Origin of the sequence: Burkholderia crassaminum (genome assembly GCF_964265005.1) — a bacterium.
Taxonomy (GTDB): Bacteria; Pseudomonadota; Gammaproteobacteria; order Burkholderiales; family Burkholderiaceae; genus Burkholderia.
The window spans coordinates 456,679-514,349 of sequence record NZ_OZ183801.1 but is presented as its reverse complement, the minus strand read 5'-3'; the positions used below and the strand labels follow the sequence as shown (position 1 = coordinate 514,349).

Here is a 57,671-nt window from a genome sequence, read left to right as displayed (position 1 = left end):
CGTCGATTTCAATGCAGAGATAGCGAATCGTGTTTTCCGGCTTCATATATCCGGGCAGCAATTGCATCGCCCGAGGATTCTTCGTTCACCTGTAAATTGGCGAAGCTTTTAGGTGGCGCATCGTGTGCGTGCCGTATGCGGTATCGTCGAGGCCAATCGGCCACGTGGCTTCCGTGATGGACGTCCTGCATCTGCACCCGCGTAAGACTGCGTGCTCGAAGCTTGTTATCCATTGCAAGATTGAACATCGCGAGCTCACTAGCGTTCGACGCCATCCGACGCCGCGTCGGGATCGTCCGGTTTTCCACTCGATTGTCAACAAGCTTGTTGGGCTCGCTTGAAGACTGGTTGCCGGGGCGAGGAGCATTTTTCGTACCGTCAGCGATATCGTCTGATCAACTGAGCAGTTATTGAGCATGCCGCCCCAGTCATCCTTTGCATGCAAGGGGCCATTTCGACCTTTACATCATCGCTGACATTCCATCGAATCCGCCTGCCCCGCTCCTGGAAGCAGGTGGCCGACATGGGCGTGCTCAGCGCCAACGGCGACAAGATCTACCCGTACATAAACTTCGACCGGATCGCGGACTTCAAGGAAGTGGCCGATACGCTACAGATGTAAGCGTGCTGCGAGGCCACGGCGTACGATGATGCGCGCCGTAGAACCATGTAATGGCGCCACGGGCTCGATGCTCGCGGCGCCATTTTTTTATGTGGCGTCAGTGCGGGGCCCCTTCCGAAAGATGTATCCTGAATCTGGCGCGGTTTCGCAACGGCGCGTCGGCACCGGTCGCGCTTATGTTCTGTCAAAACCACTACAGGAGTGGCGATGAGCAACGTAACGTGGATTGTGGTGGCTGGAGAGGGTCGCGCACGCATCTTCGCATCGGGCAATGGGTCGTCCGCGCCGCAGCAGATCGACGATATTTCCAACGCAAATCAAAGCGCGGTATTGCTCACGGACAAGCAGGCCGAGGCGTTTTCCGAGAGCGAACGCAAAGAGAAAGAGCGGGACAAGTTTGCGCTCCAAGTCGCGAAGTACCTGGAAGACGGGCGACTGCATCAACAATTCGGCAATATGAGGATCATTGCGGAACCGAAGTTTCTGGGGATGTTGCTCAGCTATCTGGATGAGCAGACCAAGAAACTCGTGTCCAGCCACGAGAGCAAAGACTATTCGAGTTTGAGCACGAAGGAGGTCGAGGAGATTCTTGCGCGGGGGGGCTGTCAGTAGTTTCGTGTTCAAGGCATATGATGCTCCGAAGGAGACTATATGCCTCGCAAACCGAAAGCCAAACCGATAGACCTGCCGGCGATTCCCGCCGAGTTGCTTGAGCAATTCGGCAGCGGTCCCATGACGGCTGCAGCAATCAACGCCGCAACGCTGGCCCTCAAGAAGGCGCTGATCGAGCGAGCGCTGGGCGGCGAGATGAGTCGCCATCTCGGCTACCCGCCTGGCGCGGCCAAGCCAGGTACCGTAACCAACCAGCGCAATGGCACGGGCCCCAAGACAGTCCTGACCGAGCACGGCCCGATCCGTCATCAATCTAACGGTGTCCACGTGTCCTGAGTTACAGGGGCAACTCCAGTGGCCACGCGAGCAACCATCAGTTACCCGAAGATTTGGCGCTTCGTGCCTTGAGCCTGATCCGTGAGCGCTACGTCGATTTCGGGTCAACGCTGGCTTGCGGGAAGCTTTGGGAGTGCCATGGTATTCCGTTGGCCAATGAGACGGTCAGGAAGCTGATGACGGACGCTGGGCTCTGGATTCCGGGCCGGCGACGGCCGACCTCAGGCGGCGTGTGTCCGGATGGCGGCATAGGCCAAGCGACTACCCACTTCAGTTGCCTTCATTCGTCCGCTTGCCGAACAAGTTGACATTACCAGCCCAATCACTGAGAGACGCATAGCGGAATGGCTCCGACGCCGTTCGTGGCTGGCATCTGACCCACTACGACCTCCCCCGGACCCGGACCGCCGCAAGGATGAGGGGGCCCGTGATTAATCTGATTGGACATTCCCGGGGGGCGAGTACCAAGCTTAGCAATATCTCCCGACCTTTCGATAACGTCCTGCCGCGCCTTATCGTATGTCTTATGCGCCGCTGTATCGATTTCATCCAGTTTCTTCAGCATTTGCGCCGTTTGTTCAGGCGTAGCTTTGGCCTCGGGCGGCCGCTGACCATCTTTCCAAGGGTACATCCATGCCCAGTCGATCAGTTGGTTGTCGAGCAAAGGCCCCATCTTTACGAATCCTTTTTCCAGCGTCAACTCCCCGACTGGACCGCAGGAGAACTTGGCAAACTGCGGCACCAACGGATGATTCCCGCGCTCGACAATTCTTGAAGTCCGTCCATCGCGGTAGATAGTGACATTCGCAAGCTCGGAATACTGATCCGTGGTGCAGTTGACAAGAAGCTGCCTCACTACCGAATAGGGTTCTTTGGGCGCTTCATAAACGATCATTAGATCGACGTGCCTGACCGGATTCGAGGAGAGCGCATCGATGACTCTTTGTGCGAAATAAAGGGTGCGGGTTGGCTTGTCGCCTTGAGCCCAGATCAGATACCGTGCTGTCGGCTCTGGGCGCTGGTCAAGAGTTTGCGAATCGACCGCACTACAACCAGTAATCACTGTGCAGGCCACAGCCGAAAGCAGCAACGACAAACGACTGGCCCATGAGGGACGACGCACGAGCGTCGACAGGCGCGCCTGTTGGTCGAACCGGATCTTGACCTGCTGGCCGGTCATGTCCTCGGGGCGAAGGTCATGGCGATGGGACAGCAGGTCGCGGTGGATCTCGGGCATCCGGTTCACGTGCTCGTCGACGACGGCGGCGCTGACCAGCAGCACGTCCGAGCCGAGCGGCTTATCGAGCGTCACGTAGCGGTTGAGCCGGGGCAGGCGAGCAGAGTTGGCGGCGCCGTTGATCGCCTCGGCGACCGCGCCGGGCATCTTGTCCATCAGCGAGAAGCCGGTTTGCGCGAGCTGCATCGCGCGCTGGACGGTGTCGACGTGCCAGGCCAAACCAGCCAACGAGCCAAACTGTCCGGCGACACCGGAGGCGAGCGAGCCGCCGAGGCCGCCCAATGCACCGCTAATCGGCGTCAAGGCGCCCAGCGGGCTGCCGCCGAGCCGTGGCGGACGACCGCCATTCGGAGCGAAACTCATTTTTTTGTTCATTCCTTCTCAGGTTCTGCCCGACAGGCCAGCCGGCCCGAGGCCCCGCTACTGTAGGAGAAAGGCCGACAAAACAAAAGACACTATCTGGCCCCTGATTCCATCGATGAACCGATAGGCTATGACCAGCGGCGGAAGGATTTGTTGACGTCTGGTCTGTCCGCTCGCCCTCGCGGTGAACCGCAAAAATCGGCCCGCATCATTACCGCCCGCCGCGCCAACTGGCCCGGCAGGTCTTTCTTTTCCTCTCGGTTTCCCTTGTCGTTGCGCGGTCAGCCGCGCCAACCGGTAATCGTGATAGGCGATGCGATTGCGTCTTGATACAGATTCTTTCTCGAGCCTCTGCCGCGATAGGGGGCGATACCAACAGGCATTCTCACCGGCGCAATCCCCGGCGTGTATCCGCGTGCCTTCTCGCTCACCGTCATCCCTCCGATGATGCGACCGTCGGGATTCGGTGCCTCAATCAAGACGCCAAAAGAGCATTCTTCGACGGTCCAACCGGTGGGGAGATCGACGGGTAGGTTCAGATCGCTCACGACGATTTTCCTAACTTACGTCCGAAAATCCGGCGACGGCGGAGCCGTATCCGGTGCGGGTGCATGACTCAGCCCGAGCACGTCGAGATACGTGTCGAGCGAGCGTTGCGCAGATTCGGCAACCAGCCGCGTGATGTCGCCGTAATCGCCACGAACGCAGGCTTTGTCGAGCGAGTCATAGTAGGCAAGCCGATCCTCTTTACGGATGATTGCTGGCGGATAGCCAGCCTTCATCAACTCGAAGTTGAGCAGCAGCCGCCCCGTCCGCCCGTTGCCATCGATGAACGGATGGATCTTCACGAATCGCGTGTGCAGTTCCGCCGCACGCTCGATCGGATGCATGTCTTCAGCCGCCTCATACCAGTCGATCAGCGCGGCCATTTCAGCAGGCAGATGCATGAAGTCCGGCGGGGTCGTACTCGCACCCGCGTTCACCACGTTTTCGCGGCGATACCGGCCTGCTTCTTCAGCGTCGATGCCTTTCAACGCGAGACTGTGGATGTTGCGGATCTGCCATTCCGACAATGCTTCCGTTTTCGCCACGATGTCTTCGACATAGACAATCGCGTCACGATGGCTTGTCGCCTCGACGTGCTCGCGAAGGGACTTTCCGCCGACCGTAATGCCTTCGAGTACCACCTTGGTTTCTCGCAGCGTCAGCGTGTTGCCCTCGATCGCGTTCGAGTGATACGTCCAGTCAAGCAACAACTTTTCGCGCAGCGAGGCAACCGTGTGCTGCGGCAGCGGACGCGCGGCGTCGAGTGTCGCCTTGTCGGCATCGATCGTGTTCAGCATCGCGGAGGTTTGATTCGGCATTTGCTTCTCAAGGCGAGGTTCACTATTCGCCAGCACATATCCCAATGGAGATGGTCAAGCGGGTTTCCGCATTTTCTGCCATTGCAGGATTTCCAGCACATATGATCGGCCCATATCGGGCATGGTGCGCGAGTCTGGCGAGTCTGCTGGCAGAAGCCACTTGTCCAGCGTCCGCACGGCAATGCTCAAGCACGCGGCAAACTCCGCTCGCGTCATACCCAGTCGATCCATCGCTACGCGCAGCAGCTACTGCCGGGGAAGTGCTGCGAGATCTTCTTTCGTTGTCGTGCGATGAGCGGCACGGTAGGCATAAGTCCCTGCCACTTGCTTCGGTCGAGCGCCGTTACTTTGCCGCGCTTCCAGCGCCATTCGATGTACCGGTCCAGGGCAGCGACGGTTTTCGGATGACTCAGAGAGACGCAACAGGCCTTCGAGCCTTTGACGATCGCGCCTCGAACGCTCACTGCCTCGCAGCGCCCACGGCCATCGCGCGACAAGGCCAATTTTCGGCCGATCCTCGCGCGGCGTTAGAATAGCGCCCCTTGTCATGGGAGACGAAAATGTCCTGGTTCGTTTACGAAGTACCCGAATACCACGAAGATGCTGCGCGCATCGAGCCCTTCAGCGACCTGCGTAGCCGTGTGCTGAAAGATGCTGGCCTTGCCATGGCCGAAGAACTGGAAAGCGTTCGCGAGAACGCCGCGGCGACGGCGGACACGCCCGAGCGCCCCCTGCGTACTCCGGAAAATCCGCATGTCTTTCCGATTCCTTACGCCGAGTCCATGATCCTGGTCGGGTTCATCTTCGATCTGAAACGCGAATTCCGGCAAGTGGTCGTGTCACCCGTGGAAATGCCCTGGCTGAACGAAGCGTAAAAGGTGGCCGGAATGGAAGCCGGCGGGAGCGTCGTGCCTGTTCTGGAGCCGTGTCCGAATATCCAGCGTACGCTTTCGGATACACATGCCGCGAGCTGGAACCGCGCGTCGAACTGAATCGCGCCGCGCAGTTGTTAAAGCAGGGGTAGCTGCCGTGGATCGCGAGTGCGTACCGAGACGCATTCGACATCTATCCGGACACGTTGCCATCCAGGCGACCACGGGGACGTGCGCCCCATCAACGATCAAGTCAAGTCGAAGGCAGACGCTTCAAACCCCTCCCGCACAAGATGCGTCAGAGGCCGCCACGCCGGCGTCCAACCCACGCTGCCAATTGACGATTGGTCAGGCCCGGCACGCACTCATGGACGAAACAGATACAGGCGTCGGGCACCGGCGCGGCAGGGAACGTCGGCGGTAACGCGAAGGCCGACAGTCGCAAGGTGCCGGTCATCCACGGCTCGCTACAACAACGACAACTGAGCCGGTATGCTTGCGCGGCCTGCCTGATCGCTTTCCTTTACCGCTGAGCTCTGCTGGTCCGTGGACTGAGTATTCCCGTCATCCGGTCGATACTTCCGCACCCAATCGACGCCAAGCACATCAGATGAGAACACAACGCCGGGCGCAATCCGAACAAGCTGGCTCATCTGCGGATTCTCCTAAGCAGTCTGAACGTCGAAGTGCGCGGCTGCATAGCGCGCACTGCAGTTCCACACTTCGACGCCGTCACGGGTGAAGGTTGCCCATCCGTCTTTGACGATCACCTCTGCACCGGGAAATACGTCACCGTATCCGTTTGCCGTAGCAGCGAAAACCGTCCGCTCGCGACACGTCACCCAGTATTTCCCATCGGCTAGCGTTAGTGGCTTTGTGCTCAACCGTCAACTCGACTCACTGTTTGATCAAAAAACGATCGCGGCTCTTTGCTCCCGCAATCCATTGAAGGCCCTGCCACGTCCGCTTCATGTTACGCCAGTCTTCGGGGCGCGTTACTTCGGCGCGACCGGCGCGCTCGTGTTCGTCGCAACCGCATCGCGCCGCCTGAAAAGTTGCTCGGCCGTGATGCCATATTTGGTGAACTGATCCGGATCGACGATAGCGGCAACCGTGCCATCCGGGCACGCAGCCACCTTGCCTCTGAACGTCCAGTCGAGATCAATTATTCCATTCACGCAATCGCCGAACACGCTACGCGATTTCAACAGGACCTAACCCCTACCCCACCGATCGCTTCAACCGCATCGACAACGAGAAACTGTCCGCCGGGTGCACCGTCACGGAGAATTCGAACGCGTCACCGGCGGCGTCCAGGTAGCGGCGCGAAATCTTCAGCACCGCCGCGCCGGGCGCGAGCCTGAGTCCCTTTCCGATGCGCTCGTCCGCGAGCGTCGACGCGCGCACCTCCTGCTCGATCTCGGCGATCTGCCGGCCATAGTGCGCTTCGATCAGCGCACTGACCAGGTCAGTCGTCTTGCGCACCCGCTCGCCGATGTCCGCGTACGCCGGGTCGATATAAATGTCCGTCCAGGCCATCGGGGCGTCAGCCCGGCCTTCCTCGAGACGGATGCTGGAGATCCGCAGCAAGGGCGTCCCCTCCGGGCAGCCGATCTCGCGCGCCAGTTCTCCTTTCACCTTGACCGTTCCCACCGATTGCACGTGGCGGGAATGCTCGACGCCGAACTGGACGAGATCGTCCACCGAGGCAAGCGTCGGCCGGAACCGAGCCTGGGGCCGCGACGCCTCCACGCGCGTGCCCACATTCTTGCGGCGCGACACGAGCCCCTGGTCCTGCAATTCCTGCAGCACGGCGCGGATCGTGTAGCGGCTCGCGTTGAACTGCTCGCACAACTCGAATTCAGTGGGGAGCAGCGTGCCGACCGGGAAGCGCCCGCTGGCGATCCCGTCAAGAAGTTGTCCGGCAATCTCCGCCGCGTTGGTTTTGCTCATCTGGTTGGCCAACATCAGTTTTCATTCGAATTGGGTAAACCCGGATTTGCTAATTATGTTCGAACATATCTAATGCGATTTGTTCGAACATATTAACCAGCCCGGCTTCCCACCACAAGGTCGCACCATGCTCCACAACGCCATCCCCGCCGCCAGCACCGTCGTCGATTCCGCGCTCTTCCGGGATGCCTTCGGCACGAAGAAGATGCGCCAGATCTTCTCCGACGGTGCGCTCGTGCAGCGCTACATCGACGTCGAGATTGCGCTGGCGAAGGCCGAGGCGCGCGTCGGCGTGATCCCGAACGAAGCCGCCGATGTCATCGCGAGCGAGTCGCGCATCGACCGGATCGACTTCGACCACTTGCGCGAGGAAACCGACATCGTCGGCTACCCGATCCTGCCGCTGGTGCACCAGCTCGTGGCGATGTGCGGCGAAGCAGGCCGCTACGTGCACTGGGGCGCGACCACGCAGGACATCATGGACACCGCCGTCGCGCTCCAGGTGCGCGACGCACTCGACAGCATCGACGCCGACATTCGCGAACTGCGCGGCATTCTCGCAGATTTGTCGACGAAGTACCGCGATACCGCAATGGCCGGCCGCACTCACCTGCAACAGGCGCTGCCGGTGACCTTCGGCTACAAGACCGCTATCTGGCTGGCGATGTTCGACCGGCACCAGCAGCGTCTCGCCGAACTGCGCCCTCGCGTGGCCGTGGTGGAATTCGCCGGCGCGGCCGGCACGCTGGCATCGGTGGGCGAGAAAGGCTTTGCGATCCAGCAGGCGCTGGCCGAGGAGCTGGGCCTGGGCGTGCCGGCCACCACCTGGCACGTGGCGCGCGACGGCTTTGCCGAGGCGGTCAACCTGCTTGCGCTGGTCACCGGCTCGCTCGGCAAGATCGCACTCGACATCATGATCATGGCCTCGACCGAGTTCGCGGAAGTCTACGAGCCCTTCGTCAAGGGGCGCGGCGCCAGCAGCACGATGCCGCAGAAGCGCAACCCGATTTCCAGCGAACTGATGCTGGCAGCCGCCAAGGCCGTGCGCCAGCACGCCGGGCTGATGGTCGATGCGATGGTGCAGGACTTCGAGCGCGCCACCGGCCCGTGGCACGCCGAGTGGATCGCGATTCCGGAGAGTTTCATCCTGACCTCGGGCGCGCTGCACCAGGCGAAATTCGCGCTGGGCGGGCTGATCGTCGACACCGCCCGGATGCGTCACAACCTCGGTATCTCCAACGGCCTGATCGTGGCGGAAGCCGTGATGATGGGCCTGGCGCCGCATATGGGCCGCCAGCAGGCGCACGACGTGGTGTACGACGCCTGCCGCACCGTCAACGAAGCCGGCGGCACGCTGGCCGACGCGCTCTGCGCAGTGCCGGTCGTCATGAAGCATCTCGACCGGGCAGCCATCGAGCACCTGTGCGACCCGGTCAACTATCTCGGGCTCGCCCCGCAGATGGTGGATCGCGCCATCGAACTCTCGAACAAGGTGGCCTGACCACAGGCCCCGGTGGAGGTAGACATCATGCAAGACCCGACCATCCAGACTCCCGCCGCGCCGCCAACCGCTCCACGGCTTCCCTGGTATCGCAAGCTCGGCATGCAGGTGCTCGTCTCGCTGCTCCTCGGCATCGGCGTCGGCTTCGTGTTTCCGGCCTACGCCGCGAAGCTGAAGCTGCTCGGAGACATGTTCCTGTCGCTCATCAAGGTCGGCGTGGCGCCGCTCGTGTTCCTGACCATCGTGCACGGCATCGCGTCGGCAGGCGACGTGAAGAGCGCCGGACGTGTGGGCTGGCGGTCGATCGTCTACTTCGAGATCATCTCGACCATCGCGCTGGTGGTCGGCATGCTCGCGGGCAATCTGCTGGAGATCGGCAAGGGGATGGCCCACGTCACGGGCAGCGCCGTCACGCCGGCGACGAAGGCCGTCGCGCCGCAGGGCTTCCTCGAATTCATGATGCACATCGTGCCCGACAACTTCGTCGGCGCATTTGCGAAGGGAGAACTGCTGCAGGTCGTGCTGCTGGCGGTCATGGTCGGCATCGGGATCCTGGCCATTCCGGAGGCGCGCCGCGCGACGATCAACAACGGCCTCGACACCCTCTCCGACGTGCTGTTCTCCTTCATCAATCTCGTGATGAAGCTGGCGCCGATCGGCACCTTCGGCGCGGTGGCGTATTCGGTGGGCATCAACGGCGCGGCCGTCCTGGTCGCACTGGCGCAATTCGTGTTGAGCTTCTACGCGGTGGTGGCGCTGTTCATCGCCGTCGTGCTCGGCATCGTGGCCAAGGTAGCCGGCTTCAGCCTGTGGCGCTTCCTGCGGTACATCAAGGACGAGATCCTGATCGTGCTCGGCACGGCCTCGTCGGAAAGCGCACTGCCGCGCCTGCTGATCAAGCTCCAGCGGCTGGGCTGCGCCAAGCAGACGGTCGGCCTGGTGCTGCCTACCGGCTACGCGTTCAATCTCGACGGCACGTCGATCTTCATGGCGATGGGCGTGATGTTCATCTCCCATGCGTACGGGGTGCCGCTGACGCTGGACCACCAGCTCGGCATCCTGGTGCTGATGCTGCTGACGTCGAAGGGCGCGGCCACGGTATCCGGCGGCTCGTTCGTGGTGTTTGCGGCGACGGTGACGTCGACCGGGGTGCTGCCGGTGGAAGGGCTGGCCGTGATCTTCGGCGTCTACCGCTTCCTGTCGATGGCCATCTCGACCTGCAACACGATCGGTAACAGCGTGGCGACAGTGGTCGTCGCGAAGTGGTCGGGCACGTTCGATGCCGAGCTGGCGAAGCGCCACCTGTATCCCGAGCGCTATCCCGACATGGCCGCGGCGGACGCCGCGCTCGACGACGGCGCCCTGCCGGGCGGCGCGGCCCATGCGGCCGATTCACATGCGTCCGGCACCCCGCTGCAACGCAGCACGGCTGCCTGAACTGAACGACCTTCGCTGAATTAATCATGATAACGTATCGTATCGAGAATGACTCGTCCGGCCCGGCGGACATCCCCGCCGACCGCTATTGGGGGGCCCAGACGCAGCGTGCGCTGGCCGTGTTCGCGGTCGGGGAGGAACGCTTCCCCGATTGCCTCGTCCATGCTTTCGGCCTGCACAAGATGGCCGCCGCCCGCGCCAACATGCGCTGCGGCGTGCTCGACGCGTCGCTCGGCGAAGCCATCGTGGCCGCCGCGGAAGAGCTGCGCAGCGGCCGATTCGACGATCACTTCCCGCTTTCCATCTGGCAGACCGGCTCGGGTACCCAGACCAACATGAACGCCAACGAGGTGATCGCGAACCGGGCCAACGAGCGGCTGGGGCAGCCGTTGGGCACCCGGTCCCCCGTCCACCCGAACGACCATGTGAACGCGTCGCAGTCGTCCAACGACAGTTTTCCGTCGGTCATGCACATGACCGCTGCCATCGAACTGGAAGACCGGCTGGCCCCGGCGCTTCGCCTGCTGCGCGACAGCCTGCACGAACGCGCCGTCGCGTTCGCCGACGTGCTGAAGATCGGCCGCACCCACCTGATGGACGCGGTCCCCACCACGCTCGGTCGTACCTTCGACGGCTTCACCGCGCAGATCGACAATGCGCTGGCGCGCGTGCGCGACACGATGCCCCGCCTGCTCGTCCTGCCGCAGGGCGGTACCGCGGCGGGGACCGGCCTGAACGCGCCGCCCGGCTTCGACCGTGCGTTCTGCGAGGAAGCGAGCCGCCTGAGCGGCCTGGCATTCCGTCCGAATCCTTGCAAGGTCGAAGGCATGGCCGCACACGACGCGTTGCTCGAACTCTCGGGTGTGCTCAACGTGATCGCCGCGTCGTTCACCAAGATCGCGAACGACCTGCGCTGGATGGGCTCCGGCCCGAACTCCGGCATTGGAGAATTGCTGCTGCCGGACGACGGGTTGACGTCCTCGATCATGCCGGGCAAACGCAATCCGACCATCGCCGAGGTCATGGTGCAAACGGCGATGCAGGTGGCCGGCAACCACGTGACGGTGACGATGGCAGCCTCCTCCGGCAGCTTTGAACTGAATGTGGCCAAACCGGTGCTGATCTACAACGTCCTGCAGTCGATCCGGCTGCTGGCGGACGGCGCGAACATGGTGGCCACCCGCCTCATTCCAGGTCTCCAGCCGGCGGGAGAACGGCTGGCGCGTGACCTGCAAAACCCTTTGCTTGCCGTCACCGCCCTCAACCCGGTGCTGGGATACGACAAGGCCGCCTCCATCACCCGCCATGCCGCTTGCCGCAGGATCGCGCCGCGCGAAGCGGCGATCGAACTCGGCCTGCTGGATGGGGAGACGTTCGACAGGCTGGTGGATCTCCGGCGCATGGCGGGGGCATGACGCGGCGTTGAAGCCGGGCAGGCCGTCGGGGGATACCGTCGGCCAACAGGTCGGATCCGAAGGCTGGACGCCGGACTTTGGCGGGGCAGATCCGGATCACGCGACCGATGAAAGGCGCGTTCTCCGATGCAACGTCGGGCGCGCATTGACTTGCCGTGCCGATCGGTTCGAGGTTTTCGATCGCATCGCGCCCCCCGCCCCCGCGCTAGCCGCATCGAGCTCGCCAATCTCGATGCGCGCCGCGACGAGTGGCGTGAATCCGGCCGCGAAAGTGTTCGCGGATCACGTGCGTGCCGGACTGGACGGCGTTTGCGTACCCGGCATGGTGTCGGTGAAACCGCCGCTCCGACGACGCCGTCTGGAGATGCCGCACGTCAATTTCAAAGCACGGAATGGATGCGCGTTAACCCTTGCTGTTGACCTGCGACGCCCGGAATAATCCAGGCCACGTTTCTCATCCGATTCATTCCGGAGTCCAGGTGTTTCATCAAGTACGTACCGGAACCAAGCTCCAGGTGCGCGCCCTTCGTCGCACCCGTTTCGCTCGCCGGCAAATGCCAGCGACGCGTAGGCGCGACGGAGCGGCACCATGAAAATCACGCCCGCCCGCGCCCGGCGGAGACAAGCGCACAAACCGCGCTATGCGCCGGCAATGTTGCAATATTGTCCTCTGAAATACAGCAATGGCTGCGTAGCAGCCACTTCTTGCAGGTCTAACGCTTTCACTTCACCAATCACGATCAGGTGATCACCCGCGACGTGTTCGGCGTAAATTTCGCAATCGAGCCAGTGAAGGCTGCCGGCAATGATCGGGTTACCCAGCGGCGACGCCTGCCATTCGACGCCGTGCCACTTGTCCGTGCCTCGTCGAGCGAATTGGTTGGAGATCCCGACTTGCGCGTCCGACAGGATATTGACGACGAAACGACCTGCCTGGCGGATTTTCGGATAGCTTGCCGAACTGGACATGACGCTGAACGACACCAGCGGCGGGCTCACCGACACGCTATAGAAAGACTGGCAAGTGAAGCCGATCGGTTCGCCATCGACGTGTGATGCAATCACCGTGATACCGGATGCGTAATGCCCGAGCGATTCGCGAAAGCTCAAAGGCTCGATGACCGTGCTGGAAAATGACATGGTAGATACCGAATACTGGGCGGCTCCGAGATATCAAGGCGGCGTATTCCGACAGATTCGGGGGGCCATTTCAAGGCACTCCCCGACATCCGCACCGCCCTCGACTCCCCGAGCGCGACTTCCGATTTCAGCTTGGAACTAGTTCGAGAGTTCTTGTCGGACGATTTCCGCGCCCGCGCTCAAAGCACTCAGCTTGCCTCTTGCGATTGCGCGCGACAACGGAGCCATGCCGCAGTTGGTGCACGGATAAAGCTTGTCGGCATCCACGAACTGAAGGGCTTTCCGCAACGTGCTGGCGACTTCCTCGGGGGTTTCAATGGTATCGCTTGCCACATCGATGGCCCCCACCATCACCTTCTTGCCTCGAATGAGCTCGATCAGCTCCATGGGAACGTGAGAGTTGTGGCATTCCAGCGAAACCATTCCGATACTGGATTTTTGCAGCTTGGGGAAGGCTTCCTCGTATTGCCGCCACTCCGACCCCAGCGTCTTCTTCCAGTCCGTATTGGCCTTGATGCCATATCCATAGCAAATATGCACGGCGGTTTCACACTTGAGACCTTCAATCGCCCTTTCCAGGGTCGCGACGCCCCAGTCATTCACCTCATCGAAGAAAACATTGAATGCGGGCTCGTCGAATTGAATGATATCGACGCCGGCAGCCTCCAGTTCCCTGGCTTCCTCGTTCAGGATCTTCGCGAACTCCCAGGCCAGTTTTTCACGACTCTTGTAATGATCGTCGTAAAGCGTATCGATCATGGTCATCGGGCCCGGCAAAGCCCATTTGATGGGCTGCCTGGTTTGTTGGCGCAAAAACCTGGCATCGTCAACAAAAACCGGCTTTTGTCGGGCAACCGCATCAACGACCGTCGGCACGCTTGCATCATAGCGATCGCGGATTCGAACGGTCTTGCGATTCTGAAAATCAACGCCGCTGAGGTGTTCGATAAACGTGGTCACGAAATGCTGGCGCGTCTGCTCGCCGTCACTGACGATATCGATGCCTGCATGTTGCTGCTCTTGCAACGACAAACGCAGGGCATCCTGTTTGCCCTCGATCAATCCCTCGTCCTGCAATTTCCACGGCGACCAAAGTGTCTCGGGTTGTGCAAGCCAGGAAGGTTTAGGCAAGCTGCCAGCGGTTGAAGTGGGTAACAATTTTTTCACGGTAGACGGCCTTGCGTTTTGTTAGTCAAAGAGCGTAGTCAGCGGACCACTGTTCAAGAATGGCCTGGTATGGCTTGATAAATTGGTCCTCGACAAACCTTCCCTGCTCGACAGCCAGCCGGCTACGTTCTTCCCGATCGTAAACAATTCGAGTCAATGAAAAATCCTGGTGCTTCAAACTGGGTTGATAGGATTTTCCCGCCGGGGAATTCGCATTGTAAATCTCCGGCCGGTAAATCTTCTGGAAGGTATCCATCGTGCTGATGGTGCCGATAAGTTCAAGATCGGTGTAATCAGCAAGCAAATCTCCGGAAAAATAAAAAGCCAAAGGTGCAGCACTGTTCGGAGGCATGAAGTAGCGAACCTTCAAACCCATCTTTTTGAAATATTCGTCCGTCAGAGAATATTCGTCCTGCCGGTACTCGACGCCCAATACCGGGTGCTGATTGGCAGTCCGGTGATAAATCTTGCCGCTCGAAACACTCAGGCATACGACGGGCGGTTTGGCGAAATTATCTCTGTAAGCGCTGGAGTTTACGAAGCACTTGAACAGTTTTCCATGCAGGTCGCCAAAATCATCTGGCGTACTGAATCCGGGTCGATCCTTGTTGTGCTCCAGCAATACCACGCTGAAATCGTAATCTCGCACATAAGAAGAGAAATTATTTCCCGCAATACCTTCAATGTGCTCGTCTGTTTTTCTATCGAAAATATTCGTTTTCAATATCTCGATCAAAGGGAGCGCGCCGCCGCCACCCTCCCCTTCGATATTCATTTCAACGGAAATGATTTCAAGCTTGACCGCGTAACGATCGCCCTCAGGATTGTCCCAATGCGCCAACGAATTGAAACGATTGTCAATCATCCTGAACGTGTTGCGTAAATTCTCCTGGCGGCTCTTTCCTCTGGCCAGGTTGGCGAAGTTGGTCGTGATGCGTGTACTTTCGGAAGGGTGGTAATCTTCATCGAAACAGATGCTCTTAATGGCAAAGGTAAATTCTTTATTCATTGCGATCTCGCACCCAGGTTTCTGAAATAAACTTCGTTTACTCTTTTCTTTCCAATGCTTCCCGCTTTTCTTCTCTGGCTTTTACTCGGCGGCCTCATTGGCACCGGCATTCAGTCAGGACGAGCCTGACGTCGAGTCACGGTCGACCAGGCATGAATCGATTTCATGCAACCATTAATCATGTTCATGGCGCGACCTACGTGAATCTGCGTGGTGACCATGTGCTTCGTGTTAATCAGAAGGAAAGTGACTGGCAGCGATGATATAGTTCCTATTGCATGAATAAAAATGGATTTATTTCATGCAAACATTAAAATTGTTCATGGAGTGAGCGATGCTGGATCGCAGTCATCTGATGGTTGTGCGGGAAGTCGAGCGGCAGGGTTCGCTCACGGCCGCCGCCGATACGCTCAATCTCACGCAGTCGGCGCTCAGCCATGCGGTGAAGAAGCTCGAGCAGCAGCTCGGTACGCCGGTGTGGACGCGCGAGGGACGTTCCATGCGGCTCACGCAGGCAGGACAGTACCTGCTGAGCCTCGCGAACCGGTTGCTGCCGCAGTTCGAACTCGCCGAAGAGCGCATGAGGCAGTACGCGCAGGGCGAGCGCGGCACGTTGCGGATCGGCATGGAATGCGCGCCGTGCTATCAATGGCTGCTGAAGGTCGTGTCGCCGTATCTCGCGCGCTGGCCGGATGTCGACGTCGACGTGAAGCAGCGCTTCCAGTTCGGTGGCATCGGCGCGTTGATCGGCTATGAAATCGACGTGCTCGTGACGCCCGACCCGCTCAAGAAGCCCGAACTGCATTTTCAGCCGGTGTTCGATTACGAGCAGGTGCTGGTGGTCGGCGATAACCACACGCTGGCCGGAGAAGCGTATGTCACGCCGGAGCAGTTGCAGGATGAGGTGCTGATCACGTATCCCGTCGAAACGGACAGGCTCGATATATACACGCAGTTCCTCACGCCCGCGAACATGGTGCCGAAGCGCCACAAGGTGATAGAGACGACGGACATCATGCTGCAGATGGTGGCGAGCGGCCGTGGCGTGGCGGCGTTACCTCGCTGGCTCGCGGAAGAATACGCGGGCTGGATGCCGCTGACGCCCGTGCAACTTGGAGAGAAAGGCATTGCAAAGCAGATTTTCCTCGGCACGCGCAAGGCTGATGACGACATCGATTATCTTGCAGCGTTTGTGAAGGCAGCGCAGGAGTGGAAATGGGCGGAAGCGAAGATGCGAGACTAATGTTGCATTGGGACATGAACAAAACTAATTGTTCGATGAAAAGATACCATTTCATCTTGCACGGCTCAGCCACTATCATTCTCGCCGGAGCGCTTTAGCCGGTTGTCCATTTTTCCACGTGTGACCCCATACCCCGCGCCACACCACCACGCAATGCTTGCGCCTGTCAATCAGCCGTGAGCGTCAGATGCTTTTTTCTTACAGGACTCCAGTCCGATGTTCGAACGTCGTCGCTGCTCACTTGCCGAACATGAGAAAGCAATCAACTCGGCGATTTTCCCTGGCATCCAGGGTGGCCTGCTGATGCATGCGATCGCGGGCAAGGCCGTCGCATTCATCGAGGTTGCATCGCTGGCGTTCAACGCGCATCAGCAGCAGATCGTGCGATACGCGGCAGTGATGGAGTGAAGTAAAACGATGATGACCCACTCCAGCGAACGCAATTCCCTGCCCTTACCGGGCGGCCATCGGAAGGTTTTGCTGCATTCGTGTTGCGCGCCGTGTTCAGGGGAAGTCATGGAAGCCATGGTCGCTTCGGCGATCGATTTCACGATTTTCTTCTATAACCCGAACATTCATCCGCGCAAGGAGTACGACCTGCGCAAGGATGAAAACATCCGTTTTGCCGAGAAATTCGGCATCCCGTTCGTGGATGCCGACTACGATCGCGACAACTGGTTTGCGCGCGCCCGCGGCATGGAGAACGAACCCGAGCGCGGCGTTCGCTGCACGATGTGCTTCGATATGCGCTTTGAGCGCACGGCACTGTACGCGTACGAGCACGGCTTTCCGGTGATGACCAGTTCGCTTGGCATTTCGCGCTGGAAGAACATGCAGCAGATCAACGACTGCGGCAAACGCGCTGCTTCTCACTATCCGGAACTGTTGTATTGGGATTACAACTGGCGCAAGGGCGGTGGTTCGGCTCGCATGATCGAAATCAGCAAGCGCGAGAATTTTTATCAGCAGGAATATTGCGGGTGCGTCTATTCGTTGCGCGACACCAACGAGCATCGCATCGCTACAGGACGCGAGCGGATCAGGCTGGGCGAGTTGTACTATGCGCAATCTTCAGCGGAGGAGAAAAGCGCACAGCCCGTGGCGCTGTCCGATCCGGACGCTTCATCGCCGGGATGACACCATCCCACGTTATTGCGCGACCCAATTCACGGCGAGATCGAACCCCACTTGCGTTGAGAGCGAGATTGCGGACGGGCTGGAACGGGCCTTTGCCGAGCATGGTGGTCGTCACCACGGTCTCCATGGCACGCGCACAAATCGTTATGCCGCCCGCAACCCGGGTTGGTGTTTCATGCGCTGCGAGCGATCCATTCACCATTCCCTCGCAATTTCCACGAGAAGATTTTATTTACTCACTTACTTTTCAATCGTGGGCCATCCACTCACCGCACACGGCAATTTTCGCCCCAATAAAATCGAGTTCACTCAAACCCATCTCCTTTCCATCATCTTGCTCATTCACCTCAATCGTTTCTCAAACAAAAATTGATTGATTTGGCGAAACCGCATTCGCATACTGCGCAAGCTCCGTTCGCAGTGCGTTGTCGTTGTCCTGGATCGATCCTGACGCGCTGTGCCAGTAGCAAGCGGGATCGATATCGCGCGGTTTCCACTCTCTCGATGGAGAAACGTCATGGGCGTTACCGTCATCCCCCGGCTGCTCGGCCTGAAGAACGAGAAGAAGATTGCCACCACCGTTGGTGAAGCCCGGTTGAGCGGGATCAACTACCGGCATCCCGATTCCGCGCTGGTGTCCTATCCGGTCGCCGCTGCCGGGCCGTTGGGTACGCTGCCCGCCGGGAACTACAAGATCGCCATCGTCGGCGGCGGAGCGGGCGGCATCGCCGCGCTCTACGAACTGGGCCGACTCGCTGCGACGTTGCCGGCAGGAAGCGGCATCAACGTGCAGGTCTACGAGGCGGATCCCGATTCGTTCCTGCATGACCGTCCGGGAATCAAGGCGATCAAGGTACGCGGCCTCAAGGCGGGAAGAGTGTCGGCGGCGCTCGTCCATAACGGCGACCCCGCCAGCGGTGACACCATTTACGAAGTGGGCGCGATGCGCTTTCCGGAAATCGCCGGATTGACCTGGCATTACGCGTCCGCCGCTTTCGGGGACGCGGCGCCGATCAAGGTCTTTCCGAATCCCGGCAAGGTGCCGACCGAATTCGTGTTCGGCAATCGGGTCGATCGCTATGTCGGGGGCGATCCGAAAGACTGGGAAGATCCGAACTCGCCGACGTTGAAGGTGCTGGGCGTCGTTGCCGGCGGGCTGGCGGGTAACCCGCAAGGCCCGGATGTCGCCATGTATCCGATCGCAAATGTGGATCCGGCCAAGGTCGCGGTGATCCTGAATTCGGCTACGCCGCCGGGCGATGCCCTCGAGCGTATCCAGAACAAATACTGGCCCGAATTCATCGCGAATTACGATGGCCTGACGCTCGGTGCAGCCGTCCGCGAGATCGTCACGGCCGCGTTCGAGAAAGGAACGCTGCCGCCGGTTGACGGTGCGCTCGACGTGGATGAATCGATCAGCTACTACGTCGAACTGTTCGGCCGCTTCGGTTTCGGCACCGGCGGCTTCAAGCCGCTGTACAACATCTCGCTGGTCGAGATGATGCGGCTGATTCTCTGGGACTATTCGAACGAATACACGCTGCCGGTCGCGGAGAACTTCGAGTTCATCCGGAATCTTTTCCAAAAGGCTCAAGAGACCGGCGCCGGCAAGCTCACCGTTCAGGTTCGTCAGGAACGCGTCGCGAACGCCTGTCATGCCGGTGCCGCGTTATCGCGCGCACAACTGCTGTCATACGACAGCCGGAACGCCGTCCATACCGAAGCGTACGATTTCGTGATTCTCGCCGTCCCGCACGAACAGTTGACGCCGATCGTCAGCCGCAGCGGCTTTGAACTTGCCGCCACCCAGAATCTGGGTGACGCCGGCCTGGGCCTCGAAACGCGCACGTACAGCCAGGTCTATCCGCCGCTGCTGCTCAGCAATAGCAGCCCCGTCGCGAACGCCCGGATCGTCACGGCCATCGGCCAGCTTCACATGGCACGCTCGTCGAAGGTGTTCGCCACCGTCAGGACCGACGCGCTCAACCAGCCGTGGGTCCCGCAATGGCGCGGCGAACCGATCAAGGCCGTCGTCTCCGATAGCGGCCTCGCAGCGAGCTATGTGGTACCGAGCCCCATCGCCGAAGAGAGTCAGGCGCCCGAGTATTCGAGCCTGCTGGCCAGCTACACGTGGGAGGACGATTCGACCCGGCTTCAGCACGATTTCGGGTTGTATCCGCAAAACCCGGCAACCGAGGCCGGTACGGCGGACGGGATGTACCGGACCATGTTGAATCGCGCGTATCGGTACGTGAAATATGCGGGCTCGCCGAACGCGCAACCGTGGTGGTTCTACAGGCTGCTCGCGGAAGCACGCACGGCGGACCGCTTCGTGTTCGACTGGACGACCAACAAGACGGCCGGCGGCTTCAAGCTCGACATGACGGGCGACCATCACCAGAGCAACCTGTGCTTCCGGTATCACACGCATGCGCGCTCCGCGTCACTCGACAACCGCTTCTTCATTGCCAGCGACAGCTACAGCCATCTCGGCGGCTGGCTCGAAGGCGCGTTCATGAGTGCACTGAATGCCGTGGCGGGCCTGATCGTGCGCGCCAATCGCGGTAACGTCAACGCGCTGTCCAGCGCCGCGCGCCCGCTCGTGACCGGTTTGCGGCCCGTCGTGAAGATTTCCGCAGCGGAAGTGACCACCAGCGAGTAATTCGCCAGCGAAGAGACGCGCGCGTCGCGCGTCAGCATGCGCCCGCCGCCCGGCGGGCGCGTTTCATCGGGATCGAAACAGGGAAAGCGGCCGGACGGCGAGATCGGTGTAACCGGGTTATCGCTCGCTGACCTTCACGCGCGGCAGCCATTCCGCCTCGGCACCCTGCGTGCCTTTCAGTTGGGCGGGAATCGCGTCTTGCACCTGCGCGTCGATGCGGCGTACCGCCTCGGTGTCGAGATGCCGGCCGTCGAACGTCGACTGGCGACGGGTAATCATGTTGATGCGAAAGCGTTTGGCCGCCATGGTCGGTCTTCCTTGAAAAATCGGCACCCCGCCGACTGGCGAAGTGCAATAGATGTACGCGAGAAAGATGTCGCTTCGATGACGCAATGTGCAACGCACATTCCCACCATCGTACGGCGGCGTCGCACGCACCGCAATGACCTCGAGCAAGCATCGCAGCCCACGCCGCCGTGATCCGCTTGCCGCCCGACACGGGATCGGACAGAATCGCGACGATCGAATCGGACTGGACGTCCGCTTTGCGCGGCGCGGCGGTTCTCAATTGGGTGCGCAATGCCTCCTGCAATCGAAGCCATCCTTGGCTGGACTACCGTCGTGCTTGGCGCACTCGGTATGCTCGCCACGATAACCAGCGTGTTGACCCCGGACCGGTGGATGTTCGACGCCGGCTATGCATGCATTCCCGACGGCCGGGATCTGATCCTGTCGCCGCGCCGCGTGCGCATCAACCGCTTCGTCTGGTGGTTGCTCGGCTTCGGCTTCGGCACCTTGGGGCTGGCCTGTTTGATCGGCGCACCCGCGTTCGTCGGGCTGCTGACCGGAGACGAGCTGCATGCCTGGTACGAATGGCTCGCCCTTGCCGCTACGGTGGTACTCATCGTCGGCTTGGGCGTGCTGATGCTCTGGATCGGCTTCAAGCTGATGCGCGCGCGATGGTTCGGCGGCCCGCTGCGTGAAACCCGCTTCTGCTGGCGAGACGGGGAGCGCTGGATCGATGTCACCACGACGCGGCTGCTGCGCAGGCCGGTGCGGGATACCTACGCGTGCCGCGATCTCGAGCATCTGCTGATCGGCGCTCGCCGGAGCCTGGACGGCGCGGTCGTGGGTGGCTCGCTGACGACACTCCAGCAAGACCTGGCACAACTGATCCTCGTTTTTCACGCCCATCCACCGGTCGACCTGATGGGCCGGTTCAACGATGGCGCCGGAGCGCACCGCATGATCGACATGATCGGCACCTGGTGCGGCGTCGAAGTACAACGGGTCGAAGGCTTGCCGGACGTGACGCCGTTCAACTTCGACCGGATCTGACCTGGCCGACCAAATCCTGATCGGGCCGCCGTTATAATCGTCGCGACGCTACAGCGGCCGCGCTTGTCAGCCGCCGGTTGCGCCGGGATGATTCCCGTTTCGGGCGGAACGCGCTCGAGGATCCGTTTCTTCCCGGCTTGAAACGCCTTACGCAATTCTCCGCGCCATGCAATTCATGGTCATCCACGTGACGGGGGATGGTGGCGCGAGTGACTTCAAATACAACGGGTTCCCATCGCATCACCGGGTTCATGGGAATCCCTGACAAAAAAACAGAGAGCCTCGCCGATGCCGGATTCCACTGGTTTTGATCGCAACGCATTCAGGGCGTATCCGCTGGATGGCGCGCTGCTGCGCTTTCACCCCGCGACAGGAACGCACGTCCGGATCGAGAACGCGGCGACCCGCCACTTGCGGCGCCGCGCACCTCGAGTCGTGATGTTCGGGATTACGAACAAGTGCAATCTTTCTTGCGATTTCTGCTCGCGTGACGTTCGGCGCGATAGTGCCTGGTCTGTCCAGTCGGCCGCCGACGTGCTTCGCAACCTCGCCGCGGCAGGAACGCTGGAAGTCGCCTTTGGCGGCGGAGAGCCGTTCGCGTTCCGTGGATTCTCCGAGTTGATCGACATCCTCCATGACACCACGCCGCTTGCACTGAACGTCACGACCAATGGAACGCTGATCCGGCAAGACACGTTTGCGCGCTACGCCGGCCGCTTCGGCCAGGTCCGCGTCTCCCTCTACGACGACGTACGCTGGCACGACGCGGCCACGGTCTTGTCGAACTATGGGCAACGGTGGGGAGCAAACCTGATCGTCGATGACGCCGTGCTGCCGGGCCTTCCCGCACTGCTGGCTGAACTGGCCACGCTGGGTTGTCAGGATGTCTCGTTGCTGTCTTACATCGGCCCCGATTTGCGCAGGCACCTTTCGCCACGGGGGCGAGCGCAGCTTGCGGCTATCGTGCAGGATTCACCGATCGCATGCCGCCTGTCGGTGTGCTTTGGCGACGCTGTTCCCGTATCCAGATTGTTCGATGGCGCCGATGGAAGCGGCGACTGCGGCGCAGGTCTGGACTTTGTCTCCATCACGCCCGATCAGCGCATGCAGGGCTGCTCGTTCCAGGACGGCGGCCTGCCCGCCGCCAGTGCGGAAGAAATCCTGCATGGCTGGCGGAACGAGCGTGCGCGTCTCGAGCAACCCAGCGCGCGACGCGGTTGCGCACGGCGTGGCGCAGACGCCCGTCGAATCCGTTCCACGCCATCGGTCAGCGTGTGGCAGGCATTCTCCGGCAACAACAGCGGTGAATGCGTGATGGTCGCGAAGTTCGAGACCATCGCGGATGCGGATGCCTACCTCGCACAACTGCTGCCGTCATGGGCGCCCGATGCCGAGTATTCGTCCGGGTGGAAGCGCCTGTTCGAGGAGGAAGCGGTGGCGGGACCGGGATTGCCGGGCGGAGGCTCGCCTCGCGAGCTGGCGGCGATCGGCCGCTCGGTGATCGCGACGGGATACGACGCAGACGACCTGTTTCCGGAATTGCGTGCGCTGGCCTGGAAGAAAGGCGCATACGTGGTGCCTGGCGGAATCCACGCCCACGACGTGTTCCTGCTGGCAGCGGTGCGTGCGTCAAGCGCGGATGACGCCCGCAATCTGGCCGCCCGGCAGCCCCATCCAGCCGCCAGGACCTGGCTGCATGGCGATGTGATTCTCGTCACGCTCGAATTGCAGGGTGATGGCGCACCAGGTGAACTCATCGAGATTCAGCAGTTGCTCACCGCCTATTCGGCCGGCCGCCCGCTCGCCGCAGAGCTCGTATTCGACGACTTCGACGAGGCTGCCATGCTGTCGGTCATGAAGCGGCTCGGTGCGGAAATCGGCAGCCTGCCGAGGCTTGCCTTGCACTTCGGATGGCGTGAGGAATCCGGCCAGAAAGCGGTTCGATTCGCGCAAATGATCGGAGAGGGCCAGACGAGCGTCGCCGGCGCATGTGTACTGGTGTCGGGACTCCAGCGGCGAAAGCGGCTCGCCGTGCTGGCCTATCGGCAGGGGGCGCATGTCAGCGCCATCGACGGCTCGGAAGTGCGTGTCAGCGCCTATTTTGTCGTGCCTGATGCCATGCCTCAGAAGGGCCGGCGCGCAGAACCCGGCGAGATTGATATCGACCGGGTTCGCGAAGCGCTACAACAACGGTTTCCGAGTGGCGTACGCATCGAGGTCAGGGCGGGATATCGTCGAAGCATGGCCTTCATGAACGTCGTCACCGCGGACCCTGGATACGCGTTCACTCAACTCGAACAGCTTGCGGCATTATTCGATGCCAGGCTCACCATCGGCGTTCACGAGGTCGATCCGCTGGCGTTTGCCGTTCGACGCGTGATCGCGGACGTGCATTCCTGATCTGCCGCGCAACCCGCCGGGCGCATGCGATCGCCATCCTGACACTTGCGTATTCGGGAAGGGTTTGACGGCGTCTTGGCACCGCCGCCCCGAAATCCAGGCGACGCCCACTCGATATCGTTGACAGGATGGTGGTATGCATCGACTCGAACAGTACTATCCCGGCGACGCGAGTTGGCAGCGGTTCGTCGCCGTATTCAGCCAATCAAGGTCCAGGCAGGAAGTCGTGGATCTCGCCCGATCACTCGATGGTGACGTCGACCTCGCGACGGTAGTCTACGAAGTGGTCGGCGCCGGCTACGACAAGTGGATCCGCGAAAAGGTGCCTGCGATGGACGATCTCGCACCGATCGACTGCGTCCGCTCCCCCGCGCTGATGAAACGGCTTCGCACCGCCTTGATGCGTTTCCCCAGCTAAACCCGATCACGATATGGCGAGGTCAATTTGAGCGTGTATCCTAATTTCGCGACCGAGATTGCCGACGCGGCGAGAGTGACGTATCGAGCCCTTCTTGCGGCACACCCCCAGGATCATTTTTACGCGTTCGCCCTCTACACCGACAGTGGCGCCATGACCGTCGTGCCGGCCGCCAATTCCGACGAAGGGTTGAAGCGGGTTCGCGAACGGATGGCAGTCGGCAACGACGAGAAGGCGCCGGAGTTCACCTGGGCAACCGGCGAATGGGCATATGAATCCGCCGAGGCGGATTCGTTCAATCCGCTCTGCAAACGGTTGGCCGATACGGTACTCGGTCCGAACCTGCCCGAAGCGAAGTTCGACGCGTTTTTCAAGGAACTCCAACGCGACATGATCGAGGCACTCAGGCAGCTCGATCGAGAAGGGTTGTTCGGAACCGGTGCGGAGCGCGAGAAGATCACGCTGTTCGTCACGATCAGTGATGACAACGGGGCCGAGGCACTGGAAAACCAATCCGCCCAAATCCTGAACCCGCCCGCCGTCTTTGATCGCTTTATCAAGCGCTACGACTAGCAGCAAGTCCTTTTGACTTTTCGATGCGCATCCGCTTGACCCGACGCCCCTGCATCCGAATCAGCATCGCGTTCATCCGGCTCACGCAGTGACCGCATCAGGACAACGCAAGGCAATCTCTCGCCGGCACGCTCATCCTCGACACGAGTACCCGTGCGCGACAACGGATGTCGGATCCTCGGCGACCGAACCCGTCGCTGCGTTGTCGCTCACGCCCGCCTGCTCGTAGCCTGCGCAGCCAGCGCGGCCCGCTCGATCCAGCGGATGGCCGGCGCGTCGTGCTCGCCCGGCGCGGGCTTGCCGATCAGGAAGCCCTGCACCTCGCGGCAGCCGGCATCCGTGATGCACGCCAGTTGCGCCTCCGTCTCGACGCCTTCCGCGACGGTCGTCACGCCGAGACGCTTGCCGAGATCGGCCACCGCGCGCACGACGGCCGCGCAGTCCGGGCGCGTGACCGCATCGCGCACGAAGCTGCCGTCGATCTTGATCTTGTCGAACGGGAACGCGCGCAGATGTGCGAGCGACGAGAAGCCCGTGCCGAAGTCGTCGAGCGCGACGCGCACGCCCATCGAGCGCAGCGCGCGCAGGTCCGCGACGGCCTTGCCCTCGTCATGCAGCAGCGCGGTTTCCGTCACCTCGATTTCCAGCCGGTCGGGCGCGAGGCCCGCGCCGGCCAGCGCCGCCGCGAAGGCCGGCACGACCGTGCCGTGGCCGAGCTGCGCCGCCGACACGTTGACGGCGACACGCGCGCCGTCCGGCCAGCGCGCCGCCTCCCGGCATGCGCGGTCGAGCACGAAGCGGCCGAGCCGGTCGATCAGGCCGCCGCGCTCGGCCACCGGAATGAAGCGGCCCGGCGAAATCCAGCCGGCGCGCGGGTGATGCCAGCGCAGCAGCGCCTCGCGCGTCGTGATCTGGCGGGTCCCGACGTCGACGATCGGCTGGTAGAACACGTACAGCCCCTGGTTCTCGTCCAGCGCGACGCGCAGCTTCGATTCGAGCGCGACCCGCTCCTGCGCGCTCGTTTCCATGTCGGGCGAGAACATCCGGTACGTGCCCTTCCCGGCTTTCTTGGCCGCATAGAGCGCCATGTCCGCGCGCGACAGCAGCACGCCGGCGTCGTTGCCGTGATGCGGCGCCAGCACGCAGCCGATCGACGCGCCGATGCGGAACTGCCGGTCGGTCGACGGCGCATAGGGAGCGACGAGCGTGTCGACGAGCCGCGCGGCCGCGCCCATCGCGCCGTCCGCGTCGGTGTCGCGCAGCAGCACCGCGAATTCGTCGCCGCCGATGCGCCCGAGCATCATCCCCGGCTCGGGGCACTGCCCGCGAAGGCGTTCCGCGACCTGGCGCAGCACCTCGTCGCCCGCCGAATGCCCGCACGCGTCGTTGATCTGGTTGAAGCTGTCGAGGTCGATGAAGAGCAGCCCGAGCACCTTGTCCGAGCGGCGCAGGCTCGCGTCGAATTCGGCAAGGAAGGTCGCGCGGTTCGGCAGGCCGGTGAGCGAATCGTGATGCGCGAGCTGATGGATGCGCGCCTCCGCCTCGGCCTGCTGCGTGACGATCGACCACGACAGCATCGGGCCGATGTAGCGCCCCTCGGCGTCGCGCACCGCCGAGACCTGGATGTCGAGCACTTCCGGCCCGAGCCGGATGCGCGCGCGATGCGGCAGGTTTGCCGGATCGGCAAGCAGGCGGCGCTGGTGCTGCGGGTGCGGGTGGAAGAAGTCGATCGGTGCGCCGAGCGCATCGTCCGCGCGGATCGGCAGCAGGTGCTCGATCGTGCGCAGCAGGTTGCGCGACGTCGCGTTCAGGTAGTTGATGCGGAACGTCTCCGGGTCGGCCGTCATCACGGCCACCGGCATATCGTCGATCATCCGCATCAGCCGCGTCTGCGCCTGCTCGCGCAGCCGCGATTCGGCCTGCGCATCGACGGTGCGCAGGAAGCCCCGGTAGTTGACCGAGATGACGGCGATCAGCGCCGCCGACACGAAGGCCATGTTGACCGCGGTGGCGACGAGCGTCGGCTGGCCCGTCGAGAGGAAGAACGCGATGAACGCGACGTTGACGATCACGGCCACGATCAGCGCGGCCGTGCGCAGGTACATCAGGCTGAAGATGCAGCCGATCACCGTGATCGCCAGGTAGAACGCGACCTGGGCCTTTTGCCATGCGTCGCCGTACGGGAACAGCAGCAGCGCCCAGGTGGTGAACGTCATCGCGACCGGGATCACCAGCCAGTTCGTCATCGTGAGCGCGCGCAGCACGGTGTCCGGCGTCGGCTCCAGCAGCCGGGTGCGATACCAGTGCAGCAGCCGCGCGAGCGCCGCGAGCGTCATGGCGGCCGGCATCGCGACCGACAGCCACCACGGCGTGCTGCCCAGGTGCGTGATGGCGAGGCTCCAGGTGCTCGAGATGAGGATCAGGTACGACACCGGGATCTGGCCGGCGAATACCCGGTACTGCGCCGCGAGCAGGTCCGGGTTCCGGGCCGGTGCCGCGATGCTCGCCAGTCTTGCCATCCGTGCGTAGAGGATTTTCATGTGAGCCTGCCTGCTGCAACCCGGGTTCGGGTTGCCGTGTCCGGCGTCATCGGTTACCCGCGCGGGCCCGGTTCCATCTCGGCCTTGACGGCCGATCCGGACGCGGGAACCGGCGCGCTGGCGCGGTTGCTGCCGGTCAGCGCGATCTGCCCGCTGCCGACAATCTCGTTGAGGGGTGCGGGCCGGCCGAGCAGGAAGCCCTGCGCTTCGTCGCAGCCTTCGTCGGCCAGCAGCGCAAGCTGCTCGCGCGTCTCGATGCCTTCGGCCAGGATCGGAATGCCCAGGCTCTTGCCGAGCGCGAGCACGGCGCGGATGATCGCGCGATCCTGCGGTTTCGCCTCCGCGTCCGCGACGAACGACTGATCGAGCTTGATGCGGTCGAACGGAAACGAGCGCAGCGTATCGAGCGACGAATAGCCGGTACCGAAATCGTCGAGCGCGATGCTCACGCCCAGCGCCTTGATCTGCCGCAACGTCTCCAGCGCGCGCTCGCGGCCGGCGAAGATCGTCGATTCGGTCAGCTCCAGCTGCAGGCGCGACGCCGGCAGGCGGGTTGCCTCGAGCACGTCCGCCACGAGCGCGGTGAGGTCCGCGTGCATGAACTGCACGGCCGATACGTTCACCGCGACGGCATAGGGCGGCTCCCACGTGGCCGCCCGCGCACATGCCTCGCGCAGCACCCATGCGCCGATGTCCAGGATCACGCCGTTTTCCTCGGCGAGCGGAATGAACTCGGCGGGCGGAATCGTGCCGAGCGTCGCATGCTGCCAGCGCAGCAGCGCCTCGTAGCCGCGGATCTCGCCGGTCGCGAGCGAAGTCTGTACCTGGTAATGGACGCTCAACTGGTTGTCGGCCACCGCGCGGCGCAGGTCGGCCGCGAGGCTGCGGCGCGCGCGGACGATCAGGTCCATCGCCGGCTCGTAGAAGCAGATCGTTTGCGCGATGCTGCCCTTGGCGCGGTACATCGCGAGATCCGCGTTGTTGATCAGGATGGCCTTGGTGGTCGCGTCGTCCGGGTAGATGGCGACACCGAAGCTCGCGCCCGGCACGACCTCGTAGTCGTCGAGCCTGACCGGCTTGTAGAGCGCCGGCTCGAGCCGCTCGAGCAGATTCATCACGCGGGTGTCGTCATTCATCCGGCAAAGTGCCGCGAATTCGTCACCGCCGATGCGGGCGACGAATTCGCCTTCGCGCAGCAGGTTCGTCATGCGGCGTGCAAGGATGCGCAGCACCTCGTCACCGGCGTGGTGGCCGCGCAGGTCGTTGATTTCCTTGAAACGGTTCAGGTCGATGCCGATCAGCGCGAGCTTCGTGCCCTGCCCTTGCGCAAGCGCGATTTCGAGGTCCAGCCGCTCGTTGAAGCTGGCCCGGTTCGGCAGGCCGGTCAGCATGTCGCTCAGCGCCAGCCGGCGCAGGTGCTCGAGCGATTCGGCCCGCACGTTGCTGTCGATCACGTAGCTCACGAGCCCCGTGCAGACGATCACGAGCGACGTGCCCGCAACCGCCAGCGCCAGCGGGCGCAGTTCGCTCACGTCGGTCCATGTGCCGTCGAGTGTCAGCGGCGTGATGCGCAGTGCGGACATCCCGGTGAAATGCAATGCGAGGATCGCGAGCGACAGCACGCCGGCCATCTGGTTGACCGCATGCGGCGACGGCCGCAGCGCGAGGTGCAGCGCGAGCGCCGCGAGCGTCATCGCCAGCAGCACCGACGCGATCAGGTAGCCGACGTCCCACGACACGATCCCCTCGACCCGCCACGCGAGCATGCCGGTGTAGTGCATCAGCACGATCGCCACACCGACGATCGCGCCGCCGAGCGCGGGCGCGACCTTGACGATGCGACAGGTCGTCAGCGCGAAGCCGATCGTGCTGCCGCCGACCGCGATGACCAGCGACACGAGCGTGAGCGGCAGATTGAAATGCACGGGCGCGCCGGCGTCGAAGCCGAGCATCGCGATGAAATGCGTGCACCAGATCGCGACGCCGGCCGAAATGGCCGTCAACACATGCCAGCCGAGCCGCTGCGTGCCGGACGTGTTCACCGTGCGCTGGAACAGGCGCGCGGTGACCCACGAGCCGGCCCCGCACAACAGTGCGGCAAGCAACACCAGCCAGTGATTGTGCCGTTGAACGATGCACCCTAAAACTGTCAGCAAAACCTTCCTTCCCCTATCCGTCGCATGGGCTGATGCCGTTCCGGATCGAAGCGGCGGGAGCGATGCCGCTTCGATCAGGAGCGCCTCCGAGATATCGGCATGCGATGAATAAACTGAACGCCGCACGGTCATGCGCAAACGATTGCAGGCCAGATATTTTTTCGGAAAAAAGGTGCCGGAACGAGGCGGGGTGCGGTAGCGGAGGGTCGGCCGATGACGGGTCGATCGACCGGGTGGTGCAGACGATTGATGAGGTGGCTGGATTGCGCTGCGGGTCGCCGTCAGGTTTTTCCAAAGTTCATCGCGCATTGCAGGGGAACGCGGCGCGACGCTGGAGGAGGATGGTTTCGTCGTCGCGGTACGCGCGCCCTTCTCCTTCCGCTTCGCTTCCGGCCGTCCACGCCGAGTGACGACAAGCCTCGGCACGTGGATGGCTGCCGGCGCGATCCTGCCGGCGCGCGGCGCCGTTGCACGGGATACGTGGTGGACGCGATGAAAGCCGGGGGCCAAAGCGCAACCGCCTGCAATCGCAGGCGGTTGCGCTCCATCCGTGCGTCAATTGCCCGCGTGTCGCGTGGCCTCGATCGGCTTGCCTTCCTCCGACTCGACATACCGCCACGCGATCTTCGGGCGCTCAACGCACTCGCTCAGGCGCCGTCAATTCACCCCGACCGCACTCCACGCGCGAGCGACCGTCGCGCTTTCAGCCGAGTTCGTGCCGTACAGGTCGTTCGCCGCCTGGATCGATGCACGTCGCGCGTTCGGGTAGCTGGAGTTGGCGTTCAGATACACGGTCAGCGTCCGGTACCAGATCTTGCCGGCCTTCTCGCGGCCCAGCCCGCTGAAGGTCGTGTCGCCGTTGCAGACCAGTTGCGACTTCGACAGACCGGTATCGGTCGACGGCACCGTCGGGCCTTCGGCCAGCAGGTAGAACAGACGGTTGCCGACGCCCGACGTGAAGTGCGGATCATGGCGCGGATTCGACCACGAGAATCCGCCGGACGGGTAGCAGCTGAACGACCGGCCATCGAGATCCTGCTTGTACATCTTGCGCAGGCCGCCGCTCACCACGCGCGCACCGATCACGTAGTTGCCGGGATCGTTCGGGTTGTTCGCGTAGTACTTGACGAGCGTGCCGAAAATGTCGGACGTCGACTCGTTCAGCCCGCCCGCATCGCCCGAATAGTTCAGGTTGGCCGTGGCTTCGGTCACGCCGTGGCTCATCTCGTGACCGGCCACGTCGACCGACACGACGGGCTTCGGCAGGCTCGTGCCCGGCTGGCCGTCACCGTACACCATGATGTGCGACGGCATCCATGCCGCGTTCGCGCCGGTCGTGCCGCTGCCGGTGTCGAACACCACGTGCGCGAAGCTCTTCACGCCGCGCCCGTCGTTGAAGATGCCGTTGCGGTTGTGCGTCGTCTTGTAGTAGTCCCAAGTTAACGCCAGACCGTAATCGATGTCGGCGGCGACGGTCTGCCGATCGGTGGTCGTGTTGTTGCCCCACGTGTTCGTACTGCTCGTGAAGATCTGCAGGTCGGTCGCTTGCTCGACGTCCTCCGCGATCAGTCCGCGGCCATCGTACACGGAGCCGCTGCCACGGTTCGGATCGAGCATCCGGTACGCGTTCGTGCCCGTCTGGTCGGTGGTGAGCGTCAGGTTGCCGTAGTACAACGAGCGTCCGGTGCCGGTTGCGGCGGCGGTCTTGATCAGGTCCTGTGCGTCGAGCACGGCACCCGTACGCGCATCGACGTAGTACAGCACCGCATCGCCATGCGCGTCGGTCGACTTGCCGTAGACGCGCACCGCGTAGGCCAGCGTCGGCGTGACGTCACGTGCGAACACGACGAGTTCCGCGTCATCGACGCGGCGCACGTCCGAGTTGAAACGTGCGGCCGCGATGCGCTTGACCCTGGCGTTGCCGATATCGGGCGCGTTGCGTACCACGGCGCGGTTTCCGACCTTGCCGATCGTGCCGGCGAGACTGATCGGCGCGAGCTGGGTCACGCTCGCCTGCTTCAACTGCCCCTTGCTCGAATGGACGACAACGTCACCGCCGATCACGGGCAGGCCCGCGTAGAAGCGGTCGAAACGCACGTGCTCGGTGCCGTCGGGATCGACGATCACGTCGCGTACCTCGAATTGATCGCTGTCCGTCGGCGCACTCGCCTGCGGCCCTGCGAACTTCAACGTGCGTGCTGCGCCGCCAGCGGCGAGACTGAAGGCGGACGGGTTCTGCTGGATCAGTTGCAGTGCCTTGTCGACCGTAGCCGACGGGTCGCCGGCCTGGGCAAAAGCACTGAGACTCGCGACGGTAATCGCGGTGATGGACAGCAGGCGAGACAGTTTCTTCATGTAATCCCCCGGGTTATGAATGGGTGATGTTCGAGGAATGCATCGAGTACAGATGTTGATCCAAGACATGTCACGAACTGCAGAGGGATGCTAGAAGGTCATTTTTATAATTACAAGATATTTTCTGACAGATTAATGTTTTCTGTCATTGAAGTTAATCGAGTCATGATTTGGTGAGAAATTTGAAATGATCTCGTCGGCCGCGCTGGCGATATCGACACCGTTGCATCGGCGGGACGTGCCCGGCGAGCCGGGTGCTACTCGGGCAAGGCAGTGCGAGGCGCGGATCAAGCGGGACGGACGAGCGACGTGAAGGCCAGGGTATGGCGGCCGGCACTATTTGCTTTATTAAATATTGATTTTGATTGTTGCCATCCCGGGCGCGCCGATGCGATTTTTAATGCCCCTTCCATTCTCGCCTTTGATGGCGATGCCTTTTAATTCGTAGTGAAAGCCTGAAGAACGGCGTACGAGAAACTGTTTTCTACGAATCTTTCGTTCAAGCGGCGCGGCGCAGCCGACAGCATGGGCGCGTCACACTTGCTCTTGCATCGGGATGTCCGCGCAACGTGAAACGGGCGTGCCGTGGCACGCCGCTGTTTTCCTGGGAGACGCACGCGGCCGATGACCCCTCCATTGACGTCGGCCGCCTATCTGCCCTTCACCTTCACCTGCACCACCAGCCATGTCAGCGTCCCCAGCACGAACACGGCGAGCGTCCACGTACCGCCATGGTGCTGCAGCACCGCCGCCGTCGCGGCGATGCCCGCCAGTCCTTGCTGCAGGAAGCCGCACAAGGCCATCGCGTGCGCGCCATGTTCGTGCGCATCGCTGACGGCGGTCGCCATGCTGTTCGGAAACAGCACCGCCTGGCCGAAAATCGCCAGGCAATACAGCGCGATGAAGATCCACAGGCCGGTGAAATGAGTCAGCAGGCCACCCAGCCACGACGCCAGCATCAACGTGGTTGCCAGCGCAAGCAACGCGGCGCCGGCCTGCATCAGCCGGACCCCGCCGAGCCGTCTCACGAGGCGGTTGACCAGCATCGCCCCGCTGAAATAGGCGATGCCGAGCAGCAGGCCGATACTGCCGAAGCTCGTCACGGCCAACTTGAAATGCTCCTGGAACACGAACGGACTCACTTCCTGCAAGGTGACGGTGGTCGCGAACCCCAACCCGCCCGCGCACGCCGGCCACAGGAAGCCCGGGCGCCGCAGCAGGATCCAGTAAGTGCCGGCCATGCCAGACGTGTTGGCCGTACGGCTTCCCGCCTTCAACGGCAACGCGTACGACAGGCCGATCGCCAGCGCGGCGATGACGGCCATCAGCACGAAACCCGTTTGCCAATGACTGTATCGGCCGATCAGCCCGCCGACGAACTGGCCGCCGCCCAGGGCCGTGATGAAGGCGATCGACAACACGGAAAGGCGTCGCGCCAGTTCGTCACCGCGCCAGTTGTCGCGGACGATGATTCTGGCGATGATCGCCGCACCGCCCCCGCCGATGCCCTGGATGGCGCGCAATACGAGCAGCGCCGGTGCGACCGTGCAGCTGGCGAGCAGCAGGCTGCTGACAGCAAACAGCAGCAGCGAAATAAGCAGCGGGCCACGCCTGCCCCAGCGTTCCGCGGCAGCGCCCCAGAACGGCACCGGCAAAGCTGCGCCGATCACATAGGCGGAGATGGAGAACTCGGCGCCGCCTTGCGTCATCTTCAATTCGCGCATGACGACCGGCAGCGACGGCAGGTACACCGTCGTCGCCATTTGCGCCATGAATACGACCAGGCATGCCAGTGCCATCAGGGAAACAGCCGACGCGGCAGGTTCACACGGCGCGCCGGCGGCAAGAACGGGTTTGTCGCTCATGCCAGCCCCCGATCGGTTCGCGATGCGCGCCCGGTCGTTACCCGTCCGTGCCTACATGACGGGTTCCCGTCGCGGGCGCTATCCGCATGCATGCTCTCCTGCAATCCGGGTTCGGTCGCCATCGTTTCTCTCACTTGATCTTGTCGGGGTTTGCCGCGGCAGTGTGCGGCAAGACTGTAGCGGGTGATTGTACAAAGGCGCGGGCAGCGAAGGGGCGACGTTACTGCCAAATTCAAATGCCCGTTGCGGAGCGGCGAGGATACCCGGCGCGGCTCGCCCCGCCAATGCAACGAGTCTGGCGGAGCAAGCCGGGGCATGGCCGATGTTCGATGACGAACCGCGGCAGTCGAGCGGCCGCTTCGTGCATGAGGCACAATACGCGGCTTCAACATTCAACTGCGGTCAAACCCATGCGCTTCGTCGTCGTTGGAACCAGTGGAGCGGGGAAATCCACGTTTTCCAGCGCACTGGCGGCAGCAGCAGGCTGCCCTTACGTCGAACTGGATCGACTCTACTGGGGCCCCGACTGGACAGCCGTGCCGCCGGAACAGTTCGAGCGCGACGTGCTGGCCGCGACGGCCGGCGACCGCTGGGTCGCCGACGGGAACTACAGCGCCGTGCGCGACGTGCTCTGGTCGAGAGCCACGCACGTGATCTGGCTCAACTTCGGGCGGCGGACGGTATTCTCCCGGGTGCTCTGGCGCACGTTGAGCCGCGGGCTCATGCGCACCGAGCTTTCGCACGGAAACCGTGAGTCGCTGCGGATGGCATTCTCCCGGGAGTCGGTGCTGCTGTGGTCATACACCACGTTCGCCAGGAATCGCGTCAAGTTCGCCGGCCTGCGTGACGACCCGAAATACGCGCATCTGCACTGGACGGAAATCACCCGGCCTTCGCGCACCCGCGCGGTCATCGAGATGCTGGCCCGCACCGGCGCTTGAGCGCGGCGCGCGCGCTTGGGCACTTGAGCGCCGACGGGACATCACTTCACGGCCGCATTGCCGCCGTCGGCGAACAGGGCCGAGCCGGTCACGAAACTGGCCATCGGGCTCGCCAGGAACAGCGCCGCGGATGCGATCTCGTCGGGGTGGGCGATACGCTTCATCGCGTGGAGCCCGGCCGCCCATTCCTTCTGCTCACGGTCTCCGCCCATCGCGGTATCCACCCCGCCGGGCAACAGCGCGTTGGCCCGAATCCCCCGTGCCGCGTAGTCCGCGGTGATGCCCTTCACCAATCCCATCAAGCCGGCCTTGGACGCGCCATACGCGGACATGCCGGGAAGCCCGACGCTGGTTCCGACGAAGCTGGACGTGAAGACGATCGAACCGCCGCCGCGTTCGAGCATCGCGGGAATCTGGTTGCTTGCGCCCAGGAATGCCGCTGTCAGATTGGTGGACAGCGTTTGCTGCCACTCGTCGAGCGAGATGTCGGCGAGCGGCTTGAGCGGCCCGACCGTTCCCGCGTTGTTGATCGCGATGTCGAGACCGCCGAACTCGCGCAGGGCCGCCGCGACGAGCCTTCGATGCGTGTCGACGTGACCGACGTCGCCGGCGCACGCGTACGCCCGCCCGCCCTGACGACGGATCTCGTCGGCAACCTGGTTCAACGTGGCTTCGTTTCGCGCGCCCAATACGATTGACGCGCCGTGCGCCGCGAACATCAACGCGATCGCACGGCCGATTCCGGCAGAAGCACCGGTGACAATGGCGACTTTCCCTTCGAGTACGGTCATCTTCTTCACATCCCGTGAGTTAGGTTAGTCACGGCAATGTAGGTGACCGTACGCAGGCAGACACTCCGTTTCTTGCTTTTGAAGTCCGGTGCGACGGCATCGCAGGTGGTGCGGCTTGGTCGTGTCGCGCGCTGCAGCGATCTGCACGGGATGGAGACCACTCAGCCTTCGCACACTCGCGCGGTCACTGAAATGGTGGCCCGCGCCGGCACTCGAACGCGGTATGACGCTTGCCTGCGTCAGTCGTCGAACGTGCCGTGATATTCCGGCGCGGCATCCGCGCGCGTGTTCAGCTCGAACATCACGCCGCCCGGCGCGCGGCAGAAGAAACGCGAACCGCGCCCGTTGTTGAAGACGTCCGTCACCATCTCGACGCCCTCTTCCCCGAAGCGTTCAAATAACGCGCGAACGGCATCGAGGCTCGGCAGTTCGAACCCGACGTGGAAATTCGTCGGCCATGCGGTCACTTCGTCGCTGACATGGTCGATCACCACGTCGAAGCCCGGGCGCTTGAGGATCCAGGATTTTTCCCAGCTTCCCGCGATCGTGAAGCCGAGGTGCCGCTCGAAGAATTGGGCCGTCGCGAGTGTGTCGGCCGAGGGGAAGCTCAGGTGATTGAGCTTCATGGTTTGCGTATTGGCAGTCATTGCGAGTCTCTGTCATGCGTTGATCGGCGGAGGCCCCATGCCGTTCCGCCTGACGCATTCAGAATACGAGCCGGTGCTCACATTCGACAACTCGCATTGGACGCACGTTTCGACCGCGCGCGAACCCGCGTGATACGGCGGGTTGGAGCGCGGCCGTGAGCGCCACGGATCGCGCTACTCGCATTCGGCCGGGATGTGTCTGGACGGCATCACTTCCGGCACCCACCCACCTCCACTTTCGTGATGATGTCGGCATGATTCGTCTTGATGGTGATCATGCAGACGGAGTCGAGCACGGTTTCATGGCCGTAATAGCCCGTGGCTTGATAGTCGTCCTGGTAGATCGGGGTCTCCGCCACCCCGTTTCCTGCCGGATTCACCCCGGCCACATGGCTGCCGACGTACCGGCTGCCGGTCTGGATGAACGTCTGGTTCGGGCTCACATGAACCCGTGAGCTGTCCCAGAAGTAATTCCCGGTGTAGCTCACCGACTCCGGCGATTGCGATTGCGGCGGCTGATTGACGAGCGGCCGGCCGAACGCCTTGAACGCCACGGATATCGGCTGCCCGACCATGGCTTTGGCCGCCTTCTGAATCGGACTGGGATACATGGTCGCGCATACCGGGCTGGAATCCAGCACGGAACACACATTGGCGCAACCGGCGATGAATGGTATCGCCGCGCACGCCAGCACCATCGACATGCGGTTTCTCAAGACAGGCATCGTCATTCGATCCTCCTTCCGGACAGGTGGAACCCTCGTTGAAAGCGACATGCGCATGCCGCCCTACGTCTTCGCCGCTTCGTAAACCTTCGTCTTCGGATTGAACCGGTATTCGACGACATCCGCGGCGCCGTAGGTCTTTTTCTGACCAGCGTTGTCGATGCCCGTCCCCTTCATCGCCACGCGAAGACGCGGCCAATCGCGGCCCTCGGCCGGCAGGAAAGTCAGTGTCGACGCGCCGGCCGCGCACGGTATGCGGTTGCCGGTACCGGCGGCATCGCATGCCGCGCCGTTGTCGTTGCCGCGAAACACGTTGCCGGCATAGGTCCAGTCGGTATCGTCAGGATTGCTTGACGCATTGGTGCGCTGGTAGACGAACATGCCGAACGACTTGATCCGGGTGCCGGAAGCCAGGTACCAGGTCGGGACCGCCAGCACGATCCGCCCGTCCGGCATGGTCGTGCTCACGGCGGGTTCCTTGTCGTCGATCGTGTCGGCCTTCTCATAGCCGCCAAATTCGCCGATCGAGCGTTCCGACTCGACCATGTTCCAGCCGGCCACCCCGCCGTCCGTGGTCCATTCGAAGGTGGCTTCGGTGAGGGTCACCCGGGCATCGGGCGCCGGCGCGGCGGTTTTCTCCTGTTCGGCGTACTTGTTCGGCGTGTCGTAGGCAAAGCCGGTGAAGTAGTGGCCACCGTTCAGGTCGAACGCGTGGCCGTACCAGTACGTGGCCTGGCTTCCATTGGCGATCTCCATCGTGTCCTCGCCATGTGCGTCCTTCTGGTAAATGCCCTCGAGCACCTGACCAGGCCTGGGCGGCACGGGTGCCGGGCGCTGCGCGATAACGGCCTGCGTCGCCGAAGCGGCCGCCGGCGGCGCATTCGATGCAGGATCGGCGTGCCCGGATCGATCCCCGCATGCCGCGACCAGAAGCAAAACGACGGACAGCCACGCAAACTTCCCGATCATGTGCGTTTACCCCTGTGTGCAGTTCCGTGATGCGTCGCCATGTGACCCGATGCATGCTCACCGGGTGCACCGACGGATATCGCCGGTCGATACCGATTGCCCGGCCGATCGATTCGAGCGCGGGTTCTCGTATTGAACAAATGGTGCGGATTGTCCGGGCACTCAGCGGTAGCAACTGCCGTAACCGGCCGGAAAAGCCGATGGCATGGCGGCGCTCGCCGGGAAGGCAGGCAGCCGGATTTGACGCGGCAACGCGAGGCGCTGCGCGGAAAGCATCCTGTTCTCAGGTTTCATCGTTTTCATTTGTCGTTGTGGGCGCCAATACGGGCTTGGAAGACGTGCTCGGACACGCTCAATGCAGCGTTGCATTGCACCAGCGCCGATTATCTACACAATCGGCAAATAAATCATCCATCGACGGCATGGACACACGTTGTTTCTCGCGGAGAAATGTCGACCGCATTGGGCCGCGACGCGTGAAGTTCGCTGGCGTCTGGCGCAGATCAAGCGCTTTCTTTCACGCGGATGACACATTCCGCCGGGTCACAAGTCGCGCTTGCCGGTCCGGCATGGCCGGTTGCCCGCAGCGATGCCGGCGCCCTGCCGAATCCATTACGCCGGTGTTTGCCGGGTGACACTCGAACATACGATCTGCGGCATCGACCGCCGGACAGGCCCGGCGTAGCCGTATCGATCTTCGCGGCGGACGCATCAAACGACGATGGCCCGGGGTCGACAGACACACCCCGGGCCACGGATTTCCCGCCGGTGCCGGGCATGACAACCACTGCCCGACACCGCCGTTCAATCGATACTGCGCTTACGACATCAGAACTGGTAACCCGCGCCCACCACCGCGCCGAAGTCCGAACGCGTGTTGCCCGTTACCGACGCCTTGACGACCCAGCGGTTGCTTTCCGTCACGTACGAGTACCCGGCGGCGAAACCCTGCTGGCCGTGATAGTTCGACGTCGCCGCCGATACCATCGAGCGGCCCGCGCCCGTCGGTTGCGGCAGGCCGGCCACGGCCATTGCCGATGCCACGCCGCCGTACATGTCCTTCTTCAGGTCGTTGAACGAGTTGTACACCTGGCCGATGCGCTGGTCGGTGTAGCCCTTCGCCTGCGTCGTTGCGGTCGACAGGTTGTCGTTCAGCTGCTGCACGTTCACCGCGTCGGTCGGCGCCGTGCCGGCCGCGACGTTCGTGACCTGGCGCTCGCTGCCCTTCGCACCGACCGAGAACGAATTGTCGCGATCGGCGACGGAGCCCTGGCCGACCGCCACCGCGTTCTTGCCGGTTGCGGTTGCCGTCGTCCCGATCGAGCCCGCATCGGCACGCGCGATCCACGTCGTGTTCGCATCGGTCGCCGCCGCGCGGATCTGGTCGTTGGCCGCCGCGTTCTTCAACGCGTTGTTGAACTGGCCCATGTTGACCGCGTCGTTGTTGTTCACGCCCGCCGCGACACCGGTCAGCACGCGGTCGCCCGCCGTGCCGGAGAAGTTCACGCTGGTGCCGCCGCTGTCCTTCCCGACCGTGATCGCGCCGTTCGGATCCTGCTGCTGCACGAGGCCGGCCTTGCCGTTCGCGATGTTGGTCACGTTCCCCTGCAGGTTCGTGATGTCGGTCGTGTTCTTCGCGACCTGCTGGTTGGTCGCGTAGAGCTGCGAGCCGTTCACCGCATCCGTGCTGGTTGCGCTGAGCGTGCCGGCCTGCACGTTGGTGATGCGCGTGCCACCGGCGCCGCCGAGGGTGATCGAGCTCTTCGAGGCATCGTCGTACTGCACCGCGAGCGCACCCAGCTGGTTGAGGCTCGACTGCACACCCTTCAGCTGCTGGACGTTCACCGCATCCGTATCGGCGGTGCCCGCGGCGACGTTCTTCAGCACGACGGCCGCATTCGTGTCGCCGCCGACGAGCGATACCGAATTCATCCGGTTGCCGTTCGCGTCGACGTCGTACTTGACGACGTTCTTCACGGCCTCACCCGCCTGGTTGGACACCTGCGTGATCTGCTGTTCGAGCGACGTTTTCACGCCCGACAACTGGCCGCCGTTCACCGCGTCCGTGCTGCCCGCGGCGACGTTGCCGTCGGCCACGTTCGTCAGCTTCGTCGGTGCCCCGCCGCGTGCCGCGTTGTAGGCGCCGAGCGTCGGGTCGAACTGCAGCGCGTCCTGCTGCAGCCCGGCGATCGCGGCCGTGTTGCCGGCAATGTTCGTTTCCGCATTGCCGATGCGCGTTTCGTGATTCTCGAGCGTCGTCGTGTTGCCGATGACGCGGCCGTCGAGATTCGTGAGTGCATCGCCGACATTGTTGAACGAACCTCCGCCGACTTTATAGGCCGGCGCGCTGATCGAGCCGTCCGGATTCGCCGTCGCGCCGCCGCCCAGCGCGGCTGCCGTACCGTCGATCGCACGGCGCAGTTGCGCACCGTTCACCGCGTCGGTGCTGCCGGCCGCGACGTTGCCTTCCGCGACGTTGGTCAGGTGCACCGGGCTCCCGCCGTTGCCCGCGCCGAGCGAAACCTGCTTCTTGCTCGCGTCGTCGTACTTCACGGCGAGCGCATCGAGCTGGCTCGTGCCGTCCTGGATCGCCGCGTTCAACTGGTCGACGTTGACCGCGTCCGTTCCGTTCTTGCCGGTCGCGACGTTGCCGATACGTTGCGGGCCGTTGCCGCCGTGGCTCGCATCGTAGGTGCCGAGGTTCGCGTTCCACTGGAGCGCATCTTGCTGGAGCGCCGCGATGTTGCCCGTGTTCGTCGTCACCTGGTTGCCGAGCGTCATCACGTTGTTGCTGACGGTCGTAATCGACTGGTTCAGCGTGTCGGTTGCCTTGCCGAGCTGGCCGACGTTCACCGCGTCGCTCGCGGCAATGCCGTCCGCCACGTTGTGCAGGCCGACCGGCGACTGCGCACCCTTGCCGCCGAGCGTCACACCGCTGTGCGCGTCATCGTCGTACTGCACGGCGTTTTTCGTCGCGTTGCCGATCTGGTTATTGATCGACGTGCTCAGGTTGCCGAGCGTCGTGCTGATGTTGTTCGTCACGCTCGTGCTGAGCGACGACAGGCCGCCGTTCAGTTGCCCGACGTTCACCGCATCGGTATTCGCGACACCGGCCGCGACATTGTGCAGCGTCGTGCCGTTCGTGCCGGCGAACGTCACCGAGTCGAACCCGCTCTGGCCGTCGTACTTCACGTTGCGTGTGTCGGCTGCCTGCAGGTTGCTGATGTTGGTGGTCGCGGTGCTCAGCGACGTGTTGATGCCGGTGACGCTGGTCTGCAGATTCGTGATGTTCGACGCGGCCGTCGAGATCGACGATTGCAGCGGCGCGATGCTGCCGTTCAGCTGACCGACGTTGACCGCGTCGGTGTTGGCGACGCCGGCCGCGACGTTGCCGATGCGTTGCGGGCCGTTGCCGCCGTGGCTCGCATCGTACGCACCGAGGTTCGTGTTCCACAGAAGCGCGTCCTGCTGGAGCGCCGCGATGTTGCCCGTGTTCGTCGTCACCTGGTTGCCGACATTCGTAATCGACTGGTTCAGCGTGTCGGTTGCCTTGCCGAGCTGGCCGACGTTCACCGCGTCGCTCGCGGCAATGCCGTCCGCCACGTTGTGCAGGCCGATCGGCGACGGCGCACCCTTGCCGCCGAGCGTCACGCCGCTGTGTGCGTCGTCGTCATACTGCACGGCGTTCTTCGTCGCGTCGCCGATCTGGTTGGTGATCGACGTGCTCAGGTTGCCGAGCGTCGTGCTGATGTTGTTCGTCACGCTCGTGCTGAGCGACGACAGGCCGCCGTTCAGCTGGCCGACGTTCACCGCATCGGTATTCGCGACACCGGCCGCGACATTGTGCAGCGTCGTGCCGTTCGTACCGGCGAACGTCACCGAGTCGAACCCGCTCTGGCCGTCGTACTTCACGTTGCGTGCGTCGGCGGCCTGCAGGTTGCTGATATTGGTGGTCGCGGTGCTCAGCGACGTGTTGATGCCGGTGACGCTGGTCTGCAGGTTCGTGATGTTCGACGCGGCCGTCGAGATGGACGTCTGCAACGGTGCAATGCTGCCCTTCAACTGACCGACGTTCACCGCATCGGTGTTGGCGACACCGGCCGCGACGCCGCCGATCGTGGTGCCGTTGCTGCCGTCGAGCGTGATCGCCCCATGCGAATCGTCGGTGTACTTCACGACGTTCTTCGTCGCCGTCACGATGCTGGTGCTGAGGCTGTTGCCCACGTTGGTCACGCGCTGGTCGACGTTCGAGATCGTGGTCGACAGCGAGTTGCCGACCGACGTCACGCGCGCGTCGACGTTGGCGATGCTCGTGCTGAGCGTGCCGTTCACGTTCTTCAGCTGCTGGACGTTGACGGCGTCCGTATCGGCCGCGCCTGCCGCGACGTTCTTGAGCTGGCGCTCGTTGCCGACCGCGCCGAACGACACCGCGCCGCCGACCGGTGCGGCCGTACCGCCGAACACCGGCGTGCCGCCGTTGTTCGCACCGACGCTGCCCGAGCCGATGGCCACCTGGTTGTTGTCGTTCGTCTGCGCGCCCGCACCGATCGCCACGGATTGCGTGCCGCCGGCCCGCGTCTGCGTCGCCGCGTCGTACGATGCACCGGCCGACACGCCGTCGCTCGACGTCGGGTTCGCGCCGCCGATCGCCACCGAACGATCGCCGCTTGCCAGCGCCGAGTGGCCGAGTGCGATCGAGCTGGTGCCGCGCGCGTCCGCGACGTTGCCGACCGCCATCGAGAAGTCACCGACCGCGGCCGACTGGCGACCGACGGCGAGCGACGTGTTGCCTTGTGCGACGGCGACCGTGCCGATGGCCGTCGCCGAGTTCGCCAGCGCCTGCGAACCGACGCCGATCGCAATCGCACCGCCGCTGCTGGTGCCGCCCTTGCTGCTTGCATTCGACTGGTCACCGATCGCGATCCCGCTGGTGCCGGCCCGGGCATTCGTACCCATCGTGACGTTTGCCGTGCTCACCGCCACGTAACTCCCGCTTTTGGTCGACACGCACAGCGGGTTCGTCCCGTCGATGCACTGGCCGTTCAGCGCGTTGTCCGGGTTGCCGCGGTCGACAAAATTGTCCGCATGCGCGGCACCCGCGATCAGGACACCTGCGCCTGTGAACATGGCGGCGGCAAGCGCCGAAATCTGCTTCCTCTTCATGGTCTTCTGCTCCGTTTTGTAGCGTCTGGTTTGAATACGGACTACTTAATTTTCTTGAAGGCTTCAGCTGCGATTGCGATTACGATTGCGACTTCAGTGCGGAACCCGATGCCAATGCCCGGCCTGAGCGTGCCGAAGGCGACACGCAGCGCCCGCCCGTAACAACGGGACGTTCGAAAGCCCGGGCACGCCGTTCGCGTTACGGCCCGTTCCGTTAATTCGAGTAATGCATTAGGAATGCATATCGTTTGATATGGGCGAACTCGCCCATCGACTGAATCCGGAGATTCAGCTCGCCGTTATGGTCACCCCTGATTTGATGTCGCGCAGACCGCGACCAACCCCGCTTCTTTTATTTCATCCACGGCAACCGGATTTTCGCGTGAGCGATACGGGCATGCGTCCGGATGCGCATCAACTGATGCGTCGGATCCGAATCGCACAACGTCCGTCACAACCCGCCGTGCCTTGTGTTGCTCTGTGTAACCCTGCACTCAAAGTTCGGACGAATTATGAGACACGATCTAAAATTATTGAAGGTGACATTCTTTATAGATTGTAAAATCCATTACATTCAACGGGTTACGTTAAAAACGCGCATCTCGCAAACGATTTCGCGCCGCCGAAATTAATCCAGATGTTTTGTCGGGCGGACAAATTCTTTGCCGTGGCGGATTAAAGATAAATACCGACAAACGATTTCGGCAGAAAAATCGCCGAGCCGCACGATCGCACGCGACGGTACAAATGAAAATGGCGGAAATGGACAGGCACCAGGGTGCCACACCGCAAACGCAAATCACAATACACGATGAAGAGTTCGAAAAGCGGAATGACGCGAATAGTGCTAATGCGTCTGGCAAGAATCGAAATATGCCCCTACAATTCGGCTCGCATCGATACCGGCAGCCGCACACTTTTCAGCGCGCAACGACGGCAATGCGCCGCGTCTTTACCGGATCGGTGATCAAAACAGGCAGTGCCGGGTATTACGCCGACCGGTTGTCTGTCGCGTAGTTTGGTGAAATCCGAATATCGACGCGCTTGTGCGTCGCCATAGCGCGGCTTCCGACGATTATTCCGTACCGGGCCGGCCACCCGCAGGAACGCAGCCAGCAGCCATTCCAGAACAGGTGCACGATGTCTCCATCGATCTCCGCATTGGGCGACGCCCATATCCTGATCGTCGACGATCAACCCGACCAGCTTCGCTTGCTGATCGACATCCTGCGCAGCACCGGGTGCCGGATCAGCATTGCGTCCGACGGACAGCAAGCGTGCCAGCGCGCGCAGGCGCTCATGCCCGACCTGATCCTGATGGATGTCCGGATGCCGCGCATGGACGGCTTCACCGCGTGCCGGCTGCTTGCCGCCGATCCGCTGACATGCGCGATTCCGGTCATCTTCCTGACCGTGGCCGGCGCGTTGCACGAACGGCTCGAGGGGTTCGATATCGGTTGCGTCGACTATGTGGTGAAGCCGTTCGAGCCGGCCGAAGTGCTCGCGCGGATCCGGGTGCAGCTCAGGCGGGCGAAGCGCGATCGGCCCGTCGACACGGAAAGCCCGTTCGTGGCCGGCAAGGACGACGACATCATCGTGCGCGCGGCCATCCGCCACCTGGCACGGACGCTGAACGATCCGCCGACGGTGGAACAACTGGCACGCGCGGTCGGCACGCATGAAAAGCGGCTATCACGTGCGTTTCGCGACAATCTCGGCCAGACGGTGTTCGAGTATCTGCGGCACGAGCGGCTGCGGATCGCGCAGGATCTGCTGGATTCGACGTCGCTCAGCATTGCAAGCATCGCTAAGGAAATCGGTTTTTCCACGCCGGCGAATTTCGCGACCGCATTCCGCGAACGTTTCGGCCTCACGCCGACCGAGTGGCGGCGTCAGCGCCACGCCGGCGAACGTGCCGCGCGTCGGGAGCCTCAGCGCGGCGCGTAGCACGCGGTCCGCGCGTTCGCGATCACCAGTTGTATTTCGCGCTGGCCAGCACGGTCCGCTCGTTGCCGAACACGCACACGGTGTACGACTGGCAGCCGCTGACATAACGCCGGTCGAACAGGTTCGCGACGTTCAGCGCGAACCGCCAGTGCGGCATCTCGTAGTGCAGCGCGACGTCGACCAGCGTCACGCTCGGCACGGTCAGCGAGTTGTCGGGTGCGCCGGCCGACGCGCTCTGGTAGCGCACGCCGCCGCCGAACCCGAGACCCGACAGCGCGCCCGTGCGCCAGGTCCAGTCGGCCCACATCGACGCCATCTGCCGCGGCAGCGGCACGGCCACCGGCCAGTTGTTCAGCGACGCGTCGTTCGCCTGCACGTTCTTGACGTCCTGATAGACATACGACGCGACGACCGACAACTCGCGCGTGACCTTGCCGACCGCGCTCAGCTCGATCCCGCGCGAGCGCACCTTGCCGGTCTGCACGGACGTCGTGCCCGTCCGGTCGAGATTGACCGGCGTCGGCGTCACGACGTTGGTCTGGTCGATCTGGTAGACGGCCGCACTCAGCATGAGGTTCCTGCCGGGCGGCTGCCAGCGCAACCCGGCTTCCGTCTGCGTGCCGCGGGTCGGCTTCGGCAGGCCGCCGCCATACAGGCGCACGCCGATAACGGGATCGAACGACGTCGAATGGCTGACGTACGGCGACAGCCCGGCGTCGCCCTGATAGGTGAGCCCGACCCGCCCGGAGAAGGCACTGACGTCCTGCTGCGCCTGCGTGCCGGCCGTCCGGTCGTCGAACCGCGCATTGACGAAATCCTCGCGGCCGCCGAGCGTCAGCGTCCAGCGCTGCCAGCGGATCTGGTCCTGTGCGTACACGCCGAACGTGTTCATCGCCGTGTACTGGTCGACGTGGCCGAGCGACGTCGGGCCGGAGAAAATCGCGTCCGTGACGGGCCGGTACACGGGGTGATACAGGTTGAGCGACGGCGCCAGCGCGAGCCATACGCTGTTGGTCGTCGTCTGCCGGTCGTATTGCACGCCGAGCAGCAGCGTATGGTCGAGCGGCCCCGTGCCGAAGCGCGCCTGCGCGTGGTTGTCGATATCGAGCCGGCTGTAGTTGAGCTGGAACAGCCCCGCGAAACGCATCATGTTGGTGGTGCTGCGAGGCGTGAAGCCGTTGCCGAACACCGTCGCGTCGTCGAGCGACAGGTGCGACCAGCGCACGTCCTGGTGCAGCGACCAGATCGCATTCACGCGGTGCTCCAGCGCGTAACCGAGCGACCACTGCTTCTTCCGGTAGTCGTTGAACCCGGGGTCACCCATGTAGAGATCCTGCGACAGGCGGCCGTTCGGGTTCGGCAACACCGTGCCCGACGCGGGCAGGAAGTTCGACGAGATATCGCCGCTGTCCTGCAGGAACGTCGCCGAGAGCGTCAGCGACGTGTCGGCGTTCGGCCGCCAGCGGAACGACGGCGCCAGCGCGACACGCCGGTCGCCGTTCGGGCCGGTGACCGCGTTACCGTCGCGCGCCACGCCGACGAAGCGATACGCATAGCGGCCGTCCGGGTCGAGCGCATCGCCGACATCGACCATGAATTGCTTGCGCGCGTCATTGCCGATCTCCACACCGGCTTCACGGACGCGCTCGCCGTCGGCGAGCTTCGTGTGCGCGTCGACGATCGCGCCGGGCTCGCCCGCGCCATACAGCACCGACGTCGGCCCGCGCAGCACCGCGATCGAATCGATCGTGTACGGGTCGACGCGCCAGTTCGCGATGACGGCCGTATTCGGCGCCGCCACGCCGTCGACGTACAGCGTCGGCGTAAAGCCGCGCAGCGCCGCATACCAGTCGGTGCGGCTGTCGGCGCCGAACGTCGCGAATCCCGGCACGTAGCGCAGCGCCTGGTTCAGATCGGTCGCGCCGGTCATCTCGATCTGCTGCGCGGTCACGAGATTGATCGTTTGCGGGACTTCAGCCACCGGCGTGTCGGTCTTCGTGCCGGCCGTCGTGCGCAACCCGACGAGCCCGCTCGACGAGCCGTCGGCCTTCCCCGTCACGTCGATTGCCGGCAGCACGGCCGCCGCCGCGCCGGCCGGCGGCGCCGCTGCCGCACCCGATGCCTGCGCGTGCGCGCCGCCCGCTGCCGCCACGTACAGCGCGCTGCCGGCTGCGATCGCCATTGCGCGTCGCGCCGCACCCGTCCCCGTTACCATCGTTCCATGCTCCGTCGTGCTGGCGGCCGATTCGGCCCGATCGCGGCGCGACGCACCGCCGGCGTCCGCCCTGTGTTGTCATGCTTGCGATGCTGGTTGCGCGCGAGTCGGCATGCTCTGGCCAATGGCGTCGTTCGCGAGCGCAGCGATCATACCGGGCGAACGTAACGCAGTCTTTAAAAAAGTGCGCCGGCGCTCGGCGCGTGAAAGGCGGGGCCGGCCCGGGATCGATCCGTGCCGTTGCCGCCGGGAAAGGCGGGTGAAAGACGGGGGCGCTAGACTGCGTGCGCCCCGCGAGCGACCGTGTACTGCCCGGCCCTGCGCGCATCACCAGGCTTCGCCAGGCATTGCCTCGCTTTGCCGAGTTTTACCAAGCACGCACGTCCGGCGTCGCGATGTTGTCGGCCCCGGGGTCGGCTTCCGTGTTTGCCACGCCATCGTCACCGTCACCACCGAGGACCGTATGCGCCGCCTGTCGACTCGATCGCTGTTCATCACGCTGCTCGCCGCGGGCGCACTCTTCGGCGCCGTGCCGCCGGCCCGCGCCTGCGACATACCGGCGGCCGTCACGACGATCGATCCGCCCGGCTACTATGACGACGCCGCCGGCTATGCGCGCGCCGTGAAGCCGATGCGCGATTTCATCGCCCGCCTCAATGCGTCGGCGGACAACGGCGACTGGTCGTGCGTGGCGAGCCTGCTGGAAAGCTGGGCGCGGGCCGATGCGCTGATGGGCCGGATCTCCGGTTATCAGGGGTACTACGAGCGTTCGTGGGCCGGTACCGACTTCGCGATGGTGATCCTGCGCATGCCGCACGACGTGCGCGAAACGAACCGCGCGCGGTTCGACGCGATCGATCCGTGGCTCGAACGCATCGCGATCGCCACCCGCGATGCGGAGGCGATCAACCATTTGCACAACAACCTCGTGTACTGGGCCGGGCTCGACCTGATCGCCATCGGCACCGTGACCGGCAACACGAGCCTCGTCGACTCGGGGCTGCTGCGGGTTCGCGAAGGCATCCGCGACATCGGCCCCGACGGTTCGCTCGCACGCGAAGTCAGGCGCGGCAACCGCGCGCTGCACTATCACACGTTCGCGCTGCTCCCGCTCGTGTTCGCGGCGGAACTCGTGCAGCGGCGCCATATCGATCTCTACCGGGAAAACGACGGCGCGATCGGCCGCCTGGCGAACCTCGTCATCGATTCCGTCGACCATCCCGCGAGCTTCACGGCCATCACGCCGGTCAAGCAGGACCTGTTTCCGTGGACGTTGCGCGATGAACTGAGCTGGGTCGAGCCGTACTACGCGCGCTTTCATGACGCTCGCCTGCCGGCGATCATCGCGCCGCGCCGCCCGTTCACCGAATGGAGGCTCGGCGGGAACGTGACGGCAGCCTGGGGCGTGCCGCTGCCGTAGACGCCCTTCGGGCGTCGCGTCCCGCCACGCGGCAAGCAGGCTGACGCCTGCAGCACTAGCCCCGCACGCGCCGCATCCTGAGCGTCGCCGACGGCGACTCGCCGAACGCCCGCTTGTACTCGATCGCGAACCGCCCGAGGTGCGCGAAGCCCCATTTCAGCGCGACGTCCGTCACCGATGCGAACCCCGGCGTATCGTCGGCCAGCAGTTCCTCACGCACATGCTGCAGCCGCAACTGCCGCACGAAGCCCATCGGCGTGATCCCGTGGCGATGGCGGAAGCCGGCGAACAGCGTGCTCGGGCTGACGCCGGCGAGTTCGGCGAGCCGCTCGATCGTCAGCGGCTCGTCGAGATGGGCGCGGATGTAGTCCTCGACGCGCCGCACATAGAACGGCGCGAGCGCCACCGGCAGGTGCCGCGTGCCGTTGCGCGCGCTGTTCGGGTGGCCGTGCAGCAGCAGGTTGAGCAGCGTCGATTCGAGCTGCTCGAAGGCGAGCGGATGACGCAGCGGATGCGCGTCCGTCGCAATCGCGCCGGCGAGGATCGGCAGCATCTGCGCGAGACAGGTCCCCTGCTGCGACGACAGGCTGAATTCCGGCTCGAATTCGACCGGTGCGCGCCGGTCGTCGCCGAAATGCCGCTGCGCGTGGCGCTCCATCACTTCGCGCTCGATGCGCAGGATGACTTGCGGGCACGCATCGCCCCACCGCATCTTCAGCGACAGCGTCGGCGAGATCAGCGACGCGGTGCCCGGCGACGACACGAAACGCGCCGACCCGCACTCGATCTCCGCGTCGCCGCGCAGCGGGATCTGCAACAGGAAGAAGTGCTCGAGCGGCCCGGGCTCGATGCTGACCCCGCCGCCATAATCGAGCAGGTTCAAGGACAGGTTGCCCCAGCGCGCATGATGCATGCAGCTGTGCAGCGCGCGCGATTCGCCGGTCGGCGTGAGCCGGTGCGGCTTGAATACGTCGGCGACACGTGCGCGAACCTCGTCGACATCGTTCGACTGCAGCAGCAGGTTGTCGTGATTGAAACAGGCGGTGTCGGCCAGCCAGCCCGTTCCGGAAAATTGCGCCATCGATGTTCTCCCGTCATGCTCGATTGCACTCGCGCCGTGCATGCGTTCCCGGTATGGGGGCATCCGCCGCACGATCCGGATAGCGCCCGGAGTATCCGGACAGTCCGGCCGCCAAAGCACGCAAGTCCCGCGCAAACGACGCAAGAAGCGGACCGTTCGCGCATCGTAGAAAACTGTGCGGGCATTCCGCATCCGCACATACCCGCAGTCAGCCGTGCGCCTGCCCACGCGCGGCGGCCGGTGCAACAGGTTTCCGGAATTCGCGGATACCGGCCGAAGAAAGCGGATAGAAGCACGCATTTCGTCCGCCAATACTGGGCTCGTCGCAGCAATGAATTCAATGGAGGGACAGATGAAAGGACGTCATATCGAGATTCCGTCGCCGGACGGCGGCGCGTTTCGCGCGTACCTGAGCACGCCGGCCGGCGGCACGGGGCCGGGCATCGTGCTGTGTCACGAGATCTTCGGCGCGAACGCGACGATGCGGGAGGCCGCCGACTACTACGCGGAGGAAGGCTATACGGTGCTTGTGCCCGACCTGTTCTGGCGCCAGGCGCCGGGGATCGAACTCGGTCATGCGGCGGCCGACGTCGAGCGCGCGATGGCCCTTTATCGCGAATACGACGAGAACAAGGGCGTCGAGGACATCGGCGCCGCGCTGGACGTGCTCAGGCAACGGCCGGAATGCACGGGCGCAGCCGGCGTGCTCGGCTACTGCCTCGGCGGCAAGCTCGCCTATCTCGCCGCGTGCCGGCTGCCGGGCGTGGCCGCGGCGGTCAGCTACTACGGCGTGGGCATCGAGCAGGCGCTCGACGAAGCGTCGCACCTGCAGGGTCGCCTCGTGCTGCAGATCGCGGGGGAGGACCGCTTCTGCCCGCCCGACGCGCAGCAGCGCATTGCCGCAGCACTGTCCGGTCGCGACGGCGTCGAAGTGTATGTGTATCCGGGCGTCGATCACGCGTTCGCGCGTGTCGGCGGCGATCATTTCGACAAGTCCGCCGCGGTCATGGCCCACCAGCGTGCGATCGCCGCGTTCCGTGCCGCGCTCGGCCCGCACTACGACCTGTCCACACTGTGGGAGGCGCATCTCGAACACGAATTTGCCACGCGCAACGTCGATGCGACGATGGCCACGATGGTCGCCGAGCCGTACGTCAACCATGTTCCGACGCTGACGGGCGGCGTCGGCTACGACGAGCTCAAGCGCTTCTACACACATCACTTCGTGCATGCGAATCCGCCGGACACGACGATCACCCCGATCTCGCGCACGATCGGCGCAAGCCAGATCGTCGACGAGCTGCTGTTCTGCTTCACGCACACCACCGAGATCGACTGGATGCTGCCGGGCGTCGCGCCGACCGGCAAGCGCGTCGAGATTCCCCTCGTCGCGATCGTCAAGTTTCGCGGCGACAAGCTCTATCACGAGCACATCTACTGGGATCAGGCGAGCGTGCTCGTGCAGATCGGCCTGCTCGACGCAGCCGGCCTGCCGGTCGCGGGCGTCGAAACGGCCCGCAAGCTGCTCGACGAAACCGTGCCGTCGAACGGCCTGATGCGCCGCTGGCAGGACAGCGAGCCGTCGCCAGGTGTGCATTGACGCGCCCCTTCCCTCACCCAACGATTCACGGAGACACCCCATGACTGCCCTTGCTGGCAAAGTCGCGATCGTCACCGGCGGCGCCACGCTGATCGGCGCCGCGGTCGCGCAGGACCTGAGCCGCGCCGGTGCGTGCGTCGCAATCCTCGATCTCGATGCGGACAACGGCGCGCGCGTCGCTGATGCGCTCGGCGAACGGGCGATGTTCGTCGCGCTCGACATCACCGACGATCGCGCGATCGAGCGCGCGGTATCGGCCATCGTCGAACGGTTCGGCGCGATCGACGTGCTCGTCAACCTCGCGTGCAGCTACGTCGACAACGGCATCCAGGCGACCCGCAACGACTGGCTCGCCGCGATGGACGTCAACGTCGTGTCCGCGGCGATGCTCGCGAAGGCCGTGCATCCGCACATGGCCAGGCGCGGCGGAGGCGCGATCGTGAACTTCAGCTCGATCTCGGCCCAGTGCGCGCAAACCGGCCGCTGGCTGTACCCGACGTCCAAGGCGGCGATTCGCCAGCTCACGCGCAGCATGGCGATGGATCTCGCGCCCGAGCGCATTCGCGTCAACTCGGTGTCGCCGGGGTGGACGTGGTCGCGCGTGATGGACGAGATGACGCACGGCGACCGCGCCAGGACCGATCGCGTCGCCGCGCCGTTCCACCTGCTCGGCCGCGTCGGCGATCCGTCGGAGGTCGCTCAGGTCGTGACGTTCCTGTGCAGCGACGCGGCAAGCTTCGTGACGGGCGCCGACTACGCAGTGGACGGCGGCTATTCCGCGATGGGCCCCGAACAGGCGGTGCCGGCCATTCCGCGTCTCGCGGAGTGACCGCTGCCCGCCGCCGTTTTCCGCAACCCTTCTTCCGGCCGGCATCCGGCCAACCAAGGACAACCCCATGAGACGCATCGCCATCGTCGGCGCCGGCCAGTCCGGCCTGCAACTCGCCTTCGCCCTGCTCGACCAGGGCTACCACGTCACGCTCGCGACCAATCGCGACGCCGACGAGATCCGCACCGGCAAGGTCATGTCGAGCCAGTGCATGTTCCATACGTCATTGCAGATCGAGCGCGACCTCGGCCTGAATACCTGGGAGGAAGCGTGCCCGTCCGTCGAAGGGATCGGCATCGCGGTGCCGCATCCGGACGGCAACGGCCGCAAGGCGATCGACTGGTCGTCGCGGCTCACCCGCTATGCGCAGTCGGTCGACCAGCGCGTGAAAATGGCCGACTGGCTCGACGGCGTGCGGCGCCGTGGCGCGGACGTGCGCATCGGTGACATCGGCGTGCCCGAACTCGAGGAACTGGCGCGCAGCCACGACCTCGTGCTGCTCGCGGCCGGCAAGGGCGAGATCGTCAACCTGCTCGGCCGCGATGACGCGCGCAGCGCGTTCGACCGCCCGCAACGCGCGCTGGCCCTCACCTATGTGAAGGGGATGACGCCGAGCCAGCCGTATTCGCGCGTGCGCTTCAACCTGCTGCCCGGCATCGGCGAGTATTTCGTGTTCCCCGCGCTGACCACGACGGGCCCGTGCGAAATCATGGTGTTCGAAGGCATTCCGGGCGGCCCGCTCGACTGCTGGGCCGACGTGAAGACGCCCGAGCAGCATCTGGACCGGAGCCTGTCGTTCCTGCAGCAATACGTACCGTGGGAATTCGAGCGCTGTCGCGACGTCGAGCTCACCGATCCGAACGGCACGCTGGCCGGACGCTTCGCGCCGACGGTGCGCAAGCCGTTCTTCCGGCTGCCGTCGGGCCGCACGGTGTTCGGGATGGCCGATGCGGTGGTCGTCAACGATCCGATCACCGGCCAGGGCTCGAACAACGCCGCGAAATGCGCGAACGCGTATTTCGACGCGATCGTCGCGCGCGATGCCGCGCCGTTCGGCGAAGACTGGATGCTGCAGACGTTCGAAGGCTATTGGGCCTATGCGCAACATGTGGTGCGCTGGACCAACTCGCTGCTCACCCCGCCGCCGCCGCACATCCTCGAACTGCTCGGCGCGGCCGGCCAGTTGCCGTCGCTCGCCGCGGCGATCGTCGACGGCTTCGACGATCCGCGCCGGTTCTCGCCGTGGTGGTTCGAGCCGTCGGCCTGCGCGGCGATGATCCGCGAACACAGCGTGCGTGCGGAGTGACCGGCATGGAAACGACCGCACCCGATCGCCCGGCCCTCGACCCGATGCAGCTGCGCGCCGCGTTCGGGCAATTCCCGACCGGCGTCACCGTGATCACCACCTGCGCGGCCGACGGACGCAAGGTGGGCCTCACCGCCAATTCGTTCTCGTCGCTGTCGCTCGATCCGCCGCTCGTGCTGTGGAGCCTTCGCAAGGTCGCGCCGAGCCGGCCGGATTTCATCGCGGCTACCCACTTCGCGATCAACATCCTCGCGCACGACCAGATCGACCTGTCGCGCCGCTTCGCGACGCCCAGCACCGACAAGTTCGACGGCGTGCTTCACGCAGATTCGGAAACCGGCGGCGTGCCCTGCCTCGACGGCGCGAGCGCACGCTTCGCATGCCGCAACGTCGGCCATTACGAAGGCGGCGATCACCTGCTCTTCATCGGCCAGATCGAACAGTTCGACGCGTTCGGCAAGGCGCCGCTCGTGTTCCATGCCGGCCAGTATCGTGCGATCGCCGATCACCCCGATCTTTTACGCACCATTTGATTAGTTATACAAATAAATATCCAGGAGGTGGTGAACATGACATTCGGCTCTCGCCTGCGCGTCGTCGCAGGTCTCACGATCGCCGGCTTGGCCGCAAGCGCGCCGGCCAGTGCAGCCGACCTGCCGGCGGTCAACCTCGGCATGACCAGCTTCCTTGACGGCATGCCACCGGCCGGCTCCGGCTGGTACGGCACGCAGTACCTGCAGTACTACACGGCCGGCCGCGTCAACGACAACGCGGGCAGCAAGGTCGGGTTGCCGAAGCAGGACATCGACCTGTTCGCGGGGCTGAGCCAGCTCGTCTATCAGTCGCCACTGACGTTCGCAGGCGTGCATCCCGGCCTCGACGTGATCCTGCCGTGGATCGCGTCCGCGCGCACCGACGACGGCATCGGCAACGTCGCGCTGAATGCGCGTGCGGGCTTCGGCGACCTGCTGATCGGCCCGTTTATCCAGTTCGATCCGGTGATGGGCGCGCAAGGCCCGCGCTTCGCGCAGCGCGTGGAATTCCAGTTCATCGCACCGACCGGCGCGTACGATCCGTCGCGTGCGATCAACCCCGGCAGCCATTTCTGGTCGTTCGATCCGTACTGGGCGGCGACGTTGTGGCTCACGCCCAAGTGGACCGTGTCGTGGCGGCTGCATTATTTATGGAACGCGACCAACCATCAGCCGGCCACGTCGCTGGGCCCGGACGTGACGTCGACACAGGCCGGCCAGGCCATCCACGCGAACTTCGCGACCGAGTATGAGGTGCGTCCCGGCCTGCGGCTGGGGCTCAACGGCTACTGGCTGCGGCAAACCACCGACATGAAGGAAAACGGGCAGGACGTGGCGGGCACGCGCGAGGCCGTGTTCGCGATCGGTCCGGGGGCCATGTACAGCTTCTCGCCGCAGGATCACCTGATGTTCAACGCATATTTCGAGACCTATGCGCGGAACCGGCCGCAAGGCACGCGGATGGTGCTACGGTATGTGCATCACTTTCAGTGAGGATGCCGATCGATTGCCGGCCATCGCCCGTATCGCATCCGTCACGCACGCCGTTTTCGATCAAGCGGTGCGATCCGCCTCGTCGATCCGCAGCAGCCGGCCGGCGTTGGCGATCACGATGAACGTGCCGACGTTATGCAGGATCGCCGCCCACACCGCGCCGAGCACGCCGGTCGCGGCCAGCGCGATCACCGCGAGCGTCCACGCGAGGCCGATCGCCGCATTGGCCGTCGCCGTGCGCCGGCACTGCCGGCCCAGGCGGATGCAGGTCGGAATCCGCCGCAGGTCGTCGCCCAGCAGCACGACGTCGGCCGACGCGATCGCGATGTCGACGCCGCGCTCGCCCATCGCAATGCTGGTCGAGCCGGCCTTGATCGCCAGCACGTCGTTCAGCCCGTCGCCGACGACGAGCGGATGCAGGCCCGCGCCGATCTCGCGCATCACGTAGTCGAGCTTGTCATGCGGCAGCGCCTGCGCGACCACCGTCTCGATGCCCGTCTCGGCCGCAACCTTGCTGGCGACGCGCTCGAGGTCGCCCGTCAGCAGCGTCTGCCGCGCCAGGCCCAGCGTCCGCAGCTCGGCGAGCGCCTCGCGCGCGTCGGGCCGCAGCGTGTCGGCGAAACCGAACCACGCGAGCAGCCGCCCACCGAGCGCGAGGCCGACGAGCGGCCCGTCGAAACCGTCCGGCGCCGCCGGCAACCCGTCGACGTGGTCGGCCAGCAGCGCGGGCCGGCCCAGCACCGCCGCGCCGTCCGGCGTCTCGGCGACGACACCGAGCCCGCGCAGCTCCCGCGTGCGTTCGAACGGCGCAACGGCGGCGCCGGTGAGGCCAGACGCGGCGGCATCGCGAACGAGCGCGCGGCTCGCCGGGTGCGCGCTGCTTTCGCCGAGCCGCGCGGCCAGCGCACGCGCCTGCGCGCCGTCGGCGCCGGGCTGCAGCCACACCTGGCGCACCTGCAATTCGCCGCGGGTGAGCGTGCCCGTCTTGTCGATCACGAGCGAATCGACCTCGGCGATCTTGTCGAGGAACGCGGCATTGCGAAACAGGATGCCGTGCCGCGCGCCCACCGCGATCCCCGCGATGGCCGTGGACGGCGCGGCAAGCACCAGCGCGCACGGACACGCGGCCACGATGACCGCGAGCATCGCCGACGCGTTCGCGGACGTGAACCAGACGATCGCCGCAATCAGCAGGACCAGCGCGAGATACGCGCCCATGTGCCGCTCGAGCACCTGCGTGACGGGCGGTTTCGCCTGCTCCGCATGCTGCATCAGCGCGATGATCTTGCCGAGCGTCGAATCCTTGCCGGTATGAGTGACCTCGATGCGCAGCACGCCGTCGAGATTCAGCGCGCCGCCATAAACCACGCTGCCGGCTTCGACGTCGAGCGGGACGGATTCGCCGGTGATCGGCCCGTTGTCGACGCTCGACGTGCCCGTCGCCACGATGCCGTCGACCGGAATGCGCGCACCGGCCACCACTTCGATGCGATCGCCCGCACGCAGCGCGTCATAGTCGACTTCGACGACACTGCCGTCGGTGCCGATGCGCCGCACGCGGCCGGCCGTCAGCCGGCCGAGCGCGCGGATCGCTTCCTGCGAACCGAGCACGCTGCGCTCCTCGAGCGCATGGCCGAACGTCATCACGATCGGCAGCAGCGCGGCCGTCGTCATGTCGCCGGTCGCCCACGCGGCCAGCATCGCGAGCGCGATCAGGCGATCGGTCACGCCGTGCAGGCTCGGCGCGCGCAGGCTGTGCCACGCACTCGTGAACACCGGCCCCGCGACGATCAGCGACGCAAGCGCGGCGAGCAGTTGGGCGAGCGTGTCGCCGCCGGCCGACAGCAGGCGCCACGCGATCGACAGCACGAGCAGGCCGCCCGCGAGCAGCGCCAGCGCGATCTGCCGCGTGATCGTGCGGCGCTCGTCGGAGGACAGCGCATATGCCGTCGTGCCGGCGGGTGCGGCGTCCGGCGGCGTGGCCGGTTCGGCGAGCGAATTCATCGGGCGTTTCCGGGCAGGATCAGGTTCGAGGTGTCGTGCGGATCGATCGTCGTCACGCGCCCGGCTTTCGACAGCACGCGCTGCACGCGATCGCGATACAGCCGTGCCAGCAGCCCCGGATCGCCGTTCTCGCGCAGTGTCGCGTCGAGCTGCCGGATCTCCAGCGTGTCGGTCTGCGCGGTCGCGACGCGTTCGGCCGCATGTGCCTGCGCATCCTGGACGATCCGGTCGGCATCCTGCTGCGCGTCCTGGCGCCGCTGTTCGGCGGCGGTGCGGGCTTCGGCGATGGTCCGCTCGGCGACCTGCAGCGACGTCAGCACCGCGTTGAACGCGTCGGCGGCCGCCCCGGGAAACGCAGGCTGCACATCGACGCGCGCGACTTCGACGCCGAGCCCCGCATGCGCCGCGTCGAGTGCGCGCAGGTGCCGCGCGATCGCGTCGGCGAGATCGCCGCGCAAGCGTTCGCGACGCGCGGCCATCTGCCGGTCGGCGGCCAGCTGCTCGGGCCGCGCGACCAGGATCGCGTCGAGATCGCGGGTCGCCGCGACCTCGACGGCCGACGCGGACACGATCCGCTCGAGCGCCGCGTCGAGACGCTCCCGCTGCAGCACGTACGCGTACGGATCGCTGACCCGGTAATAGAGGACCGCGCTCAACGCGACCGCGCCGCCGTCACCCGTCAGCACGTAGCCTGAACCGGCAAGCGCGTCGGGCAGCCGCGCGACGCCCTGCGCGGACGGCCCGAGCGAGCGCGGATCGCGGTCGAGCGAGCGGATCCGCTGCTCGAGCACA

41 protein-coding genes and 5 pseudogenes (2 of these 46 only partly in view) are annotated in these 57,671 nt (G+C 64.0%); 23 read left to right on the top strand and 23 right to left on the bottom strand.

What is annotated here, in order from left to right; all coding sequences use genetic code 11:
• Positions 1-308: pseudogene (locus ACPTTF_RS35515) on the bottom strand (hypothetical protein); it reaches 26 nt to the left of the window's first position.
• Positions 309-829: 521 nt separating this feature from the next.
• Here ACPTTF_RS35515 and ACPTTF_RS35510 point away from each other — a divergent pair.
• From ACPTTF_RS35510 to ACPTTF_RS35500, 3 genes and pseudogenes are all read left to right on the top strand, one after another.
• A complete protein-coding gene (locus ACPTTF_RS35510) occupies positions 830-1,234 on the top strand; it encodes a host attachment protein (RefSeq protein ID WP_423372236.1) in 405 nt (134 codons plus the stop codon).
• A gap of 39 nt (positions 1,235-1,273) precedes the next feature.
• A pseudogene (locus ACPTTF_RS35505) lies at positions 1,274-1,540 on the top strand (IS256 family transposase); the annotation flags it as partial.
• 59 nt (positions 1,541-1,599) lie between these two features.
• Positions 1,600-1,788: pseudogene (locus ACPTTF_RS35500) on the top strand (ISNCY family transposase); the annotation flags it as partial.
• An 899-nt stretch (positions 1,789-2,687) separates the two neighbouring features.
• Here ACPTTF_RS35500 and ACPTTF_RS35495 read toward each other — a convergent pair.
• From ACPTTF_RS35495 to ACPTTF_RS35485, 3 genes and pseudogenes are all read right to left on the bottom strand, one after another.
• Positions 2,688-3,170, bottom strand: a pseudogene (locus ACPTTF_RS35495) (type VI secretion system tip protein VgrG); the annotation flags it as partial.
• Between the two features lie 281 nt (positions 3,171-3,451).
• The gene (locus ACPTTF_RS35490) at positions 3,452-3,718 is read right to left on the bottom strand and encodes a hypothetical protein (protein WP_208102007.1); all 267 of its coding nucleotides are present in this window, start codon (positions 3,716-3,718) and stop codon (positions 3,452-3,454) included.
• Between the two features lie 15 nt (positions 3,719-3,733).
• Positions 3,734-4,534: a Fic family protein gene (locus tag ACPTTF_RS35485; protein ID WP_423372235.1), complete on the bottom strand. Its 801-nt coding sequence runs from the start codon at positions 4,532-4,534 to the stop codon at positions 3,734-3,736.
• Between the two features lie 560 nt (positions 4,535-5,094).
• Here ACPTTF_RS35485 and ACPTTF_RS35480 point away from each other — a divergent pair.
• Complete coding sequence (locus ACPTTF_RS35480) at positions 5,095-5,409, top strand: helicase (RefSeq protein WP_423372234.1); 315 nt, start codon at positions 5,095-5,097, stop codon at positions 5,407-5,409.
• Between the two features lie 992 nt (positions 5,410-6,401).
• Here the strand turns inward: ACPTTF_RS35480 and ACPTTF_RS35475 are convergent.
• Entirely contained in the window at positions 6,402-6,599 is a 198-nt protein-coding gene (locus tag ACPTTF_RS35475; RefSeq protein WP_423372233.1) for a hypothetical protein, read from the bottom strand.
• A 28-nt stretch (positions 6,600-6,627) separates the two neighbouring features.
• Entirely contained in the window at positions 6,628-7,359 is a 732-nt protein-coding gene (locus tag ACPTTF_RS35470) for a GntR family transcriptional regulator (RefSeq protein ID WP_423372620.1), read from the bottom strand.
• A 127-nt stretch (positions 7,360-7,486) separates the two neighbouring features.
• Here ACPTTF_RS35470 and pcaB point away from each other — a divergent pair, with 127 nt between their 5' ends.
• The 3 genes from pcaB to ACPTTF_RS35455 are packed head-to-tail and all read left to right on the top strand — an operon-like array spanning position 7,487 to position 11,712.
• On the top strand, positions 7,487-8,860 hold the full coding sequence (gene pcaB, locus ACPTTF_RS35465) for a 3-carboxy-cis,cis-muconate cycloisomerase (protein ID WP_423372619.1): 1,374 nt from the start codon (positions 7,487-7,489) through the stop codon (positions 8,858-8,860).
• A gap of 27 nt (positions 8,861-8,887) precedes the next feature.
• Complete coding sequence (locus ACPTTF_RS35460; RefSeq protein WP_423372232.1) at positions 8,888-10,297, top strand: cation:dicarboxylate symporter family transporter; 1,410 nt, start codon at positions 8,888-8,890, stop codon at positions 10,295-10,297.
• A gap of 26 nt (positions 10,298-10,323) precedes the next feature.
• Positions 10,324-11,712, top strand: coding sequence for a class II fumarate hydratase (locus ACPTTF_RS35455; protein WP_423372231.1), 1,389 nt, complete (start codon positions 10,324-10,326; stop codon positions 11,710-11,712).
• Positions 11,713-12,351: 639 nt separating this feature from the next.
• Here the strand turns inward: ACPTTF_RS35455 and ACPTTF_RS35450 are convergent.
• From ACPTTF_RS35450 to ACPTTF_RS35440, 3 genes are all read right to left on the bottom strand, one after another.
• Complete coding sequence (locus tag ACPTTF_RS35450) at positions 12,352-12,852, bottom strand: flavin reductase family protein (protein ID WP_423372230.1); 501 nt, start codon at positions 12,850-12,852, stop codon at positions 12,352-12,354.
• A 138-nt stretch (positions 12,853-12,990) separates the two neighbouring features.
• Positions 12,991-14,019: a methionine synthase gene (locus tag ACPTTF_RS35445; protein ID WP_423372229.1), complete on the bottom strand. Its 1,029-nt coding sequence runs from the start codon at positions 14,017-14,019 to the stop codon at positions 12,991-12,993.
• 25 nt (positions 14,020-14,044) lie between these two features.
• Positions 14,045-15,028: a DUF1852 domain-containing protein gene (locus tag ACPTTF_RS35440; protein WP_423372228.1), complete on the bottom strand. Its 984-nt coding sequence runs from the start codon at positions 15,026-15,028 to the stop codon at positions 14,045-14,047.
• A 334-nt stretch (positions 15,029-15,362) separates the two neighbouring features.
• On the opposite strand from ACPTTF_RS35440, the gene ACPTTF_RS35435 reads away from it, so the two are divergent.
• From ACPTTF_RS35435 to ACPTTF_RS35420, 4 genes and pseudogenes are all read left to right on the top strand, one after another.
• Positions 15,363-16,271: a LysR family transcriptional regulator gene (locus tag ACPTTF_RS35435; RefSeq protein ID WP_423372227.1), complete on the top strand. Its 909-nt coding sequence runs from the start codon at positions 15,363-15,365 to the stop codon at positions 16,269-16,271.
• A gap of 243 nt (positions 16,272-16,514) precedes the next feature.
• Positions 16,515-16,673: pseudogene (gene glyA, locus ACPTTF_RS35430) on the top strand (serine hydroxymethyltransferase); the annotation flags it as partial.
• 18 nt (positions 16,674-16,691) lie between these two features.
• Positions 16,692-17,408 carry an epoxyqueuosine reductase QueH gene (locus ACPTTF_RS35425; RefSeq protein ID WP_423372618.1) on the top strand — a complete coding sequence of 239 codons (717 nt, stop codon included), beginning with the start codon at positions 16,692-16,694 and terminating at the stop codon, positions 17,406-17,408.
• A gap of 517 nt (positions 17,409-17,925) precedes the next feature.
• Complete coding sequence (locus ACPTTF_RS35420) at positions 17,926-20,070, top strand: tryptophan 2-monooxygenase oxidoreductase (protein WP_423372226.1); 2,145 nt, start codon at positions 17,926-17,928, stop codon at positions 20,068-20,070.
• Between the two features lie 117 nt (positions 20,071-20,187).
• Here the strand turns inward: ACPTTF_RS35420 and ACPTTF_RS35415 are convergent, their stop codons facing one another.
• On the bottom strand, positions 20,188-20,526 hold the full coding sequence (locus ACPTTF_RS35415) for a hypothetical protein (protein ID WP_423372225.1): 339 nt from the start codon (positions 20,524-20,526) through the stop codon (positions 20,188-20,190).
• A gap of 183 nt (positions 20,527-20,709) precedes the next feature.
• Between ACPTTF_RS35415 and ACPTTF_RS35410 the strand changes: the two genes are divergently transcribed.
• The 4 genes from ACPTTF_RS35410 to ACPTTF_RS35395 all read left to right on the top strand — a co-directional run bounded on the left by ACPTTF_RS35410 (position 20,710) and on the right by ACPTTF_RS35395 (position 24,799).
• Complete coding sequence (locus tag ACPTTF_RS35410; protein ID WP_423372224.1) at positions 20,710-21,408, top strand: hypothetical protein; 699 nt, start codon at positions 20,710-20,712, stop codon at positions 21,406-21,408.
• 288 nt (positions 21,409-21,696) lie between these two features.
• Entirely contained in the window at positions 21,697-23,808 is a 2,112-nt protein-coding gene (locus ACPTTF_RS35405; RefSeq protein ID WP_423372223.1) for a radical SAM protein, read from the top strand.
• A 136-nt stretch (positions 23,809-23,944) separates the two neighbouring features.
• Positions 23,945-24,226 (top strand): hypothetical protein, encoded by a 282-nt coding sequence (locus ACPTTF_RS35400; RefSeq protein WP_423372222.1) that lies wholly within the window; start codon positions 23,945-23,947, stop codon positions 24,224-24,226.
• A gap of 33 nt (positions 24,227-24,259) precedes the next feature.
• Positions 24,260-24,799 (top strand): DUF4303 domain-containing protein, encoded by a 540-nt coding sequence (locus ACPTTF_RS35395; protein WP_423372617.1) that lies wholly within the window; start codon positions 24,260-24,262, stop codon positions 24,797-24,799.
• A 209-nt stretch (positions 24,800-25,008) separates the two neighbouring features.
• On the opposite strand, the gene ACPTTF_RS35390 is transcribed toward ACPTTF_RS35395, so the two are convergent.
• The 4 genes from ACPTTF_RS35390 to ACPTTF_RS35375 all read right to left on the bottom strand — a co-directional run bounded on the left by ACPTTF_RS35390 (position 25,009) and on the right by ACPTTF_RS35375 (position 33,715).
• Positions 25,009-27,339: a putative bifunctional diguanylate cyclase/phosphodiesterase gene (locus ACPTTF_RS35390; RefSeq protein WP_423372221.1), complete on the bottom strand. Its 2,331-nt coding sequence runs from the start codon at positions 27,337-27,339 to the stop codon at positions 25,009-25,011.
• A gap of 53 nt (positions 27,340-27,392) precedes the next feature.
• Positions 27,393-29,447: a putative bifunctional diguanylate cyclase/phosphodiesterase gene (locus tag ACPTTF_RS35385; RefSeq protein WP_423372220.1), complete on the bottom strand. Its 2,055-nt coding sequence runs from the start codon at positions 29,445-29,447 to the stop codon at positions 27,393-27,395.
• 705 nt (positions 29,448-30,152) lie between these two features.
• Positions 30,153-31,850 (bottom strand): M4 family metallopeptidase, encoded by a 1,698-nt coding sequence (locus ACPTTF_RS35380; protein ID WP_423372219.1) that lies wholly within the window; start codon positions 31,848-31,850, stop codon positions 30,153-30,155.
• Between the two features lie 650 nt (positions 31,851-32,500).
• Positions 32,501-33,715: an MFS transporter gene (locus tag ACPTTF_RS35375; RefSeq protein ID WP_423372218.1), complete on the bottom strand. Its 1,215-nt coding sequence runs from the start codon at positions 33,713-33,715 to the stop codon at positions 32,501-32,503.
• A gap of 410 nt (positions 33,716-34,125) precedes the next feature.
• Here ACPTTF_RS35375 and ACPTTF_RS35370 point away from each other — a divergent pair, with 410 nt between their 5' ends.
• Positions 34,126-34,656 (top strand): toxin, encoded by a 531-nt coding sequence (locus ACPTTF_RS35370; protein WP_423372217.1) that lies wholly within the window; start codon positions 34,126-34,128, stop codon positions 34,654-34,656.
• Positions 34,657-34,697: 41 nt separating this feature from the next.
• On the opposite strand, the gene ACPTTF_RS35365 is transcribed toward ACPTTF_RS35370, so the two are convergent.
• The 5 genes from ACPTTF_RS35365 to ACPTTF_RS35345 all read right to left on the bottom strand — a co-directional run bounded on the left by ACPTTF_RS35365 (position 34,698) and on the right by ACPTTF_RS35345 (position 42,951).
• Entirely contained in the window at positions 34,698-35,447 is a 750-nt protein-coding gene (locus ACPTTF_RS35365) for an SDR family oxidoreductase (protein WP_166958137.1), read from the bottom strand.
• 239 nt (positions 35,448-35,686) lie between these two features.
• The gene (locus ACPTTF_RS35360; RefSeq protein WP_423372216.1) at positions 35,687-36,094 is read right to left on the bottom strand and encodes a VOC family protein; all 408 of its coding nucleotides are present in this window, start codon (positions 36,092-36,094) and stop codon (positions 35,687-35,689) included.
• A 209-nt stretch (positions 36,095-36,303) separates the two neighbouring features.
• A complete protein-coding gene (locus tag ACPTTF_RS35355) occupies positions 36,304-36,825 on the bottom strand; it encodes a hypothetical protein (protein ID WP_166958139.1) in 522 nt (173 codons plus the stop codon).
• A 57-nt stretch (positions 36,826-36,882) separates the two neighbouring features.
• Positions 36,883-37,788, bottom strand: a complete 906-nt coding sequence (locus ACPTTF_RS35350; protein WP_423372215.1) for a hypothetical protein — start codon at positions 37,786-37,788, stop codon at positions 36,883-36,885.
• Positions 37,789-38,616: 828 nt separating this feature from the next.
• The gene (locus tag ACPTTF_RS35345; protein WP_423372214.1) at positions 38,617-42,951 is read right to left on the bottom strand and encodes a YadA-like family protein; all 4,335 of its coding nucleotides are present in this window, start codon (positions 42,949-42,951) and stop codon (positions 38,617-38,619) included.
• 1,140 nt (positions 42,952-44,091) lie between these two features.
• On the opposite strand from ACPTTF_RS35345, the gene ACPTTF_RS35340 reads away from it, so the two are divergent.
• Positions 44,092-44,898: a response regulator transcription factor gene (locus tag ACPTTF_RS35340; protein WP_166958145.1), complete on the top strand. Its 807-nt coding sequence runs from the start codon at positions 44,092-44,094 to the stop codon at positions 44,896-44,898.
• Positions 44,899-44,920: 22 nt separating this feature from the next.
• On the opposite strand, the gene ACPTTF_RS35335 is transcribed toward ACPTTF_RS35340, so the two are convergent.
• Entirely contained in the window at positions 44,921-47,113 is a 2,193-nt protein-coding gene (locus tag ACPTTF_RS35335) for a TonB-dependent siderophore receptor (protein ID WP_423372213.1), read from the bottom strand.
• Positions 47,114-47,576: 463 nt separating this feature from the next.
• Between ACPTTF_RS35335 and ACPTTF_RS35330 the strand changes: the two genes are divergently transcribed.
• Entirely contained in the window at positions 47,577-48,533 is a 957-nt protein-coding gene (locus ACPTTF_RS35330; protein WP_423372212.1) for a mannuronate-specific alginate lyase, read from the top strand.
• Between the two features lie 55 nt (positions 48,534-48,588).
• On the opposite strand, the gene ACPTTF_RS35325 is transcribed toward ACPTTF_RS35330, so the two are convergent.
• Entirely contained in the window at positions 48,589-49,614 is a 1,026-nt protein-coding gene (locus ACPTTF_RS35325) for an AraC family transcriptional regulator (RefSeq protein ID WP_423372211.1), read from the bottom strand.
• A 352-nt stretch (positions 49,615-49,966) separates the two neighbouring features.
• Between ACPTTF_RS35325 and ACPTTF_RS35320 the strand changes: the two genes are divergently transcribed.
• The 5 genes from ACPTTF_RS35320 to ACPTTF_RS35300 all read left to right on the top strand — a co-directional run bounded on the left by ACPTTF_RS35320 (position 49,967) and on the right by ACPTTF_RS35300 (position 54,875).
• Positions 49,967-51,214 carry a dienelactone hydrolase family protein gene (locus ACPTTF_RS35320; protein WP_423372210.1) on the top strand — a complete coding sequence of 416 codons (1,248 nt, stop codon included), beginning with the start codon at positions 49,967-49,969 and terminating at the stop codon, positions 51,212-51,214.
• Positions 51,215-51,254: 40 nt separating this feature from the next.
• A complete protein-coding gene (locus tag ACPTTF_RS35315; RefSeq protein WP_423372209.1) occupies positions 51,255-52,043 on the top strand; it encodes an SDR family oxidoreductase in 789 nt (262 codons plus the stop codon).
• A gap of 67 nt (positions 52,044-52,110) precedes the next feature.
• Positions 52,111-53,349 (top strand): styrene monooxygenase/indole monooxygenase family protein, encoded by a 1,239-nt coding sequence (locus ACPTTF_RS35310; protein WP_423372208.1) that lies wholly within the window; start codon positions 52,111-52,113, stop codon positions 53,347-53,349.
• Positions 53,350-53,354: 5 nt separating this feature from the next.
• Positions 53,355-53,882 carry a flavin reductase family protein gene (locus ACPTTF_RS35305; RefSeq protein WP_423372207.1) on the top strand — a complete coding sequence of 176 codons (528 nt, stop codon included), beginning with the start codon at positions 53,355-53,357 and terminating at the stop codon, positions 53,880-53,882.
• Positions 53,883-53,918: 36 nt separating this feature from the next.
• Positions 53,919-54,875 (top strand): SphA family protein, encoded by a 957-nt coding sequence (locus tag ACPTTF_RS35300; protein WP_423372206.1) that lies wholly within the window; start codon positions 53,919-53,921, stop codon positions 54,873-54,875.
• Positions 54,876-54,935: 60 nt separating this feature from the next.
• Here the strand turns inward: ACPTTF_RS35300 and ACPTTF_RS35295 are convergent, their stop codons facing one another.
• Both ACPTTF_RS35295 and hflK read right to left on the bottom strand, forming a co-directional pair.
• The gene (locus ACPTTF_RS35295; protein ID WP_423372205.1) at positions 54,936-56,879 is read right to left on the bottom strand and encodes a heavy metal translocating P-type ATPase; all 1,944 of its coding nucleotides are present in this window, start codon (positions 56,877-56,879) and stop codon (positions 54,936-54,938) included.
• A protein-coding gene (gene hflK, locus ACPTTF_RS35290; RefSeq protein ID WP_423372204.1) for a protease modulator HflK crosses the window boundary here: on the bottom strand, positions 56,876-57,671 show its 3' portion. Its footprint extends 248 nt past the window's final position; the window shows 796 of its 1,044 coding nt (coding positions 249-1,044); its start codon lies beyond the right edge, outside the window; its stop codon occupies positions 56,876-56,878. Before hflK ends, ACPTTF_RS35295 begins: the two co-directional genes overlap by 4 nt.

What these genes read in the sequence shown, in the direction of transcription:
- ACPTTF_RS35480 (WP_423372234.1), top strand. Translation starts at nt 5,095, where the DNA reads ATGTCCTGGTTCGTTTACGAAGTACCCGAATACCACGAAGATGCTGCG.
- ACPTTF_RS35330 (WP_423372212.1), top strand. Translation starts at nt 47,577, where the DNA reads ATGCGCCGCCTGTCGACTCGATCGCTGTTCATCACGCTGCTCGCCGCG.
- ACPTTF_RS35325 (WP_423372211.1), bottom strand. Translation starts at nt 49,614, where the DNA reads ATGGCGCAATTTTCCGGAACGGGCTGGCTGGCCGACACCGCCTGTTTC.
- ACPTTF_RS35455 (WP_423372231.1), top strand. Translation starts at nt 10,324, where the DNA reads ATGATAACGTATCGTATCGAGAATGACTCGTCCGGCCCGGCGGACATC.
- ACPTTF_RS35460 (WP_423372232.1), top strand. Translation starts at nt 8,888, where the DNA reads ATGCAAGACCCGACCATCCAGACTCCCGCCGCGCCGCCAACCGCTCCA.
- ACPTTF_RS35315 (WP_423372209.1), top strand. Translation starts at nt 51,255, where the DNA reads ATGACTGCCCTTGCTGGCAAAGTCGCGATCGTCACCGGCGGCGCCACG.
- ACPTTF_RS35335 (WP_423372213.1), bottom strand. Translation starts at nt 47,113, where the DNA reads ATGGTAACGGGGACGGGTGCGGCGCGACGCGCAATGGCGATCGCAGCC.
- ACPTTF_RS35355 (WP_166958139.1), bottom strand. Translation starts at nt 36,825, where the DNA reads ATGACGATGCCTGTCTTGAGAAACCGCATGTCGATGGTGCTGGCGTGC.
- ACPTTF_RS35440 (WP_423372228.1), bottom strand. Translation starts at nt 15,028, where the DNA reads ATGAATAAAGAATTTACCTTTGCCATTAAGAGCATCTGTTTCGATGAA.
- ACPTTF_RS35300 (WP_423372206.1), top strand. Translation starts at nt 53,919, where the DNA reads ATGACATTCGGCTCTCGCCTGCGCGTCGTCGCAGGTCTCACGATCGCC.
- ACPTTF_RS35375 (WP_423372218.1), bottom strand. Translation starts at nt 33,715, where the DNA reads ATGAGCGACAAACCCGTTCTTGCCGCCGGCGCGCCGTGTGAACCTGCC.
- ACPTTF_RS35360 (WP_423372216.1), bottom strand. Translation starts at nt 36,094, where the DNA reads ATGACTGCCAATACGCAAACCATGAAGCTCAATCACCTGAGCTTCCCC.
- ACPTTF_RS35390 (WP_423372221.1), bottom strand. Translation starts at nt 27,339, where the DNA reads ATGAAAATCCTCTACGCACGGATGGCAAGACTGGCGAGCATCGCGGCA.
- ACPTTF_RS35365 (WP_166958137.1), bottom strand. Translation starts at nt 35,447, where the DNA reads ATGACCGTACTCGAAGGGAAAGTCGCCATTGTCACCGGTGCTTCTGCC.
- ACPTTF_RS35310 (WP_423372208.1), top strand. Translation starts at nt 52,111, where the DNA reads ATGAGACGCATCGCCATCGTCGGCGCCGGCCAGTCCGGCCTGCAACTC.
- ACPTTF_RS35305 (WP_423372207.1), top strand. Translation starts at nt 53,355, where the DNA reads ATGGAAACGACCGCACCCGATCGCCCGGCCCTCGACCCGATGCAGCTG.
- ACPTTF_RS35405 (WP_423372223.1), top strand. Translation starts at nt 21,697, where the DNA reads ATGCCGGATTCCACTGGTTTTGATCGCAACGCATTCAGGGCGTATCCG.
- ACPTTF_RS35345 (WP_423372214.1), bottom strand. Translation starts at nt 42,951, where the DNA reads ATGAAGAGGAAGCAGATTTCGGCGCTTGCCGCCGCCATGTTCACAGGC.
- ACPTTF_RS35420 (WP_423372226.1), top strand. Translation starts at nt 17,926, where the DNA reads ATGGGCGTTACCGTCATCCCCCGGCTGCTCGGCCTGAAGAACGAGAAG.
- ACPTTF_RS35425 (WP_423372618.1), top strand. Translation starts at nt 16,692, where the DNA reads ATGACCCACTCCAGCGAACGCAATTCCCTGCCCTTACCGGGCGGCCAT.
- ACPTTF_RS35435 (WP_423372227.1), top strand. Translation starts at nt 15,363, where the DNA reads ATGCTGGATCGCAGTCATCTGATGGTTGTGCGGGAAGTCGAGCGGCAG.
- ACPTTF_RS35450 (WP_423372230.1), bottom strand. Translation starts at nt 12,852, where the DNA reads ATGTCATTTTCCAGCACGGTCATCGAGCCTTTGAGCTTTCGCGAATCG.
- pcaB (WP_423372619.1), top strand. Translation starts at nt 7,487, where the DNA reads ATGCTCCACAACGCCATCCCCGCCGCCAGCACCGTCGTCGATTCCGCG.
- ACPTTF_RS35510 (WP_423372236.1), top strand. Translation starts at nt 830, where the DNA reads ATGAGCAACGTAACGTGGATTGTGGTGGCTGGAGAGGGTCGCGCACGC.
- ACPTTF_RS35380 (WP_423372219.1), bottom strand. Translation starts at nt 31,850, where the DNA reads ATGAAGAAACTGTCTCGCCTGCTGTCCATCACCGCGATTACCGTCGCG.
- ACPTTF_RS35295 (WP_423372205.1), bottom strand. Translation starts at nt 56,879, where the DNA reads ATGAATTCGCTCGCCGAACCGGCCACGCCGCCGGACGCCGCACCCGCC.
- ACPTTF_RS35485 (WP_423372235.1), bottom strand. Translation starts at nt 4,534, where the DNA reads ATGCCGAATCAAACCTCCGCGATGCTGAACACGATCGATGCCGACAAG.
- ACPTTF_RS35370 (WP_423372217.1), top strand. Translation starts at nt 34,126, where the DNA reads ATGCGCTTCGTCGTCGTTGGAACCAGTGGAGCGGGGAAATCCACGTTT.
- ACPTTF_RS35470 (WP_423372620.1), bottom strand. Translation starts at nt 7,359, where the DNA reads ATGAGCAAAACCAACGCGGCGGAGATTGCCGGACAACTTCTTGACGGG.
- ACPTTF_RS35410 (WP_423372224.1), top strand. Translation starts at nt 20,710, where the DNA reads ATGCTCGCCACGATAACCAGCGTGTTGACCCCGGACCGGTGGATGTTC.
- ACPTTF_RS35340 (WP_166958145.1), top strand. Translation starts at nt 44,092, where the DNA reads ATGTCTCCATCGATCTCCGCATTGGGCGACGCCCATATCCTGATCGTC.
- ACPTTF_RS35320 (WP_423372210.1), top strand. Translation starts at nt 49,967, where the DNA reads ATGAAAGGACGTCATATCGAGATTCCGTCGCCGGACGGCGGCGCGTTT.
- ACPTTF_RS35350 (WP_423372215.1), bottom strand. Translation starts at nt 37,788, where the DNA reads ATGATCGGGAAGTTTGCGTGGCTGTCCGTCGTTTTGCTTCTGGTCGCG.
- ACPTTF_RS35400 (WP_423372222.1), top strand. Translation starts at nt 23,945, where the DNA reads ATGCATCGACTCGAACAGTACTATCCCGGCGACGCGAGTTGGCAGCGG.